Source organism: Vibrio neptunius (assembly GCF_000967495.1).
Taxonomy (GTDB): domain Bacteria; phylum Pseudomonadota; class Gammaproteobacteria; order Enterobacterales; family Vibrionaceae; genus Vibrio; species Vibrio neptunius.
Genome location: NZ_JXXU01000006.1, coordinates 1 through 57228, shown reverse-complemented (window position 1 = coordinate 57228; position 57228 = coordinate 1). Strand labels below are relative to the sequence as shown.

Here is a 57228-nt window from a genome sequence, read left to right as displayed (position 1 = left end):
CAACTCATCTGTTGTGAGTAAGCTTCCCTTGCTCCAGATATTGTCTGATAGCCAGCTAAAGATTGGCGTTAAATCGCCAGATTGAATGGCTGAATCAACATCCACAGTCTTCTTCATTGCTGCCATAAACTGCGCGGCATACATTGCCCCTAATGTATAAGACGGGAAGTAGCCAAATGCGCCGTCGGTCCAGTGGATGTCTTGCATACAACCGTTCTTAAAGTTGTCTTTGGTCGACAGTCCAAGGTAAGCCTGCATTTTTTCATTCCACAGTTCAGGAACGTCAGTGTGTTTGATCTTACCGTTGATCAGATCGCGCTCAATCTCGTAGCGTAAAATAACGTGAGCAGGGTAGGTAAGCTCGTCGGCATCAACACGAATGAAGTCTTTTTTCACGCGGGTGTAGAGTTTGTGGAAGTTTTCCTGCGAGAATAGCGCTGGGTTATGGCCATCGAAATGCTTGGCCGCGAAACCTGCTAGGTGAGCGATAAAGGCGTCGCTGCGCCCGACCTGCATTTCAAAAAATAGCGATTGTGACTCGTGAATACCCATAGAGCGAGCTTCACCAGAAGGTAATCCAGCAAGATGTTTTGGTAGTCCTTGCTCATAACGAGCGTGACCCGTTTCATGTACAATGCCCATCAGCGATTGAACGAACTCGTTTTCATCGTAACGGGTCGTAATGCGTACATCCGATGGTACACCGCCACAGAATGGGTGCACACTCTCATCCAGACGACCATGCTCAAAGTCGAATTGCAGTAGCTTCATTACTTCAAGACCAAGTGCTTTCTGCTTATCTGTCGTGAATTTACCTTCTGGTTGAATAAACTGTTCAGAAGACTGCTTTTCAATCACTTCATCGATAAGTTCTGGCAACCAGCTTTTCACATTGCTAAACAAGGTATCTAGGGAAGCTGAGCTGGTGCCAGGCTCGTAGATATCCAGCATGGCATCGTATGGAGTGAGCCCGTTGGCTTCTGCTCGGATTTGCGCTTCTTCCTGAGAAAGTTTCACTACCTCAGCCCAGTTCTTCTCGAACCCAACCCAGTCATTGTCACCACGTTGTGTACGCCATGCATGCTCACATTTGGAACCAGCGAGGGATTTTGCTTGAACCAGTTCTTCTGGGAGAAGGTTGGCTTGCTGCCACTGGCGTTTCAACTCGCGAAGTGTCGCCTTGTCATCGGTATTGAGTGATTCACCTTCGGCTTCTGCAAACCAATCTGCCAGTTGAGGCTGAGTATGAAGACCGTGGATATGAACTGAGAGCTCCGCCATAGCTTCAGAGCGAGCTTGGTTACCACCGCTAGGCATAACCGCCGCTTGGTCCCAACCACAAATAGAAGCTAGATGGCTGAAATGAGAGATTTTTTTAGAATGTGCTTTAAGTTTTTCGAATGCGCTCATCGGTCGCCTTCCATGACTATTTAACAGAAGGAAAGTGTATCAATCTCGCTTAGCCAGACCAAGTACTATCCGGTTGTGTTGATGGCAATAAACTTATCTTAAATCACACTAATTGAAGTATTTAGTGATTTAAATATTATTGACATGAAGAAGAATTCCGCCTCGTGGTTTATTCAAAGACGTTTTAATGATAGAAGAGGGTTACCAAATGAGTTCGAGAAGAGGAATAGAAAGGAGTAAATGTGATTAACAATATGGAAGCGTTTCTGATCGCCATTACCATTCTAACGCTAACACCGGGGCTGGACACAGCACTGGTGCTGCGTAATTCTTCCCGAGGTGGAGTGAAAGATGGCGTAGCGACGAGTCTCGGTATTTGTTTAGGCCTGTTTGTCCACGCGACGTTTTCAGCAGTTGGTATTTCGGCTATTTTGGCGCAGTCGGCAGAGTTGTTTAATGCCGTTAAGATGGCTGGTGCCGCTTATCTCATCTGGCTGGGAGCGACAACTTTAAGAGAGGTCTGGAAAGGGGATATAACTCTGTCGAATATGGAGTCTCATACGCATAATCTGGACATCAAACGCTCTCTTCGAGAAGGTTTTTTGTCAAATATTCTCAATCCAAAAACAGCGGTTTTCTATCTTGCATTCTTGCCTCAGTTTATTAATCCAGAGGGTTCGGCATTTTTGCAGTCCAGCTTGATGGCGGCTATCCATTTTGTGATTGCAATGATTTGGCAATGTGGCTTGGCGGGCACTTTGAACTCAGCGAAGAATTTGCTGAAAAGCCCTAAGTTTATGCGCCGGATGGAAGCAACTACGGGAGTGGTTCTGGTTGGCTTAGGTGTGAAACTTATGGTGGAAGAATAAAAAAACGGCGGCTTAAGCCGCCGTTTTTTTATTGGTTAGCTCTGCATCTGAGGCTGCTTTACGTTATCCACCGCGGCTGAGAAATACGCTTTCGTTTCTTCAATCACGACATGGCGGAGCAAGATCAAACCGATCAGGTTAGGCACCGCCATTAAGCCGTTAACGATATCGGCGATAATCCAAATCATATCTAGGTGTAGGAAAGCACCTGATGCCACCAAAGCAAGGAAGATAACCTTGTATGGCAGAACGGCTCTGGTGCCGAACAAGAATACGACACAGCGCTCACCATAGTAGTTCCAACCCAGAATGGTTGTGAAGGCGAAGAAGATCAAACCAACGGAAACCAGAATCGGGCCCAGTGTTTGAGCATTTAGTCCAACAGCAAAAGCGTGAGTTGTCATCGCTGCACCGGCAAAGTCACTTTGCCATGCACCAGTCAGGATCAGTGCAAGACCTGTCATGGTACAAATGATGATGGTATCGAAGAAGGTACCCGTCATTGAAATCAGACCTTGTCTCACACAAGAATCGGTTTTCGCAGCTGCTGCTGCCATGGGGGCACTGCCAAGACCAGACTCGTTAGAGAAGACACCACGAGCAATACCCGACTGGATGGCTAGCATGATGCTCGCACCAAGGAAACCACCTGTTGCCGCCGTTTGCGTGAATGCAGACACCAGGACCAGTTCGATAGCATTGAGTAGTTGATCGCTGTTGATGATAATCACGCTCAAACAAGCCAGCACGTAGAACAGTGCCATCGTTGGAACGACTTTTCCTGCCACTTTGGCAATCGACTGAATACCACCCAGCGTAACAAACGCCACTATTAGCGTCAGTATCACAGCGGATGCTTCTCGCGGCATGCCAAAAGAGATCTCGCTAGCGTCGAGAATCGCGTTAACCTGAGGAAAGGTACCAATACCGAAGCAGGCGACACCCAAAGCGAAGAAAGCAAAGAGCGAAGCGAGCATACGAGAGCCTACTCCGTACTGAAGGTAGTACATTGGACCGCCAATCATCTGGCCCTTGTCATCGACTTTACGGTATTTAACAGCCAATAAGCATTCCGCGTATTTAGTTGCCATTCCAAACAGAGCAGCAAGCCACATCCAGAACAGTGCACCCGGACCACCGAGTTTTATTGCGGTTGCGACACCAACAATGTTACCTGTACCAATGGTGGCAGAAAGCGCGGTACAAAGAGCGGCGAAGCTTGAAACATCACCTGGTTTTTTGGAATCATCTTTGCTGAAAACCATTTTCAGTGCAGTCGGCAGGTGTCGAAACTGAAGTAAGCCTAAGCGAAAAGTAAAGTAGACACCGGTTCCCACTAGCAGGATAAGTAGTGGTGGACCCCAGACAAAGCTGTCGATAGTTTTAAGTAAAGATTGAAGGTTATCCATGATTTCCCCTTAATTGATAAAGCATTACTAAGGAGAAGAGTGAAAGGGCAGAGACGACGAGTCTCAACAAACGCTATAGGCAGAAAAGCGATCATAGCTAGGTTGTTCTTTTCACTCCTCTGTCCTTTTGCCTGAGAGTTTCACCACACACCTGATGGTGTGAAGTTTGCTCCTTCGGCGACCGATTTAACGGTTCTCTCCAGAGGTTCCTCCAACTACAGTCCTCACTGTTTTCACAGCACCTGAAAGATTTACTTCTTCGGTAGGTTATTTCGCCCAAATGTTAAAATTTGGTAAATAACCACTCTCCTGTAGTCTTCATCGGAACGATTGCTCGTTTAATGAGCAAAAGTTAGTCGATAGCACTAAAGGCTATCGACATGTGAACTCTATCATTATTTTCGTGTAATTCAATTAGTTTTTTGCATGGATAACAAAATGAGAAGAATGATTGTTATTGGGAGAGAAAGAATGAGCCTTGGACTAATCCAAAGGCTCTTAGTTAAGGCTTATTGTTTGTTTTGAGTATTGACGCTAAAAACAACGCTTTCATCCACGAAATCATACTCAATCTTCGCTGGAGTCACGTCACACAATGCAGAAGTCGGCGTTAACGTGCCGCTACTACCATAAAGAAGGGCAAATTTAATAAAACGGCTACGGATATTGTCTTGATCTCCTCTAGGAATCTCTTCTATGTACATTTCAGTATCGCGGCAGTTACCCGAAAGGGCGATAAAAGTAGAAAACATTATCGGTTCTGAGATAGTCAAATCTTCGATTACAACATCTCGATATGTTTTGCTGAGTTCAACGGTTTGGCTGAGGTAAACCGTTCCCGCTGATTTCTCAGCGTAAAGGCTCCCGCTCCAACCACTTTGGACGGGGAGGGTATAAGCGCCATCGACGTCCGTTTTAACGCTGGAGAGGTAACCTCTGATTTCTGCGTCTTTTACAGGAATACCATCGTGAGAATAAACATAACCTTCGATGTTCACCTTCGGAGTTGGTCGGGTAAACAGATGTGAGTTGCTATTATCTCCAACCAACAATGTGCCCGACTCAAACCCAAAGCTAGATCCATAGCGACTGCTCCCTTCTCCGGTCTGAAAGACTTCAGCCAGTTGCCACGCTAGGTTTGTGCCTTTCTGGATATCGAAACGATAGACTTTGCCAAGTGCGTCATCACCAATCATAAAGGTCGTACGATCTAATTCCACATCGTGGCCGAAATACCCTGTTTCTGCATCGATATCTGCTTGTTTTATGGTTTGCTGAAGATTCCAAGGTTCGTGGGTAAAACGTCTCATGAAGACGTGGACGTAAGAGGTTGCGTAACTACTTACGACTAAAAAGTGTTTATTTACATCAAATGCGAAGCCAAACTGACTAGACTGTGTAGGGGTTTTGTCGGGTGACTCAATGACATCACTTAGTTGCCAGGTACTGAGGTCTTGACTTCGGAAAACAAAAATACGCTCAGCAGAAGACTCACTAACGTACAATTCGTTAGCATAACGACGAACAGTAAACCCTAATGAGTGAAAAGCGGGAGCAGGTAAACTATTGACGTCTAGTTTGTCGACCAGTTGCCATTCACCAGAGCTTCTGAGGTAAACATAAACACTTCTTTTCATTGGATCAGAAATGGTGAGTAGCTGATCATCAAGATAAACAGACTCGCCAAATTGAGACAACTGCGGATCAACATCGTCCGGCAACTCGATTGTAGTAGATAAGGTCCAGTTTGGTTTAAATGCGTTCTCGCGTTCGAACAAAAAGACTTTACGTTCTGAGTTGGAGCCGATAGCTATAAAACGGTCTGTATTGTAGACGTACTTATCAGTGTGTCCACTGCCGGTAACCGGAAGCTTTGGGCCAAACTTCCAAACACCCAAATCTTTGAAAATAATTTGATTCCCGATGACGCCGACGTTACGAGACAGTGAAGTTGTTCCTAACACTTTGTCGATTTTTTGATAATCGGATAAATCAGGAAAGCTAGGTGATGCACTTGTACCTAATGAGAGTAGGGTCGCGAGAATTGCTAAATATCGCATGGAGGTCTCTCCTCACTAATGAAGTAATAATTCATGGTGGAATAAGACTTACAACAAGTTGACTACAAACTAACTTAAGTTCTCAATGAGCATCAGAACAGATGGAAAAGTTGATGATCGCTGCTCTGAAGAAGTTATCTTACATATAAAACAATCATCATATCAATAGCATTTTGAGTATTTATACTAATTGACATATATGTAAACTTAACATTATGAAATTATTAATATTTAGAATAATTTTAACCTGTTAGGTTAAATGTGCGGAGGGTTTTAGTTGGACTTGAATAAATTAACACTTTTGTGTCATTATGACTCTGGTTTTTTTGTGTCTTTTAGACTCTTTTTTTGATGGTTTATTGATTTTTATAGCTTTATAAAGTTGGCAAGAAGAATGCAAAGTAGAGAGAAAACAAAATAATCTAGTGAGGTCTCTATGTTTGCTCAACCAACTCGCACTACATTCAAAACGCTTTTGACTGTTTCAAATATTGGACTGGTCGTCACTTTTCTCACACTGGTGGTCAGCGTATTGATTTCTTATCCATACGCTCACTCCTTCAGCCTGAATGCTCAAATTGCAGCGCATATCAGCACCATCGTAATAGCTGCATTGTTGAAAGTGAGTTATGTGACCAGATGCTTGGCGCAATATAACCTAGGTTTGGAAGTAAAATAGATTCAATATACTCATAGCGCCCTGAGTAGGGCGCTATTGCAAGGCTTAGAAGTAGTTCGCGTCAATCAGCTCGCTTACTTGTACTGATTTCACATCAGCACGCGCATCTAACCATTTCGCAACTTTTGCTTGTTGTTCTTCTGTTACACTTTGGTACCTTTCTGAATGACAGATAAAGCCTTCGAATAACTCAAGACCGCCGCCGCCAAAGCTGAGCCCGAGCGCATCAATGAAATCGATGAACTCGTCAACAAACGCGTCGTAATTATCAAAGTCAGTGATCGTTGTTTCACAGCTGACTTCGAATCCAAGCATCGCGAATTCGCCAACAAAGAGTTTCTTTTGGATGCGACGCTTCTTATTGTCTAACTTAAATGGTTTCATTATTTTGCCTCAGGTTTTCGAGTTAGCTCCTTATACCTCAAATCCGAAGCAAGCCCAAACATAATTCTGAAAAAGAGATAAAATACTAACCTTGTTTGGGAAAGGTCGCGTTTTGTAACGATTAAACCACATGGGAATGGATGCAGCAGGGATTGGGATGTATATAATTAAACCTAACAAGTGTAAAACAAACTTAACTCTGACCCAATGCTCTCAAAAGATGGTATAAATGAATAAGTTAACAAGCCATTGAGGTTCGCGAAGAGGCTAGCTAGGAGGTGGTATGACAAGATTGATTGCGATTGTTTTTTTAGTGGCGTTGGCATTTGTCCTGATCCGGTATCGAACTAACGAAAAACTGCAAAAATATGTCGTCACTACTTTGATATCAGTCTTTATTATTTACACCGTCACCTTGGTGGTGACCGAACTCATACGCTAAATCAGTAGGAGCAACAGAGTGAACAGCGAGTCTGAAATTGATAATGATGATGTGGTGGTTATCGAAGAAAGAGATAAACGCAGCTATTTATACATCGTTATTGCAGGTGCCTTAGGGTTAGCGTTAGGTGGGTTGGTAGGCTCCGTCGCTACAGCTGGCAAATGGCAAGCTGCTTATGATGGATTGGAAGCCAAGTATCAGTTGCTTGTCGAAGACAAAAAACAGCTGGTTGTCGAAGTCGAAGATAAAGTGGCGAAAGTTGATGATGAAATTGCCAGCAAGCTTCAACAAGCCATTGATGAACAGCAGCAAGAGCACGAAAATGCATTGGCAGCGTTACGCTCGGAGGTTTCTGAATTAGAAAAGGTGAACCTGTCTCTCGAAGAACAACTGAATCAGCAGAAGCAGCAAATTGCGCAAGCGACCCAAGAAAATAATCAGCTGAATCGACAGGCTGATATGCAAGCTACGATTTTTGAGCGATCACGAGAGCTGTTTCAACAAGAGCTTAAAGTGAAGCAAGAACTGGAGGCCTTGGAAAAAGAGCGTGAGGATCTCGAGCCCAAAGTAAAAAAACTGAAAAGTGATTGTGATTTGTATCTGGCAGGGACTTCATGGGACGCGAAGTCTGATTCTTGCGATAAGCAAGATGAGGCAAGTTCTCGCTTAAGTCAGGTCAATCAAATGATAAGAGTGCATCAGATGGATCTCAAACAAATGAAGGCACTAACGGACGAGTTAGGTTTGTAGCAAGACTGGATTGATATTAAACCTCCCATTCGGGAGGTTTTTTTATGTCAAAAGTAGTCAATTATTATATTTGTTACTAAGTTTTGATGGTTAGACAATTGAGCTTAGTAAACTTGCTCATGCTGTGAGGACGAGGCGTGCTGAAGAACAACGGTACAGAGTGGGTACAAATCGTAGCAAACCTTGCCTTTCTTTGCGCGTTAGGGGTGGTGTCTTATGAGCTAGTCAATCAGAGCACATCTGGTCTCGAGTTTTCGTTGTTTAGTCAGCTCTGGAGCCAGTAAAGCCTCGGCATGAGCTAGGTTGTGAGGTAGACTGTTCTCGTTGTTCGTTAGCTGAGCTCTACAATGTCATCAGAAAACCTTGTTATCTCCCTCCCTTCGCTTATTCACAGGATTGGTAGTGAGGCGAACAAACAGCTCCGTATTGTTGTAAAACAGCACGGTTGCGATCTAAAGCGCGTTCGCCGTTCGAGAAACTGGCAATTGATTGGCCAATTTGATGCGCTAAAGGGGTTGTTTAATCACTTATCTCAGCAATCTTCAGAATTCGATTTTGTACTTAATAAGTTGAATGCCCATATAAATCAGAGTGTGGTATCCCGAGAGTACACGAGCGAACGTCTTATAGAGATATTGCTTGCTGACCCGACAATAACACTGACTGATTTAATGGAGCGCACTGGCTGCTCACTTATAGAAGCTCGCTTCGCCAGATTTGAGTCGGAAACCCTATAATTTAGCTTGGATTATCCAAAGAGCTGCTCTTTCCTGGCTACGTGTTGACCAAAAATACAAACATAGCCTTGGGGCTAATGAGTTTGGGGGTGTTTCGGTTGGAGATTTTTATCCGTGAAACACCATTTAGGCTGCATTAGTTCGCTCATTTTATTGAGGGGCTTATCTCTTCTTTTAAAACCATAAAGTCACCCTCGCAGAATGCTTCGAATTTCACTAAATTACGAATAACCTTTGGAGGAAAAAGGAATCGTTTTGTATAATTCCTTCTATTTTTCAGCTACTCAGCACCTATTTTAAGCAAACTATCATGCCCTTTTTTATACTTGTTGCGCTACTTTCTGTTCTATTAATCCTCTTATCCTTTTACTTCTATTTTGAAGCCAAACGTAAAAAGGAAGCCCAAGACGCGAAAAAAGCATTAACTGTGCGTGTCGAAAAAATGAAGAGGCGATTCAAATCAGAAACCCAACAGTGGATGCTTTATGGTGCATTATCAAAACAGGATGAAAGTACCATAATTCGACTGCCTAACTATTTTTTTGTTTTTCAACCGATAACACCCGTAAACGTCGATCATTACGAACAATCATTGGAAAGCGTTTTGTTAACGGTTAATGAAAAGGTGTTGCTTGTTCCCAATAACAGTGATGATGCCAAAGCACCTAGCGAGCCTTTGTATCAGTTTATCCAGTCTTTACCATCTTCTGCTCAAGGCTACAATGCGAGCTTTTATCGTAATGATCTGCCTGTACTTATTCAAAAGCTAAGAGATGCCGAGATTGAGCAAGTTGATGAGCTGAATCGAGAGGACACAGAGGTTGCTTAATATCGGGTGACGGTTTGCCTAAACAAATCCGTCACATTTTAGGATGTAACAGCCTATAGCTATTTGTAAATCAATTGATTTTCTTTATTGAGTGTTTACATGCCTTGCTTGTATTAAATAGCATTCGTGAATCATATTGATCTTTTTGATAACAATTAACTATAGGTTCTTCAATGAAAACAACACTTCTGTTGGCTATACCCTTTGTCTCATTCGCTGCAGTGGCGAATACCAATCCCCATTTGCAAACGTACAATACCCAAGTAAGTCAGACGATATATAAAGGCGCGCGTTTGAATATTCCTGTCAACCTCTCATTGCCAGCGGACAGACGTCATTTGGCAACGTTAGGCTATGATAACAACCAGCCTTCTTCAATGGATTGTAAGATTAGTATTTATGATAGCGCGAGTACTTTGCTGCACTATCTAGACTGTAGAGCCGGTATTGGTGAGCATACATTTGCGACGCCCATCGCTTACTGGAAAGACGACTATCGAGCTGTGATTTCTTTGTACAATGCGGATTTTTCTCAATCAAGTCAGCGATTTGAGGGAAATTTTCGCTTTAACTTTGGTGAAAGTTCGCGCATCGACAACGATTACCTTCCCACGTGGTGGAAAAAAACGTATCAGTCAGTCGGGCTCGATGCCAATACAGATTATGACGGAGACAACTTCAGTTTAATTCAGGAGTATTTCGGTAACAGCAAACCGAACGATGCAAACAGTTTTCCAGACCATGACCCAGTGATTGATTTTGACGAAACACACTCGGCAGGAACATCCATGTATGTTCGTTTTGGTCAGCCTGTAACGGAATGGATCGAACTTACTCCGACTTATAATAAGAAAGTGAAGTCTTTAGAGCTGGTGGTTGAAACAAATGATAATGCCCGAAATCAATCTGTCGTTGCATTCATTCATGATGAGAATGGAAACCGCGTTTATTCGAGCTATCTGAAATTCCCCGGTCGACAATCTGTGGCTTTGGAACAGCCGGTTGATGTAGAAAAACTGAAGATACAACTGGTTGCAAGACACTACTCATCAAACATTTATGCTCACTATAAAGTGAAGTTGAATGCAACATTTACCGAGTAAGCTTTAAACTTCTCACAAGAGCGCCAATCGGCGCTCTTTTTGGTTGTTAGTCCTGAACTGATTGTTCGCAGTATGAGGTTTTTAGAGTTGTTAATATCGGGTAATGAACCATCGATAAAGCTAAGTTGCGCTTTTTTGCTCTGAATGAAAAATAAGGATAAAGTGCTGCTTAGGTAGTTAATAGGCCCACAGCGCTTACAGTAGATCAATAAAATTAATAAGGAAGTTTTGTGTCAAATACCGTGATCAGTATTAGGCCCGCTAGACCGGATGAGCTGGAAACCATTCATGCTCTTGTGGCATCTAACGATGAATGGACAAAGTTCAATGGACCTTATTTCCCATATTCGCATCCTTCACTTGAACAGTTTGAAAAGGGGGCTTTTCGACGAATGGTAGGAGGTGAAGATCTTCAATTGGTGACGGTAAATGAAACTCCTGTTGGCACCGTGAGTTGTTATTGGGAATGTGAAGAAACACGCTGGCTCGAAGCTGGAATTGTTATTTACGACTCTGCTTTTTGGGGAAAAGGAATAGCAGCGGCTGCTATTCCTCTTTGGATTACTTATTTATTTAGAAATAAACAAATAGAGCGAGTTGGGATGACAACGTGGTCAGGAAATCCTCGCATGATGTCACTTGCACTTAAGCTCGGTTTTCAGCAAGAAGCTCGATTGCGAAAAGTAAGATACTTCAATGGCGAGTATTATGACTCGGTCAAATACGGGGTATTGCGTTCAGAGTGGCAAAACCTCCACTCAATAAGTTAACCAACTACTATCTACATGTTTAATGGTGGCTTTTATGGCAACGCAAAGGATTAAATTAACCCCACCTTCTTTAGAATATTCACAATCCATGCTTACTGTGATTGAAGATGGTAAAGAAGAGCATGCTGCTTTAATTAACTATGTCTAGGCTATGTGTCGAAATTTAATGATAAGCTCGAGCTTGAAGGGTTTGGTTGGCTCAACAAAGAGGAACTCAACCAAATGATTTATAAAGAAAAGTGGTCACAGTAAGTGGCAGCCTTATTTTGATTTTGTACAATTAATCAATGCCTTAAATGGCTTAGCACTCCATATTTTTCCATCCCCCCGATTTTTCCTTGAACAAATTATGAGCGCTTTACTCGGTTGTCAAACCGATAACTAGCTCACTTATTAATAATCCTAATAGTTATGGCGATCACAATAATCGTGACGATTACTTTCCTTGATTGAATTATCAATTCAGTATGGGATCGATCCCATGGGATTGTTCCCATAAATCATAAAATAGACAAACTTGAGTGAATCAATTGAGCTTTAACGCTACAAGGAAAGGATTATGAAACGATTACCTATTGCCAGTGCACTTTCCGTTGCCATCCTGTCAACCAGCACATTAGCCGCTACTTCTCCCGTCGAATTTTACGGCTACATGCGTGGTGGTGTCGGGTTGAGTAATGAGGGCGGTTCTAACAGTAAGTGGGAAGTAAACAAGGTCGGTCGGCTTGGAAACGAAGATGATCTATATGGTGAGTTTGGCCTGAAAAAAGAAGTGTATGCAGAGGACGATGTATCATTCGTTGTTGACTCGATGCTTAAATATTGGGAAGGGCAAGACCAAAACTCTAAAGATCGCAGTGTTGAAGTAGCACAGCTGAACGTTCAGGCAACAGGTTTATTTGAAGACAAAGACATCACTATCTGGGCGGGCGAGCGTTACTACCAACGTCATGATGTTCATATCGTAGATAACTACTACTGGGACGTTAGCGGTATCGGTGGAGGTGTTGAACATATCAATATGGGTCCAGGCAAGCTGTCCGTTGCACTTCTGCAAGATACTGTGGCTGGCGATTTAGATGATGGTCAGGAAACGACGGCGGTTATTGCCGATGTCCGATACGCAGGTATCCCAATGTGGGAAAACGCAGATCTGGAAGTGGGCTTGGATTATCATGCGGGTAACGAACGTAGTGGTCAGTCACTAGATGCCGACAACAGCCTGATGTTCACGGCAAGCCTCCAACAATCATTGGATAATGGTTTCAATAAGACAATCTTGCAGTTAGCGAATTCTGGTTACGCGGAGCAAATGACGACATTTGGTCATGGTAATGGTCTGGTTCGTGATGCCGCAAACAATGATGCGAAAGGCTATCGTCTGATCAACTGGGGTGTGGTTTCTGTTGGAGACAAAATTGAATTTGGTCACTCGATCCGTTATGCTGCAGCCACTGATGTGGACGGTACCGCGACGGATGATTCCACACTCAGCGTTGTAGTTCGCCCGCTATACAAATGGACAGAGAGAATGCGTACCATTTTGGAAATTGGTGGTTTCTCTGAAAAGATCAATAACGTAGACAGTGCAGGTAGCAAGTTTACGGTTGCACAGGCTTGGGTTCCTAAAGCGGGTTTTTGGTCACGACCTGAGGTTCGTGTATTTGCTACTTATCTGAATGATGCAGAAAACGATAATGCTTTTGGTACAGGTAAAGACACAGAAATCAGTGTTGGTATGCAGGTAGAAGCTTGGTGGTAGACGCTTCGTAGTCCACTAACTTTTCTTGCTGGGCGGGATAGAGTTATCCCGCCTAAACACTTCAAAGTAGCCCTTCTCAAATTTCACTTCTTTCTTGGTATCACATCATTGCTGTAATATGTGCTAATTTTATTAAGTCGCTATAAATTCGGTTTTTTTTATTCAGCTAAGAGGAATTCAATGGAACGTTTTATTGTATTTACAGGTGGGCCCGGTTCAGGGAAAACATCAGTAATTGAACACCTGCAAAGTCTGGGGTACAAGACCGCCGATGAAGTTGGCCGACGAGTGATTCAACAACAGGTCGAGAGTGGTGGCAATGCCCTTCCATGGTTGGACAAAACCGCTTTCCGTAACGCCATGGTTTCAGCAGAAATAGACAAATATCGTCGAATTGGCATTGGGGAAGAGTACGTATTTTTTGATCGAAGCATTGTTGATAGTTACGGTTACAGCTTACTAGAAGGCTTGACCCTCACTGATAATCTCACACAGCATTGCTATCAACTCAGGCATAACCTACAGGTGTTTGTGTTCCCACCTTGGAAAGAAATATTTGCCAACGATGCGGAAAGAAAGCAAGGCTTTGCCGAAGCCGTGGCCACTTATGAAAAAATGCGCGAAGCGTATAAATTATTTGGCTACACCTTAACGGAAGTCCCGACTGGTAGTGTAGAGCTACGATCACAATTTATTCTCGATACGCTAAGCTCTCGTTAACCTTAATTTATAAATAACTGAAGAGATAAGCATGACTTACGATCAGTTTAATCAGTTTTGTTCAGAGCTTCCCGCGACTACCCATATTGTGCAATGGGGGGATTCTCATGTTTGGAAAGTAGGAGGCAAGGTATTTGCTATCGGCGGTTGGGGTAAATCAGATAACCCCGCTTTTACGTTTAAAACCTCCCCGCTAAATTTTGATTTTCTCAGCGATCATGATGGGTATATTCCTGCGCCTTACTTTGCGAATCGCGGTATGAAATGGATTCAGCAAGTGGAAACGTCGGGTGAACTCGATGAAGAACTAGAGTACTACTTGCGCGAGTCTTATCGGCTGGTGGCGTCAGGTTTGAGTAAACGTAAGCAAAGTGAACTTGGGTGGAATCTGGAAGCGAATCGTTAGCATCCTGTCATCAATCTATACTTTCTTTCTCGCGGTTGTTAGGATTCGCATTCGCGGCTGCACATCGATACAAATTACCAATGAGGTGGCTCAACATGAATGTAGAAAATGTGCTTCCTGAACATTTTGCAGAAATGCTGGATGTTTGGGAAAACTCAGTCCGAGCGACTCATGACTTCATAACAGAAGAAGATATTGAGTTTTTTAAACCTATTATCATTGAACAAGCTTTTCCGGCCGTCACACTGAAGTGTATAAAAAATGAAACCGGCAACATTCTTGGCTTTGTCGGTGTTCATGAAGCAAAAGTAGAAATGCTGTTTGTGTTAGACGCCGCGAGAGGCAAGGGAGTGGGGAAAGCATTATTGCAATATGCCATTAAGCATCTTGGTGTAAACAAAGTAGATGTGAATGAGCAAAACCCAATGGCGGTCGACTTTTATAAACACATGGGGTTCCATGTCGAGTCGCGCTCACCTGTTGATGATCTGGGGAAACCATTTCCACTTTTGCATATGACGCTCTAAGTTCCGGTTTGTCGTCACTCAACCTGTCAGAAGAAACGCTCAAAGCTAATAACTTTGAGCGTTTCCGTATATATATTAATTATTTACAGTGATTTATATCGCCTTCATGGTAGATTATCTACGCAATAAATTTTGACATAAGGAAACCAATGGCTGTTTTAAAGATTCTGACCGCACCTGATCCAAGGCTTAAGATCAAAGCTGAAAAGGTATCGGACATACAATCCGTTCAATCCCTAATCGATGACATGCTGGAAACCTTGTATGCCACAAGCAATGGAATTGGTTTGGCGGCCACTCAAGTCGGCCGCCGTGAGTCTATCGTTATCATCGACCTGTCGGAGAGCCGCGATCAGCCTCTGATACTAGTCAACCCAGAAGTGGTTGAGGGTAAGGATTTAGCTATGGGGCAAGAAGGGTGTTTATCCGTCCCGGACTACTACGCTGATGTTGAGCGCTACACATCCGTTGTCGTTGAAGCTTTAGATAGACACGGAGAACCTGTAAGGATTGAAAGTGATGATTTTCTTGCGATCGTCATGCAACATGAAATTGATCACTTGGCAGGTAATCTGTTTATTGACTACCTTTCCCCATTGAAGCAGCGTATGGCATTAAAAAAAGTGAAAAAACACATCAAGGCAATGGCAAACTAAACATGAAAAATGATAAAGACAGGGAGTAGACTTAATGCAGCCTTTTGAATGTGTGTCTTTTCTTTTGGTGGATAACAACCAAATATTGGTTGAAAAGAGGTCGATACATAAAGCGAGTGACCCCGGCTTAACCTGTATTCCCGGTGGACATATAGAGGATGGCGAAACTCAGCCACAAGCCCTGTGCCGTGAGCTAAAAGAAGAATTAGATATTACCGCAAATCAGTACCATTACTTGTGTTCTCTTTACCATCCCACTTCCGAGCTACAGCTACTGCATTATTACGTAGTTAGTGAGTGGCAAGGTGAGATTAAAGCATTGGAAGCGGAGAGCATAAGTTGGGAAAAGCTTGAATCAGATTCAGTTTCGATTGAGGCAGATAAGCGAGCGATAGAAGAATTTAAGCGAGTGAATCACCATCTTTGTTAACGAGTTGAGAGTGGGGATTATGAACCAAACTGAGACATTGTTGCCTCTCTTCTCGTGAGAATCTCATCAAGAGCTGCGTGAGCTTAAAAATATAGACGAAACGGTGCAGGCTAGTGACCGTTATAAAGTGAATAGCTGCTACACATTTGCTGTGGTAGGCCGCCAAGCCGCCAATATTCATTCCGCCATCGAATGCAAAAACGGTGAGCTACACTCATATCTCAAGCTCGCTCAGGTTAAGCCAAATTAGTGTTTTATAGGTAGAGGAATCTTCCCAATGTCAAAAGGCCTCATTCTACTGACTTCTGCCGTATTCTTTTTCTATGGTCTGGCGTTCGCTATTGCCCCGAACAGTATGCTTAGTCAAGCGACTGGTGGATATGCCACTTCTACATCCATGTTGGTTGATATGCGGGCAACCTATGGGGGCATGTCTGTCGGTGTCGCGCTTGTCCTATTCCTACTTTCGCAAAAAACGTCAACACACAGTACAGGCTTGCTGGCCGTCATTTTTGTCAATGGGAGTATGGCGACAGGGAGAATCATCGGTTTGGTCAGCGATGGTGAAACCAACAGTACAATGCATTTCTATCTGATGTTAGAAGTTGGGGTGTCGCTGCTTGCCCTATATCTGTTTAAATCGGAAAAAGCAGGGGGTTGATATGCCAATAGCACATTGCACAATCTCGCCGGGTTTGGTTTCCAAAGCAGAGACCGGTGAAGTGATTGAGCGCTGGGGCAATTTGTCTGAGCAACCTGCCACAGATATGACCATTAATTTTGTTCGGGCTGAGTGGCAAGAGGGGAAGGCGTACTCAATCATTGCGAATCTTTGTTTGCCGTCAGTCTGGTCAGAAAAGTCAGTGATCGCGCTACAGTTGGGGTTGGCTAAAGCATTATCAGAGAGTTTTTCAGTCGAGCCTAAAAACGTATTGGTTATGACAACGATTCTAAGTTCAGGCTTCGTGGTGGAAAATGGACGCGAAGTGACTTGGTAACGTCGCGCCCAGATTTGTTCCTTCGCCATCAATTTAGTTCTTCATATTAAGAATGAGTACCGCTGCTAACGCTAGAAAGGCGGTCATCATCAGGAAGACATCGTTGTAGGCCATGATCGCGGCGTCGCGTTGCATGGTACTGAGTAAACTGGCTTGCGCTTGCATCATGGCTGTTGCGGTGTCACTTCCAGATTGCATAAAGAAGGCTTGCTGCTGATGCAGAGTATCCCAACCTAATGTACTCACCGACGGCAGAGATTCTTTAATATGTGCGAGGTGTTCGCGGGTTTTGTTGTCGAGCAAGGTTGCAATAATGGCAATGCTAAAAGCCCCGCCAAGGTTTCGCATAACATTGGTCAGTGTCGAGGCATCTGGAGTGTCTAGCTTGCTGATGTTTTTCATCGCGACTAGAGATAAAGGTACCATAATGAATGGGCTGCCAATTGCACGTAGGATCATCGATAGAATGAGCTGATGACCACCAAAATCTATCGTCATGTGAGTATTGACGTAGCAACTTAAGCCAAACATAGCAAAGCCAAAGGTGACCAAGTACTTGGGTTTGATGATTTGAGTCAGCTTAGGAACCAGCGGAAAGATCAAGAGCTGAGGAAAGCCCATCCACATCAAGACTTCACCAATCTCCATCGCGTTGTATTGTTGGATCTGAGTTAAGTACAGAGGTAGCACATAGATTGAACCTAGCAAGGCCATGCCCAAAATCAGATAAGCGATGCACGACATGGCAAACTGCCCGTCACGTAGCAATCTTAGGTTTACTAACGGCTTCTTATGCTGTAACTCATTGATAACGAAGTACACTAAGCTCACGGCAGAGATAATGCTTAGCGTAATGATAAAGCTAGAGCTGAACCACTCTTCACGGTTTCCTTCTTCTAACACAACTTCGAGACAGCCCAAACCCAGCGCCATGGTCGCAATGCCGAACCAATCAGCTTTTTTGAGGGTATTTAGATTTAGCTTCTCGTCATCCAAGCCATAGCGAATCATTGTAATCACCAGAAGCGCTGGTGGAATATTGATATAAAAGATGTAGTGCCAGGAAAGATTTTCCGTCAGCCAGCCACCAAATGTTGGGCCGATGGACGGAGCAAACGTCGCGGTAACACCGAACAACGCCATACCAACGGCTCGCTTGTTAATCGGCAGTAGCTGAATAACCAGAGAGAAGGCGAGAGGAATTAATGCGCCACCACTAAAACCTTGCATTGCACGAAAGACGATCATCGAGGTCATGTTCCATGAGAAGGAACAAAGCAGTGATGAAAGTGTGAAAATTGCCGTTGTCCAAGTTAGGTAACGACGCTTGCCTAGTGCTTTAGATAACCAGCCACTGAGTGGAATAGCAATCATCTCCGCGACCAAATAAGACGTCGAAATCCATGAACTCTCATCCAGAGTCGCCGACAATGCACCTTGTATGTCTTTCAGTGACGAGTTGGTGATCTGAATGTCGAGAATGGCCATGAAGGCGCCAATCAAGCCACCAAATAAAGCGATCCAGTGGCGTGTCGATACTTGATTCTCTTGAACGGCAGGCGCGTTTAAGGTTACATCCGACATGGATTAACCTCTGGTATCTATAGTTGCCACAACCGATAACCCCGGTAGTAGTCGGCCTTTCAATGCTTGTTGATCAGGGATGGTGATCTTAACGGGCACGCGCTGAACAATCTTGGTGAAGTTACCTGTCGCATTCTCCGGAGGCAATAGCGCAAATTTGGCGCCAGTGGCAGGTGAAAAACTGTCTACGACACCTTCTAATGGTTGGCCCGGAAAGGCATCCAGCTCGATCTCAACTTTTTGTCCCTGATGAATACCGCTTAATTGAGTCTCTTTGAAGTTCGCTTCTATCCACACGTCACTGGTCGGTACTAAGCTCATTAATGGTGTGCCAGCCTGAACCAAAAGACCTTCACGCACACTGCGCTTGCCCACGATACCATCTACCGGCGCATAGATTTTAGTGTAGTCAAGGTTGAGCTGAGCTTGCTCTACAGCTGTTTGAGACTCAACGATGGACGCTTGAGCCTGTTTAATATCACTATCGATGACCGCAAGTTGATCGTGAGCGGCAACCAAGCTTGCTTTTGCTTCATCGAGCTCCGCCTGAGTAACTTTTTGTTGAGCCAGCATGCTGTCGACTTCATCTTGCGAAGCGTAATTGCGTTTAAGAAGGCTGCGTGAACGTTGTACTTGCTGAACAGCGCGATCATATTCTGCTTTTGCTGAATCGACGCGGCTTTCTGCTTGATGGATTTGGCTTTGCTGCAAGGTCTGCTGCGCCTTCAAATTCTCTACGCTGGATTGGGTGACGGTAAGGTGCGCTTGCGCTTGTTCGAGTGCAGTTCGGTAGTCACGGTCGTCAATTTGTACTAATAGGTCGCCTTTTTTGACTTTTTGGTTGTCACTGACAAAGGAGTGTTCAATGTAGCCAGCCACTTTAGGGCTGATGGTGGTGATCTCTCCCTGAAGGTAGGCATTGTCAGTCGATTCGAAGTACTGACCGTATCCAAACCAGTACCCACCTCCCAGCAAGCCCAGTGACAGCATAATGGCTGTTGCGATAAGAGGCGCTTTTCTGGATTTTACTGGCTTAGTCTCGGTGTGTGTATTCGTCATTATTTTTCTCGTATTCAGTTTTCGTCTTCAGCAGATGTTACAAAGTGTAAATGATCTGGATTGATTGATAAGATAGGAAAAAAAAGAAACACTGTTGCAAAAATTTAACTAATTAAGGCGTAAGGTGATGAGATGGATTTGAATGCGATTACTGTTTTCGCACAAGTTGTTGATTGTGGGAGTTTTACTCATGCAGCGGATACGCTGAATATGACCAAGTCAACTGTGAGCCGAAAGTTAGTTGAGCTAGAAAAGCATCTAGGCGTGCGCTTGATCACGCGTTCGACGAGAAGTTTAGTGTTAACACCGGAAGGTGAGCGGTTTTATCAATCCAGCCTGCAAATGCTAGAGATCATAAATCAGGCTGAGCTTGAAGTCTCTGCCAATCAGGATTTGATTCGTGGGCCTTTAAATGTGGTGTTGCCAGTAGAGCTCGGGCATCAAATCATGGGTTCATACATCAATGCTTTTCTCAAGGAATACCCTAGCGTCACCATAAACCTCGAACTGTCTAATCGAGAAGTCGACATCATCGCTGAAGGCATTGATTTGTACGCGCAAATTGGTGAATTAGAAGACTCTGCTTTGGTTTCTCGCCCACTGACGAGATCTCAACGCGTACTAGTTGCTAGCCCAGAATACCTGAAAGAGTATGGCGGTATAGAGTCTCATCGTGACTTAATTCCACCGCATCAAATGGTTGAGGTGTTTAACCGTGCGGTAAGGCTACCTAAATGGCATTTGATCCCGGAAGACGGGGATTCATTACAAATTGACCTGCCACACCGATTACGAGTTAACACCATTACTGCCTGCCTTAAGGCCTGTTTGGACGGGCTTGGCATCGCAGTACTACCCGAGTTCATTTGTCGAGAGCACTTTGCTAGCGGGCGGCTTATTCAACTGCTTCCTGAGTATCAAATGCCAGAAGTGCTAGTGAGCTTGGTCTACGCAGATCGGCAACTGATGCCGAAGCGTAAAAAGGTCTTTATCGACTTTTTATTAGAGGCGTTCAGCAAAGACCTTGCGGCACGCGGGTGAGCCAAATTCACAAGCCTCTGTTGAGGCATGAACTCCCATGGTTATTTGTCGTCCCGTGCAATGTGAGTTGACCTTTTGTTTTTCGACGAGCTGCGTTGTACATGGCACTTTTTAGTTGGGCAAATTAACCGTTGTAATACTACCCTAAATTACTAGGAGGGTGTGCATGAGAATTTTGTGGTTGCTATGTGTATTGAACATTTCGCCGGTCTACGCGAGCTTGATGTTGTCGATCACAACAGAAGAGTATGCACCGCTTAGCTACACGGAAAGCGGTATACTCAAAGGCATAGCGACTGAACAAGTCGAGGAAATCCTCCATCGCTCTGGGTTGAAATACGAGATGCAGGTTTACCCTTGGGCGAGAGCTCTTCATCTAGCTCAGACACAAGCGTTCACCTGTGTTTTTACGACCTCAAACACGCCTGAGCGGCGAGACTTGTTTAAGTGGGTAGAACCACTTTCTATCAACATGTCTGTACTCATTAAGCACCAAGACGCTGGTTTCAATATTGATGCGATGGATGAAGCAAAGTCCTATCGCATTGGTGTTCAAAATCAAGATGTCGCAGAAACCTTTTTAAGAGATCAGGGCTTCAAACAATTAGATCGTGCTGATGACGCAACCAAATCTGTCTTGAAGTTATTTGCTGGGCGAGTGGATATGGTCGCTTTGGCTGAATCTCGATATCTCGCCTTCAAACAGGACGGGCTGCCTGTTGAGAAAGTTCTCGATTTATTCCCGATCAAGATGGGGCTTGCTTGTCATCGTTCAGTACCAGATGACATTATTGCAACGATGCAAGCCCATCTAGATGGATTAATTGAAGACGGTACTCAACAGAGGTTGCAACAGAAGTATCAGCCAAGTTTAAGGTAATATCGCGCCTGCGCTGAGCGCTGACGCGATACAAAGCTTAGGCCTGTCGCACAGGTTTAGCTGATGTGTGCGTTAGGGCTTCAAGGCTACTGCCTTGCGCAGCGAGAAACTGCTCAAAATGGGGCAGTAAAGGCCCCAAGGTGTCAGCGACAGATGCCTTGATGGTATCGACAACCACTTGAGTCCCACGATCAATTTCAATGTTGACTCGGTCGCCAACCAATTTGGCACCCAGCGTTGTTTGTCGTCGGGTTTCTGGAATCAGCCAGACTTCAAGCCACTGAGCTTGATGGTCGACAGCCGACACGGTCAAGCTAGCACCGTTGATAGCGATATATCCTTTTGCAAACACATAAGAACTCACGCTTTCAGGGAGCCCAAAACGCAGCCGATAGTTGTTGTCTGTTGCTTCGATCGAGACAATTGGAGCCTGCGCATCGATATGCCCGGACAAAGGGTGACCACCAATCTCGGCACCGTCCTTGGCGGCCCGTTCAACGTTAACGAGCGAACCAACCTGCACGCTTCCGAGAGTTGTGATCTGAATGCTAGGTAATACAACATCAAAAGATGCTCGGGTGTCACTGATTTGGCGTGTGACCGTTAAGCAGACACCGTCAACAGCTACACTCGCTCCGATGGTTAAGCCCTCACAAAAGTCATCGACAAACTCAAGTTCAAAGGTTCGAATTCCTCCGCGATCATCAATTCGTTTTATTGTCGCAATGGAGGAGACAATTCCTGTAAACATAGATGTTACTCCTTACGATCAACTGGCTAAAGCGTTGGTGTGTTGTAGCCGATAGGCGACGATATCTTCGATCGTTAATACAGGCATCTCATGCTCTCTTGCAAACTCAACGATCTGTGGAGCGCGAGCCATGGTGCCATCGGGATTAGTGACCTCACACAGAACACCTGTTGGAGCCAAACCTGCTAGAGTCATCAGATCGACCGTTCCTTCTGTGTGGCCGCGGCGACTTAAAACGCCACCAGAGCGCGCACGCAAAGGAAATACATGCCCAGGACGTGCTAAATCTTGTGCCTTTGCATCTGGCGCAATAGCGGTCTGGATAGTGGTAACGCGGTCGTGGGCTGAGACGCCTGTGGTGACGCCTTTTTTGGCTTCAATTGACACGGTGAATGCCGTCTTATTCGCACTGTCGTTGCGGCTTACCATAGGTGGTAAATCAAGTTGATTGGCTTTGTCATCGGTTAAGCACAGGCACACGATGCCGCTGCATTCTCGAATCATTAGTGCCATTTGCTGAGGTGTCAGATGTTCAGCAGAGTAAATCAAGTCACCCTCATTTTCTCTGTTTTCATCATCAAGTAACAAAACGCCTTGTCCGCGCTTTAGAGCATCAAGCGCCGCGTTGACGCGATCAATAGGAGTGCCAAATTCGGCAAGTAACGATGTCTGATTCATGGTGTTTCCTCATTGTTTACCAGAATCAGGGCTATATGGGATAGAAGACAACGCAAAATGCACCAGCGTTTCATGATGAAACATCTGGTGTGCATTAATTCTCTCTCATCCGGACTATAACCGTCGGCTCTGGCATCTCACCAGATCTGCTGACCTCGACGAATCGAGCGCTCGCGGGCTCATCTTGCTAAAGATATACCGCCGGTGGGGAATTCCGCCCCGCCCTGAGAATAAATATGTGTATATGGTACCCATAATGATGGGCAGCCCTAGCATAGTGTATTTTTTTGATGCTGGGAATTGAAAACGGAGTAAAAAATGTTGAGAAACGAGGTTTGCAATGCTGTCGGCCAGCACAATCTGGAGCCAGGGCATCATTTCACATTGGTCAATGAAGTGTTAGCTAGAGCCACACAAAACCTAAGCCTATCAGCACACTCGTCAGTATCAGTAAGTTGCGCAGCCAAGGCTTTACAAGGTAAGGCTTTGGAACTGTATCCATTGATGCTTCTTGGTAAGTTCTGCTCATCAAAATGGGTTCGTAGTGATGGAAGTCTTTCATTAAATCCTCTGAAATTTATGATGGTTGTTATGGGTTCAAGAAAAAGTTTCATAAATTAAGCTTATTTTTATGTTGTTTGTTTGGAATGAAATAAGCGTAACCAATGTGTTTTAATCTAGTAATGTCAGGATTATTAAGTAACATAGGATTGACTTCGAACGACGAATAGTAACGGGACGTATAAGGTAGGCTTATGGACAAGAGGCTGCATTTTTTAAGCAATATACGCTACTTTGAAGCGGCTGCACGCTGGGAGAGTTACAGCAGAGCCGCTCAAGAGCTGTGTGTGACACAGGCAGCGGTTAGCCAAAAACTTCGTCAATTGGAAGAGGCATTAGGCTGTAAGTTATTCATTCGCCAAGGGCGAGATATGGTACTTACAGGAGAGGGACAAAGGTTGTATACCAAAGTCTCCAGTGCTTTTGAAACTTTGATTGAAGGGCTCAACGCTACTCAACCCGAACCAATTGAAGGTGTCTTATCCGTTGCGACCAGCCCCTCATTTGCTGCGCGTTGGTTGATGCCAAGATTGTGGAAATTTTCACTTGAGTATCCAGAAACGCTGATCCGCATTAGTTCTGCTATGGCGCCTAAAGTGGCACTGACAAGCGAGATTGATGTCGCCATTGGTGAAGTTAACTTTCATGAGGAGGGTATTGTACGGGAAATGCTGTTCAATGAAGCGGTGTTCCCAGTCTGTTCTCCGTCTTTAGCGCGTGACATGAAACTCACCCACCCAGAGCAGTTGTTGAAGTGCTGGCTTATAAAGGGAATCCGGTCTCATCATTTTTCATGGGAGTCGTGGTTTGCTAAAGCGAATGTAGATATTAGCCAGCGCGCATGTGAATGGATGGAAGTGGACACATTGGATATGGGAATCAACGCAGTGATCGCGGGCCACGGCGTATGTCCAGGGACAGACAGCTTGGCGGGAGACTTTATAGAGCGTGGGCTTTTGGTGAAACCATTTGATATTGAGCTTGATAATGGAATAGAGTATGTCGCTTCTTACCATTCAAATTCCATTCGTAAAGCGCGTATTTCAGTGTTCGTTCAGTGGCTAAAACGTGAAGCACTACAACACGCAAACCTGTTCGAAAACCGTTAATCGACTCCACTTGCCTTTGTATATTAATTACTCAGCAAAGGCATCTCATTTTCCCTCTCATGTTTCCGCTTTACGTATGATAGCAGTGATACAACCAATATTAGGCAACCTGTATCTTTGGAGCTGACTTCCAAACCTATTCATAAATCGTATTATGAAACTTGTTTTGCTTATATTTGTTATGATATAACATTGCGCCTGATAATTATTATTATTACGGTATGATTAAATGAAAAAACAACTCAGTCAATGGCTGGCAGTGGCCTTAGTATCGCTCTGTGGTGCTGTACCAGTTTGGGCTAACATCCAAATTGAAGACGTTCTTGGTCGGAAAATTACACTCGATAAGCCCGCAGAACGATTGTTCCTTGGATTTTATTTCGAAGATTATCTAGCGATAGCAGGGCCTGATGCCTACCAAAAAGTGGCGATCTTTCCGCGTCGTTCTTGGCAAGATTACCGTCAGTCGCAATGGCATACTTACCGCAAGATCATCCCACAATTAGAAACCATCATTGATTCTGGATCTATTTATACAGGGACCTTTGATATTGAAAAGCTCTTAGTCACGCGTCCAGATGTGGCGCTTCTGGCGGCGTGGCAATTCAACTCGCTTGGTGAAAAGGTCAGTTTGTTGGAAAAAAGTGGTATTAAGGTTGTGGTTGTCGATTTCAATGCGCAGACACTTGAAAAACATGTCGCCAGTGCTCGAATCATTGGCCAGGTTATGGGAACCCAAGCGCGTGCTGAAGCCATCGCCCAAGACTACGAACAGACGGTGAAAGATGTACAACGTCGAGTTGCTGACTATTTGAGCAATCATTCACCAAGACGTGTTTATGTTGAAATAGGTACAGGTGGCGCCAAAGAGTATGGCAAGTCTTACGCCAACGCAATGTGGGGCAACTTGCTTGATTTAGCAGGAGCCAACAACATTGCGACTGGAAAAATTCAAGGCTCGGCACACCTGACACCAGAGTACGTACTCAGCCAAGACCCTGAAGTTATTTTTATTTCCGGTGCACATTGGGCTAAGCATACAGATAGTGCATTACTTGGATTCGATACGGCCCTTGACGCTGCTCAGGCGCGCTATCAACCTTATCTGACGCGTGCAGGTTGGCCACAACTAACCGCAGTCAAAAATGGTCACGTCTATGGTATGTATCACTCAGGGACACGCACTATCTATGATCATGTGTTTCTTGAATTTCTTGCCAAATCTATCTATCCCGAAGCATTTGAAGATGTCGATCCCGTCGCGCATCACAAAGCCTTTTTTGAGCAGTATATGCCACAAGCTTTATCAGGGACTTTTATGATAAAGGTAGACGGTTAAGCCATGAATTATCACAACCAAACTGCGCCGAATCCGAGCGATTTTAATAAGGATGGCGCAGGTCTCTATAGCCGATTGCAGCGGAGTCGACGTCGTGCGATTGGTTTAGCGGCACTTGCTGTTATTGTCGCAATGACCTTTGATATTAGCACAGGGGCTTCTTGGATTAGTCTTGGCCGTGTTTTTGAGGCCTTATTAGGCGGGCCGGAAGGACAAACCTTATCGACGACCATTGTCTGGCACCTGAGGTTACCTGTCACATTAACGTGCCTTGTGGTTGGTGCTTCGCTCGGATTGGCTGGCGGGTTGATGCAAACTTTATTGGCTAACCCGCTTGCTAGCCCTTACACCTTAGGCATTTCGGCCGCGGCTGGATTTGGTGCAGCTATGGCCTTGCTATGTGGCTTTTCGATCTTTGGTATCGCATGGCTTGGTGTTCCTGTCGCGGCATTTGTCACTTCTGCTTTAGCAAGTTTAGCGATTTATTTGATTGGTCGAGCACGCAACATGGACGCGAAAGTATTGATATTAGCAGGGATAGTGGTGTTGTTTTTCTTTCAAGCACTGCAATCTTTGGTGCAATACCTTGCTTCACCAGAAGTGCTACAACAGATAGTGTTTTGGCTCTTTGGCAGTTTGCTTAAAGCAACATGGTTGTCGTTCGCAGTCTCGGGGAGCATTTTACTGATTGGGCTCGGGGTTGCGCTGCCTAAAGTTTGGGCGCTAACTGCACTATCATCGGGTGAAGAACGTGCCCAGGCGCTTGGCATTAATACCGGCCAGCTTAGGTTGCAGATGTTCTTGCTCTGCTCGCTGTTAACAGCGGGTGCGGTTTCTTTTGTCGGCACCATTGGTTTTATCGGTTTAGTCGCTCCGCATCTGTCACGATTGTTAGTTGGTGAAGACCAGCGCCTGTACTTGCCTCTATCTACATTGATGGGCGCATTGTTACTGTGTGTCTCTTCATTGGTCGCTAAGTTGATTGTTCCTGGGACGATACTTCCGATTGGAATCATCACTTCACTGGTCGGTGTGCCATTTCTACTCTATCTGTTGCTGCATCGTCGAGGTGGACTATGACAAGCCTTTCTCTACATCAGCTATCGGTTCATCTTGGACGCAAATCGATCCTCGACAACATTGATGCGGCATTTAAAGGCGGCGAGTTTGCGGCCATATTGGGCCCAAATGGGGCAGGAAAAACGACTTTACTGAAAGCTATGATGGGGTTAGTCCCAAGTAAAGGGCAAGTTCGTGGTCTAGATACTCACGGCAACGCTCTTCCTCGCACGGCCTATTCTTATTTATGTCAATTGAACAAATCGTCGAGTCAACTGACCGTCATTGAAGTTGTTTTACTCGGATTGGTGCACCAACTCAATTGGCGTATTACCGATGAACAGGAACATCTTGCGGAATCCATATTACGTGAATTGGGATTAGTTCAACTCGCAACACGTTCTTTCTGCCACCTCAGTGGGGGACAGCAGCAATTAGTTTCGTTAGCCCAAGCTTTGGTTGGGAGACCATCAGTTTTATTGCTCGATGAACCCACCAGCGCGCTTGATCTCAAACACCAAGTTCAAGTTTTGGATCTGGCGAGAGACTACACTCAACAGCAGCAATGCATCACCGTCGCGGTGCTGCACGACTTGTCGATGGCTGCTCGCTACTGTGATCATCTTGTGTTACTCGACAAGGGATGTGTTCAACGTCAAGGGACACCCGGTGAAGTCTTAAGCGAAAAAACGTTAAGCCGTGTTTATCAAGTCGAAGTAGACGTGGGGCATTGCAGCCAAGGTCATGCCTATGTAACGCCTGTTCGCTTGCTGCCAACAAATTGAATTCTATAAGGAAAAATTATGACGATGACGCATCGCCACTATCAATTGCTGGTGGCTATTTCGACGTTTGAATCACAAATCGATACATTAACGCAATACAGTGTTGAAAGTTGTGAGTGCTTTGCACTACTGCAGGACAAATTGGACGAGCTTTGCGCTTGGATTTTAACCGAGACCACTCAACATTTGAGTGACGAAATTGGCCATCATCCTGAACATGATCGTCAAGTTAAACGTCTGCGTGAAACGGCGATAAAAGCCTTGTGTCTACTGGAAAAACATCAGTCGCAATGTGCCCAGACACACCAACTTGATGTGAGTGAATACTTGAGTCAGTTATCCGAAAACATTCATATCGAACTTGATAGGGCAGGCATTGCACCAGACTCACGCGTGCTATTTGTCGGGTCTGGTTCATATCCATTGTCCGCACTCACTATCGCGCAACTAACAGGGGCGGCGGTGCATGGTATCGATATCGATGAGCAAGCCGTTACGATGGCTAATCAGTTAGACCGAGCCTCTTTACCAACCTCGTTTGGCTCCAAGGACATAGTGACCGAATTCCAGACCTTTAAGCCAACTCATATTGTGGTGGCTTCGTTAGTCGAGCACAAATGGGAGCTGCTCAATAAGATTAAGCCGCATCTGAATCCAGAGCATAGAGTATTAGTGCGGTTTGGAAATGGTCTCAAGTCAGCGTTCAATTATCCATTCAACCCTGAATTGATGGATGGTTGGGAAACCCAACATATCCGAAATTCAGCGGCTGTCTATGACACTGTTTTGATGGAGAGATCCTAATATGACAAAAGCAATAGGACGTTTGCTCATTGTCGGGGCTGGCCCCGCTGGAATTCAAACAGCGGCTTTACTTCAGGATCAGGCCACACACATTGGCATTGCCAGCCGCTCGTCTGCTCGCTGGCAACGCCATGGCCATTTGTTGAAAGACAAACAGGCAGCTTGCGTCAATGTCGCCAAATCCAATCTTGCCCCCCTTGCTAGAACCGTGACGTTTGATGAGGTTTTTGATGATTTACTCACACTTGAGGGTGAGTGGGATACCTTGGTGATTGCTACACCTTCATACGCGTTGGCGTCTGTATTACTGTCGTTGCCTGTTGGATGTTTGCAATCTGTGCGAGACGTCGTCTTGCTCTCCTCTTGGGTCGGTGGGCATAAAATGGCACAAGGGTATTTTGCTGAGCGGGGTTTAAATCCAAATATAGTGGTCTTTTCTAACTACTATGCTGCGACAAAGTTCGACACCGATTCGTCGACAGTGAACGTGCTGACCAAGGCAGTGAAGAAACGCATTTATGCTTATGTCAGTCAGGATAGTAAGGGTGCTTTTCTAGCGCTTAATGAGGCGTTAAACAAGGTGGGTACTGATGTGAAAAGGCTAGAAAGTGGCTACAGTGTTGAAGGGAGAAACATTACATTGTATGTCCACCCAGCCTTCTTTTTGACGCCTTTTTCACTTGACCATATTTTTGGGTCCAGTGATGAAACTAAGTACATGTATAAGCTCTTTCCTGAGGGGCCTATTACGCCAGCGACAATGAAAACCATGGTGGGGTTATGGCAGGATCTGTCATTACTGATGCGCCAGTTGGGTGGGGTACCATTTAACTTGTTACAGTTTCTCAATGACGACAACTACCCTGTGCACGAAGCAACGTTATCGCGACATGACATCGATACCTTTGCTGACTGTCAACCTATCGAGCAGGAGTATCGGCTTTACGTACGTTACAGTGCCATTTTGATCGACCCATTTTCTGTTCCGGATGAACAAGGGCGATATTTTGATTTTTCAGCCGTTCCGTTTGCTAGAGGCGATCTTGAGCACCAAAGTTGGCCACGTATCCCCAGTGAAGATATTCACGCATTGTATTGGGTTAGAGCGTTAGCTCACTATGTTGGTGTCGCTTTGCCAACGGTCAGTCGTCTCTTAGATGAACTTGAGAAGTGGCTGTGTCATCGTCAGATCCCGAACCATTTTTTAGAATCAAGCCATTGCCACGAGACTCAGAGTCTTCAGTGGTTGGCCCTGTTGTTAGGAGACAATCATGAATAAAGGTGTGGCTCTAGCCATATTTTCAGCGTTGATATTCAGTATAATGAATGCACTAATTAAGGCCGCTAGCATAACCATACCGAGTGCAGAAATCGTCTTTTTCCGCAGCGCGATAGGCACGATTCTGATATTGGGTTTAATGTGGCAAGCCAAGGTCGCGTTCTCGACGGTTGGCGTTCCGTTACTGGTTTTGCGGGGGCTTCTCGGAGCCTTCTATTTGCTGGCTTTTGTCTACACCATTACTCATATACCGCTCGCTGATGCAGCGATTCTGGCCTACTTGTCGCCGTTTTTTGTGATCGTGTTGTCCAGCCTAGTATTGGGGGAACGCCTTCCAGATAAAGCCCGATGGCTACTACCTTTGGTCATGTTTGGTGTTGCTTTGGTCATCAATCCTTTTGATTATACGTCGTTTAATGTATTTGCTCTGGCTGGCATTGCCAGTGCGCTGTTTGCTGCTGGTGCGTCTATCACCATTCGTCATTTGAGTAAGCGGCATCATACGTATGAAATTGTGTTTTACTTTCTGATGACGGCCATGCTGGTTTCTGCCTATCTAATGAAAGATGATTTTGTTGTTCCACAAGGGATTGAATGGGTTTACCTAGTGGCAATTGGGGTGGTGTCTTTGATTGGACAGATCTTTTTAACCAAAGCCTTTACGCATGAGAATGCTGCTGTCGTGGCAGGGACTCGATACATTGGCTTAGTTTTTAATGTGCTGTGGGGCGTTTTATTCTGGCAGGAAATACCGAGTTGGATGACTATTTTAGGCGGGGGGATCATTGTTGTCGCTTGTATCGCCTTGTCTTGGAAAACATCCTCTTCTCCTGCCGCTCAGCCACAATCAGCGAAATCTTAACCCCTTCTGAGCTCAGTGATCATAGTGACGATTGCTGAGCTGATTGCTCCCGTAAGGGAGACCAAAAACTCCTATATAGTGACTGTTGACCTCGACTTAAGTTGAGGTTTTATCCTGTGTTTTCTTCGCTTTGATGATACCCAGATATGGGCTATCGCTAAACTCAGGATCTTGACAAGGAGCTATTATGATCCCAAGGAACTCAATATTGCGCGTTGCTCGACCGACTAACGAACTTGATGTTCTCACCAATATGTATATCAACGGCTTAGGCTTTGAACTATTGGCTAGTTTTACTGACCACGAAGGCTTTAGCGGAAGTATCATTGGCCATCCAGCTCATCCCTATCACTTAGAATTCACACATCATTACGGCAGTCATGTTGAACCTGCACCTAGTCTAGATAACTTGCTGGTATTTTACATACCTGATGAAAGTCATTGGCAGCGCTGTTGCCAAAACATGGTGGAGGCGGGATTTAACCGAGTCGCTTCATTTAACCCATATTGGGAAAACGTTGGATGGACTTATGAAGATATCGATGGTTACCGCGTGGTATTGCAGCGTCAGGCTTGGGAGGCATAATGGCTAATTTAGAACATACCAAACGAGGTCAGGATAGGCGAATCGCGATTGTACTAGGTTCATCAAAGGCAGAAGGAAATACCCGTCAATTCGCTGAAGCGGTTGCGGCTATTTCAGGGGGCAGTGTGTTTGACTTGTCAGATTATGACATCGCATTTTATGACTACGAACACCGCAACGAGTCCGACGATTTTCTTGAGTTAATGCATACATTGGTCGACGCAGACCACATAGTTTGGGCGTCCCCCGTTTATTGGTATTCGATGTCAGCTCAGATGAAAGTGTTTTTTGACAGGTTGTCGGATTTGACGGAGAACGACAAGCCTTTGGGTCGACGCTGGGCGGGGAAAAGCATGTCGGTCATTTCTACAGGTTATCAATCTACGTGTCCATCGTGTTTTATTGAGCCGTTTGTTCTGACCGCTCGGTATTTCGACTTGGACTTCAAAGGCCACCAGTATCTCTCTATTCAAACCGACGCTGATCTGGCGCAATTAGAAGTGGTTGCTCATAAAGCGGTAGGCCATATCGACAGCCAGCAGATAATTGAACAAGGGGTTAGCGTAGAATAGTGATCCAAATACTCAATCTGGGCTTTGAACTTTTCGCCCAGATTGAGATTTTCTATTCGTAGTTACTAGTGATAAGTAATGGTTAATACAGGCCCCATTCCCAGTTCACGAGAACTGATATCAAGGCCGTTCAGGCTCTTAGGTACAATGATAAGCCCTGTGTTTTCTCCGTTTAACCATGATTGAAGTAAGCCTGAATGGGTTAGGTCGATACGGTAAACACCTTTCTCTTTAGGCGAGAAGGTTGTCAGATAGTCGCTAGAACCACCGTTATCGTAAACCGATTGCCAAGTCGCCGTCTGCTCATTCCAACTTTGGCTGACGCGATACAATTCGAAATCGCCAGTCGAAGCGTTGGTCACGTGTAAGGCTAATACCACTGAGTCAATCTCAGCCACTTCAGGTAAAACAGAGACATCAAACTTCATCAACGTATTGGTTTTGCCATATTTGCTATCAAGCAAGTCAGCAAGCAAACCGTCCGAATGGTTGTTGAAGTTTTCCGAAGATTTACTCGAGGCGATAAAAGTATCGTCACTGGTTGGTAGCGATAGCGAGTTAACGGGAGCCTCACAGTCTTTGCGTTCGTGATAGCTAACAACCAGAGCTGGTGGTGCACCTGTTTCACTTGAGTCAAAGTCGAGGCCGTCGGTTGTACCGGATGAAGCGACGACGATGCCAAAATTGCCATCATGAGCCCACAAATCGAGTAGGTGGCTGTCGGTTAAATCAACATCAAACTTGCCCGTTGATGAAGGAGTGAATTGGGTCAGTGTTCTTGCGGCGATTTGTTCACCACCGACTGAATTCCAAGTCGCCGATGAGTCTGTCCAAGCCTCTGCTGCAATATGAACGCCATACGCGCCATAAGATTTGTTAGTGACTTGCAATTCAAGCTTAACACCCGCTATATCGACACACGTGGGAATTGATGAAATGTCAAACGCCATCAGACTCATGGTACGGCCATAAGTAGAATCAGAGGCGTCGGCTAGCAAGCCATCTTGGTGTCCATCAAAGTTAGTATCTGGCTGTGATTGTGCGACAAAAACATCTTGCGTCACAGGTAAGCGAATAAATGAAGGAGATGGCCCGGGGTTTTGGTTCTTCAGTATTGAGAGACCATCTGCTGACTGAACCAGATCCATCGTTTCTCCAACTTCATTGAGTGACCACCAGTTGACGTTTTCGGGTAAACGAAGCCTATCCGCTTGTCTGTCTTCTCTTGTTAGCGTGGAGGCTGAAGCGTCAAACTGCGCTGTTCGGACCGTCATCGTGTCTGGCAACACTTGGATGACCTTCACTTGTTGAATACTGGCCGCGTCTAAGGTCCAGCTTTTAGGATCATTCGCCGATCGGGCTGCCGCACCCCAACTGCCTTCACCGATGTACACTGTGCCTCCGCTTGGCGAAGTAACAAAGCCGCTGCCGTCTGGTTTTAGTTCTCGGGTGGCCTTAGTCAAGTGGCTGTCAGATTCCACAACCAGATTCATACCGTGTTGGTAAAACAAGTTTGCCCACCAGTTAAACAGGTCTGGGCTGTCAGACTTGGATGACACGTGAGGAAACATCGGCCTGTGATACTGGGCAACGCGCCAGACGTTTTGAGTGCCATGGGTGGCTAAATCTTGTTCAAGCCACTGGTTCATTTGAGAAGCGTAGCTTGACCATCCACTTTTGCGAAATTGGCTGTTCAGTGTATAGACGCGAAGTAATGGTGAAATGTTAACAACGTTGTAGGTATCAAAAGGATTACACTCACCATTACCATCAGCATCGACTCCAAACACTTTACATAGTGTTGAGTAATCGTAGTCTTCATGATTGCCATGGGTAGGAATAAATGGGTAGGTACGCTTGTACGCTATGCCGTCAATCTGGTCACTGGAAAAGGTCAATGCCCAATCCTCTAAGTACTGAGCCATTTGTGACGCGCTGTTTTGGCTGGTGTAGTCGCCGCCGTGAAGTATGAATAAAGGACGAACTTTCGCGACGAGCTGATTACCCATTCTTCGGTTGGTCCACCCTGTACGTGTATCGCCTCCAGCGATCATAACAAACTCACTGTTATCAATCGGAGCGGTACGGAACCAAAAACGTTCTCCACAACCTTGCTGGTCACAGACACGATAGTAAACCGGTGAATCCGGTGTTAGATTCTCCAGTCTGACAAAATAGCTAAGTAAATCACCGCCGAACACGTGGTTGTAGCTAGGTTGTTTGGTCTGCCATGTCGTTTCATCTGTTGAGGTACCGTATTGCACATAGGGTTGTTCACTCTCACCGTTTGGAGAGAAACCAATCACCGCTTTTCGCGCAGGGTCGCTGTCCCAGACTACTCGATGATATTGTGTTGCGGCTCCCGCATTCAAACAGGTGAGCCCGGTTATGGCTAAAAGTGACAGTGTTGCAATCCTTCGAATCATAATTAAGTCCATAGGTTATGGGTTAGAGTCGGTCTAAACTGACCATGAAAATTCGACTAACGCTTAAGTGCGCACCTGCTACAGGGGAGCGCTCATGACGGGTTCACTCCCATTGAGTGACCAAAATTAAAAAGGCTGCATTGCGATAGGGAAGGGTTTTCACTTGCCCATCGCGAAAGTCAACAGCGTTGGCCCCATCACCCAAACGTGCATAGAAACCGCGCAAAGGAATGGAATGATCAGATGACCAGTAATCGCCTTTGCGTACCCTCGGGAAAAATCCGCTGCTGATTTTGGCTTGTCCATTGGGCACCGAGAGGTTAATCAGTGTAGTGAGCTCGTCTGTCGTTGGAACCCGCCAATCATTGCGGCCACATAATGATTCAGCATTGGTTCGAGTGATATGGTCGAAGCTGTCGCAGCGACCCTCGTTAAAAAAGCAATCGCCGCGATCTGGGACTCCTCGCTCCCCATCAAACCATGAGTAAGACCAATAAGAGTCATGGATATTTTCAGAGTCAGTTTTTACTTCCCAGAGTAATCCGGTTTGCTTATCCAACACGCAGTTCCAAGGCCCCTGCCAGATATCGAGCGGTTGTCCACTCATGGTTATTTTTTGCCACCTTGATGATTGGGGGTTATCGGGTTCAATGGGGTGAAGGTAAGCGATGACCACCAAACTTGTGATCAAAGCAACCAGAATCGACAAGCGTTTGATCATTGTGCTGCCTCAAATGCCAAGCGAATGCCTTGAGCGTGTCGCGTATGTGCTATTTGTGAATGATCAAACGCGGCTACCCAAAGACACACGCCATCACGTATTGCAATATCTTGAACTGAGCCTGTTTCTAATCTTCGAGCGATTTCGAGTGACCATACTCCATTGTTCCATCGTCCAAAGGCACGCACATCCCCCCGGTCCCCTTCAAACTGATTAGAGTTGTGTAATACCGAAGGAAGGATCGTCTTGAGGGGGGACTGGTCAACGTGTTGTGTGTAAGCCATGGTGTCATGCCAGCTCAGGTAGGGAGCGTAACGCGTAGACTGGTTAATAGACGAAAAAGAGCTGGTTAGATTTGAGTTAGGCAGACGTTTAGGCGTGACGCCATGGGGGGAATACCACTGCCAGTTCATTACGTAAGCGCCGGACTCTTTACCATCAGTGATATAGCCAGCGGTATAGCGCCTCTTAGCGGGGTCAACTTGCTGAGGAGTAGTGAACGAATTGTCATCCGCCTGATACATGGCATTGGTTCGTACAGCCTTCCAATGCCATAGATCACGAAGGTTGTTATCTGGCGAATAGTGATAACCTTTGCCGTGCCAATTGGCAGGTTTTCCCTCTAAGGGTTTAGGCCCAAGATGGGCTGTACCATCAGCGCCTAGGTTACAGGTATTGGAGAGCATGATTGCCAGTTTGTCTTCATAGAATCGCTTTTCGTCGAAGCGATAAAAGCCGTCTTCTTGGACTTGCCAACCTTTGTCTGTTTTAACCAGAGGGAGGTGATTTAGGCTCTCGGTGGGGTCATCCCAAGTGATGTGGAAGAAAATATCCTGCTGGTTATGGAGCGCTTTGATGCCGATGCGAGTATGACCATTTTCAAACCCTTCTCCACCATGGGTTTCTACGTAGGTCGATGGTGCATTTTTCCAAATGTGCTCGTCGGCAACACCATCAATACTGATAACCTGATCCGGTGGTAAAGTGGTGGCGGTGAGAGTAGAAGAGGAAGTCAAAAATAGGCCCATCCAAGGGACAAAGGTAAGGGTTAAAACCGCCAGTATTTGGCGTATTTCAGGCCCAGTGACTTGAGTGGAAAAGAGTGAGACGAATACCGAGACGCCATATTGAACAAAGTAGCCACCAGCATGAAGAAGCAGATAAAGCAGCGCTCCGTGTGCAAGATAGAAGTGCAGCTTGCTTGCATCACTGGCATAACCGCCAAGCAGCAACCACCCAGTCACAATTAATGCAGGGAAGAGAACGTAGCTGACTTTAATAAAGCGTTTATTAAATGCGTTGATGCCTCGATGCTGGCTCGATTTAACACTCGGCTTGAGCCTCCAACGGTAAAGACAATATGAGAGCGTTAAAGCACTTAACGCAATACCGGAATAGATATGGATGGAATGCAATTGCCCTTGAGGAAGCCACACTGAGAAGAAAAGCCAGTGCGGATAGCTCACTGTTGCGATGCGAAAGCCTGTGAAAAGGTTGATCAGAACAAACAGCATGGCAAATCCATGCAATACGACCCAAACTAGTGTCCGTTTCATTGACCCGATTGATAAAGTTGATAAAGGTGGGCCAACTTTAAAGCATGTGATTCAAAAGGATAGGACATGAATCACATATGAATAATGTTTAATATGAATTTATCGCAACTGTCATAAATCATCGATGTCGCTACGACAACTCCACCACAAGTATATAGCAGGTTCACTTGGTAGAGTCGCCTTATGTGGGTGACAAAATTTACTAATTAGCTGAGTTCAATGGCAGAAAAAAGCGCATTTGGAGCCTTAGTAATGGCTGCCCAATATTTGTCTCCGTATGACCAATGCCACCACTCGAAGGGGTAATTCACAAAGCCCGCTTTCTCCATGCACTCAAAGAGTATCTGACGGTTCTGATGACTAGCCTTGCTCAGATTCATCGCAAAGGAATAGCATCTTCCTTCTGATTCAGTGGCGTCTTGATCATATTTACAGCCGAGATCCACTTCGTCACCTTGTTCATTGACGAGCGAAACATCAACCGCTCCTCCAGTGGGGTGGCCTGCAACTTCAGGGGGAGCAATGAACTCAGAAGCTTTTTCACGCAACTGACAAATGGTTAAATCCCGATAGTCAGGATTGATGAGCAGATTAATCATCCTGCGATTGTATATAAAGCTCTGAAATGATTTTGGTCTATATGTCTCTTTGACGCTGAGGTAAAAGCCATTAGGTAGGAAGTTTGAAGCTAATTTAAGACGTTGAACGACGCTCTCACGAGCTACAAACTGATTGGTATAGCCAAGCTCCATATCATAATCTAAAACAAGCTTTGAATCGTTTAGGTCTAGGCTCTTGATGGCTTCTTTATTATCAATAACTTTGATCTGCTGGATACGTTTGTCTGTAAGGGGTAAGTGTTTCAAGGTAATAACTAGGGTAATTTTAGGGTAGATAAGTTTGACGATACTATGGGGTGTGGATGTTCGCCTAACCAAAATGTTCATTTTTGCGAGAAATTGACGGGGCAACGGCTGCGAGGTGTAGACGCCAGAACGTTTGTTGGATTCCTACATCAAATAATCTTGCTCAAACGAACTTATCAAAGTTTTAAGCCGAGGCTGCGCGTTATATTCCTTTTCAGAAAATGGCCTGCTTCCTATGTTTGATATAGAAAAAAGCGCTGATTGTAATGAACAGAAACGTAAAGTAATAGAAAAATGAAGAGAGTGAGGCGATGAAGTCGACGTGCTGTTCTATCTCCTGCTCGGTATAATTCTGAGACACCAGCTTATAGTAGTAGGCGTACAAAATGCCGATTGAGCCGTATCCTAAGTTGAACACTAAACCTTTGAAACTCAACACCGTTGCTCTGTTGTGAGACTCAGTCTTTTTATTGAGGTGATAACTGATGAAGATGTTCATCGTCATGATAATAAAGATGAGTAACAGGGCAGGGATTACCCCATAGATTGACCACCCTAGGCTGATCCAATAATACGTTGCCATGCTTGCTAAACCCATGATCGCAATGAACCTTTTGGCGGCGATTCGTTCCGCTAGTTTACGACTTTGCCCAGCCAATAAGATTTGCAAGACGCTTATCCCCGCGCCGATGAAGCCGAAATAGATAATCGGAATATCTATGGCGCGATAGTATTGGCTGTTCATGGTTAAGAACATCCGCGATGTATGCTCAAACAAGCTGTAGTAGAGCAATATGAATAGCACGTAAGGAGTGGAAAGCACCCACTTACCCGTATTCAACGTTAATTTGAGGCTGGCGATTGTGGTGGCAAATTTATTGTCGTGCACTGGCAATGCACTGTTGTCTTCTTCCATATTTATTGCGGCATAAAAGGCGATAAGCGCAACGAACAGGGTGGCATAGACAGGAATACGCATGATGTCTTGCGTCTTTTCTGGAGCGTCTAGTCCAAAGACGTTAAATACCGACGCCATAAAGTTCACGTCATACATGGCTGCGCCAATTAGGGTTACCAGAATCCCTACACTAGAGGAAATACGCAGCTGGATCTGCAGCACTTGCGGCCAGACGTCTTCTTTACCTTGTTCTTTTAGTGTGTCGTAAGCCAAAGCCTCGTCGGCGCCACTCGCCAATGCCATCGCTAAGCCACTCAACACTCGATTAATCAAAAACACAAAGAAAACAATCGTTGGGTTCCCTGTGGGCACAAAAGCGATCATAGCGATTTCAATAAACATGACCACTGAAGAGAGCACCACCAGCTTTTTCCGCCCCAATGTATCAGCGAAAGCGCCAGACGGGACTTCAGCTAAAACAATGGTCGCGGCCCAAACGACGTTAAGCATCGCAAACTGTGACAGGGTTAAGCCATAATCGAGATAAAGTAGGGTGAATACTGGGTAGTAAAAACGCGCAAAGTAACTGCTGCGAAAGATTAAGAAGCTGCGGACATTACGGATTTGAAGAATTTCTTTGAGCGTCATGAAGGCTTCAACACTGTGAACAAGATAAACTATGTATATACCCTTTGGGGCTCAATGGTAAAGGTTGTGTGTTTGAAATCATGGGATTGCTAAGTGGTTTTTTCATAACTGGCTATGATGGTTGTGTGGGATACAGACGCATCAAAGTATTGAGCTTTGACTTTCAAATACTCACTATCTGCAAAGAAATTTTGCGCGGCTTCTTGATTAGGAAATCGGATCGTAAAGACTCGATTAATAGGTTCATCAACTTCAGACAGCAGAACATCAGAAACCATAAAGTCAAAGCCAAAATTGCCACCGAATGACCTAAGAATAGGCTTCATAGCCGCTCGATACTCGGAGTAAACGTCATTGTTCGATACTTCAAGGCCAACTAAGAACTCGTACATTTTAATCGCTTCCTATTTTTCGGTGTTTGGTTACCTAATTTATTGTGCCTTAAAGAAATAAACCGAATCAAACCCAAAATTCCACCCTTTGACATTGTCCCAACTCGTTGAAACAGATGAAACGAATAGGACAGAACCCACTTAATCAGGCGCTGTCCTTAAAAGTGCTACTGGTCTGAGTATCTGTCGATGCTGAATCGACAACGCCAGCCTTTCAGAAGAGATTAAGGCCGAAGATATCTTTTACATCAAAAAGCACTTTTTGTGTTTTCTCTCTAGATACTTGGCTGCCTTTGCGCAGCACATCCACCAATTGAGCTCGATCATTCAGAAATTCCTGTCTTCTGTCTCTGATCGGTTTAAGCATTTCTTGTAGACACTCTTCTAGGATCTTTTTTGTCGTACCATCACCAAGTCCGCCGCTCTGATACTGTTGTTTGAGTCGTTTGACTTCATCTTGATCTGGATGGAAAGCATCAAGGTAGGTAAACACCACGTTGCCTTCGATTTGACCCGGATCTTCAACTCGCAGGTGATTGGGATCCGTATACATAGATTTGACCGCTGCAGAGATCTCTTTTTCACTGGCACCAAGATTAATGGTGTTGCCCATCGTCTTAGACATCTTATTTTTTCCGTCTGTGCTGGGCAAACGGGGAGCGTTACTGAGTAACGGGCGGCATTCATTTAAGATAGCTTTGCCAGCTAAAGAGTTCACTTTCCTTACTATCTCATTGGTTTGCTCAAGCATGGGTATCTGGTCATCACCCACGGGAATCAGAGAAGCATTGAAAGCTGTGATGTCAGCTGCTTGAGATATAGGGTAGGTAAGAAAACCGGCCGGAATAGAGCGTTCAAACCCTTTGTTGTGAATTTCACTTTTGACCGTTGGGTTGCGCTCCAATCGACTGATAGTAACCAGATTGCTGTAGTACATGGTGAGTTCGGCGAGCGCAGGCAGTTGGGATTGCAGACAGATGGTTGTTTTGGATGGATCGATGCCGACCGCTAAGTAATCTGCAACCACATTTAAGATGTTCGAAGATACCTTGTTCGGGTTATGCGCGTTGTCCGTAAGGCCTTGCATATCCGCAACAAGAATAGTCTGCTCATGAATGTCTTGAAGGTGAACACGCGGTTTTAAAGAACCCACGTAATGTCCCAGGTGCAATGGGCCAGTGGCTCGATCTCCGGTTAGAATAATGTCCGGTTTTTCAGTCTGTAGTTTGTTTAACATGTTTCTGTCTCCTAGTTAAATAGAGGGCTACTGGAGATAGAAATAGGGATGACATACTTAGCTACCTTCCAGCAGCTAAAGAATGTAAGAATTCAGTGCCGCTCTAATTAGAGCGCCACCAGAAGAAAGATGAAGTAAGCATTAAGATACATTTCATTTGGCACAAGCTAACAACAAAAACTATCAAATACAACCCTTTAATCCTGCTTTTAATATGAAATTGGCTTGTTATGCTAGTAGAAGAAAAAATAAATTACTGTTAATCATCAGACTGACTCAACGCTCGCCAATATAATGCGCTTTGTTGAAAAAGCGATACCGCACTGGCTCATTTTTTATCGGACGTCAGAAATCGAGCATCTAATATATGCTTTATTTTTTAATGGTTTATGTTAGCTTGATTGAAGCTTAGTTGGCAGAAAACTGAGACTGTCCATGATAAAAGATGGTGGCGAAATACAGAACTTAGACCGTCGAGAGAAGTGATGAAAAAAACGTTAATAATTTTGCTGGCTTTATTGGCACTTGCCGGGTGCAGTAAGCCGCTACCTGAAGAGAAACTTTCTTATGTTGGTGAGTGGCAAAGTGCAGAAATGTACTTGTTAATTCTTGCAGATGGTACGGTAGCTTATGAGCGCTTAAAGAGTGGAGGAACCACTTCGATAAATGCGTCAATCAAAGAGTTTGTTGGTGACGACTTTGTTGTGGGTTTTTCCTTTTTAACCACAACCTTTGTGGTGTCCCAACCTCCCCAATTAATAGAAGGTCAGTGGTTGATGGAAGTGGATGGCGTGACATTGGTCAAGACCCGTGAAACCAGTTCAGGTTAAAGAAGCCGATACAAACGACTTACGTCAGACGACTTACTCTTGGCGTTTTTTTGCTTGGAGTTTGAGGGTTAACTCGTTTGTTGTAATAAAAAGGTGTTAGCCACTATAAATGGAGTAGAAATGACAATAATAAATGAAGTAGAAATGACAATAATCGAAGCCGACAACTCGATGAAGGAAGCGATCGGTAAATTCTACAAAGAGCAGGGGTATCACAGCGCTTGGTCGGAGACAGAAAGAGCGTTTATTTGCCTGAATGACGGGGTGATTATCGGTGCCGTGAAAGTAGAACTTATTCATGATGTCACCATACTCAGAGGCATGTACATTGCCTCTGATTTTCAAGGTCAAGGATTAGGGCGCCAATTTCTTCAGCACATTGAACCTGTATTAAATTTGCGTACAGCCTACTGCATGCCTCTCGCACATGTGACCGACTTTTATAAACAAATCAATTTTAAAGAAATTGAAGAGAGCCAGTACCCGGAGTTTTTGCAACAGCGCTGCAGGAAGTACCGAGAAATGGGTTACACAATAACCACAATGCGTCGTGACAAGATAGAACAAAGATAGACTCACAGCGCTTCACTTCTAATACAGTTACGGTTTATGACACAGGAGAATCAGCAGTTGAAAATTCAAACAGACAGATTGGAAATGGCTCAAATTACGGCTGATGACTGGGGGTTGTTTCAGGCTCTTAATCAAGACCCTGCGGTGATCCAGTTATGTTTCGATGAGCCATCATTGGAAGAAATTAAGCAGAGTTTTGAGTCACGGCTTCCTCTATGGAACAACCGTTCAGAGCATTGGTTGTGTTTGACGATGACGCTGAAAGAAACGGATGAAAAAATAGGTGTGACTGGCTTTCGTATTACGGACGGTCGTGCAGAAGTTGGCTATTTGATTTTACCTCGCTATCACGGCCAAGGTTTGGGGTCGGAATCGTTAAAAGCCTTAATAACATGGGCATCTGAAGAGCAAGGTATTCACTCCTTCGACGCGATAGTGACACAAGGAAACATCGGCTCGGAGAAAGTACTGACTAAGAACGGATTTTCTCTTAAAAAGGTCGTACCGGAAGCGTATAAGATTGGTGGGAAGTGGTACGCAGACCATATCTACAGTTACGAACATACGGCATGATAACGAAAACGGATTCGCAACGCATGGCATTGTTACCATGCGTTGCGTTAAACCATGATAGTTGGGTCAAAGTGCCCAATCGCTAATGATATCTACTTAAACTCTACATACGCCGAACCAATACCCGGGAAGCGTGCTTCAACGGTAGCCCCCTTGGTCACTTCGGGCATGCCGACATGAGTTCCAGTCGTGACCATCTGGCCTTTCTTGAAACCGCCATCGCGTTTTGAACGATGGTTACAGATCCAAACAACCAAGTGAGTGGGATCCACCGTTGGTAAACCGCCTTTCTTCTGAGTATGAAGTTCACCGTTGATCATGATTTGGGCCACTTGTTGGGCATAGTTTATTGACCGAACATCGGTTGTGCCATCGCCAAGGATGATACCACCGGACATGCTGTTATCACTGAGTAACCATGAATCCTCGGTATTGCTCCAATCTTTAAATCGAGTATCAATGATCTCAACCGCCACTCGAACCTTTGCTATTGCAGCCATGACTTCGGACTCTGTGTAATCACGACCAATGTCAGGCATATCCTGTCCAAATTCAAACACAAGCTCAGACTCTACTCCTATCATATGAAACTTGGAGGAGTCTAATTGAGCGCCTGTTTTGTGGACGAATGGGGAAGGGATTGGAGCCGCAAATGGTATTTCTTCTAACGTATTAGCGCCTGTTTTCCAGACGTTCTGACTCTCTTTACTATCGGTTAGCAACTCACTCACCAAGTCTTGAATCTGGTAGGCTTCTGTCTTACCCATCGGTAGCAAGTGAGTAACAGTGGATGAATCGATTTGTTTTCCATCAGTGTAAGCTGCAGTGATCAACTCGGCAGCGGCTTGTAATTTATTCTGGGGCATTCCCTCACTCCTTAAGTGAAAACATCATTTCGGGCCAAATCAGAAGGTGCTTCTCAAGGTAGGCGCTTGCCTTGAATGTGTTATGTTTTAAGCTTTGTGCTATTGAGTAATGCTCTTCATTACTCTGGGTGTAATTTCTTTTCATGAATAAGCGACTTAAAGAGACGCGGTCAGATACGTTTTGATATGAGGTGGTTAAAAACGGGTTACGCGCAGACTCAACAATGGCATGATGAAAGGAGCGGTCGAGATCTTCATATTCCTTCCAATTCTCATCTTCAATCGCTCTGTCCATTCCTTCGCAGATTCCCATCAAACGCTCATGCAACTGAAGGACATCACAACACTCACGCAACGCGCTTAGCTCTAGCATCCTTCTAAAAGACAACAGATTCTCAACCTCTTCATAGCTTGGGGTCCAGATCTTGTTACCACTCTTTGGAGCGGTAACAATCAATCCTTCTAGCTGAAGGCGCTTTAAGGCGTGTGATATCGGTGAGCGGCCAAAGTTAGTATCAAGAACAATGTCATTTATTGAAATTTTTTTCTCAAAAGGAATCGAACCACTCAGGATTCGAGCTTTCAATAACTCATAGACTTCATCACTAAGATTCTTCACTAACCTCTCTCCACTTAGATCTTAAGGGTGATATTCTTCACTCGTAAGTAATTCTCAATGCTCGCTAAGCCTTTCTCTCGGCCAAAGCCTGACATTTTAGTTCCACCAAACGGAGTATAGAAACCACCTGCATAATATTGATTAATCGTTACCTGACCGGCATCAATTTGACCAGCCATTGCTAGCGCTTTTGATGTGTCTTTGGAATAAACACAAGCTGCCAAACCAAAGTCAGTACAGTTTGCTGCATCCACACCATCATCGTCTGAATCGATGATCTGAATCGCCAGAACAGGCCCGAATATTTCCTTCTGAACGATGTCATCATCCATGGGGACATCATCAATGACAGTTGGCTCAAAATAGTAACCTTTATCTGTCAGTGGATGTACACGTGAAGACCCGCCACAACGAATTGTTAGGCCGCGTTCCTTCGCCGCGTCTACCATACCTTGTATCTTATCCAAATGAGCCTTGGAGGTAATTGAAGCGAGTCTTTTATCTTCCAAAGCGTGACCGAAATCTATTTTTTCTATATTAGACAGGAACTTACCCATAAACTCTTCGTGTATGTCACGATGAATGATCAAACGAGAACCCGCCGAGCAAACTTGACCTGAGTTGAAAAAAATCGCCCACATCATGTCGTCAGCGACGAGTTCAACATCAGCATCAGACAATGCTATCGCAGGAGATTTACCGCCAAGCTCAAGCGTCACACTGCTGATATTATTCGCCGCTGATCGCATGACGTTTTGACCTGTAGCCACAGAGCCTGTGAAAGTGACATGGCGTACATCTTTATGGGATGTCAGAGCATTGCCAATCTCTGAACCATAGCCGTTAACGACGTTCACAACACCATCAGGTAAGCCAGCTTCGGAGAAGATTTTTGCCATAAGCAGAGAACTTAAAGGGGTGATCTCTGAGGGTTTTACGATTGCAGAGCAACCCGCCGCCAGAGAAGGGGCAACTCCGCGAATCGCGGTCAGTAGCGGAAAGTTCCATGGTGCAACATGAACAGTGACACCCACAGGCTCCTTTGCATTGAATGACACAAACGAATCACCCAGCGGCACGGTATCGCCCGCGAACTTATCAGCCAAACCACCGTAATAGCGAAGTTGATCGGCCGAATTAATCACATCCCCATGTGCTTCGTTCAATGGCTTGCCTGAATCCATCGCTTCAATTACGGCCAGTGTATCAATGTGAGATTCTAGAGCATCGGCAAGCTTAAACATCATCTTAGCTCGCTCAGCTGGTGGCGTGGCGCGCCAAACTTTGAATCCTTTTTTGCTGGATTCTACGGCTGCTTCAACATCTTGGACGTTACCACGAGCGCATTGGGCAAAAACCAACTCCGAGCCCGGATCCTCAACATCAATGTATTCACCACTTGACGGTGGCACTTCGCGACCGGCGATGAATTGACCTGTTGGCAAATCAGAGAACAGATCGACCCGATCTTGGTTATTCTTACTCAGAATGGCCAATGGCCCTGACGTCTTTAGTAATGCTTTTAGTTTTTTCATTTTACAGTTCACTCACCTTGTAATCAGTCGTCGCCATCCAGTCCTCACGAATAGTCACCCCCCATCCAGGGCCGCTCGGAATGGCAACTTTGCCGTCTCTAGCGATTGGTACACCATCATAGATACCATCTTGCCACGGGTAGTAGTCCTCACCTTCGATAGAGAACTCAACATAAGGGCCAGCATTGGGAATCGCACCTTGCAAATGAAGCGTAAAGATGGTGACGAGAGACATATTGGCTGCATGTGGGGTGACGATCATATCGGCTTTCTTGGCAAGTTCGACCACTTCAAGTGTTCGGGTGATGCCCCCCATATAGCACACATCAGGTTGAAGAACATTAACCACTTTATCGCTGATCATTCGCTCCCAAGCAGGGATGTAGTGGTCTTGCTCACCACCAGTCACTTCTAGTTTCAGCGCCGCTGTTACTTCTTTTGTCCAATCCATCTTCCAGTAAGGACATGGTTCTTCGAAGTGATTGATGCCGTTATCTTCAAGCATGTGGCCAACTTCAATGGCTCGTTCCACGTTGAAGCAGCTGTTCGCATCGGCAAGTAAACTGACATCATCGCCCATTTGTTTGCGCATCAAGGGTATGATCTCTTCGGTTCTACCTTCCCACTCATCTTTGTTACGACCTGTTTCAGCTCCGACGCGGAATTTAAACGCATCGTAGCCATGAATGTCTTGAAGTTTTTTGAAGCGGTCTGCCTCTTGTTGAGGGGTGATATCGCGCTTCATACTGGAAGCGTAAACGCGAAGATCTCTAGGAGTGCCGCCTAGTAATTCACACACAGACTTCTGTTGCGATTTACCAAGCCAATCCCACAGTGCTGTTTCTACCCCACATAGAGCGCGATAAAGGTATGAGCCCAAGAATTTATGTTGCTTTTCTAGGACGAAGTCGACCATATCTTTAATGTCAGCTTGGTCATTAAAATCGTAATGCCTGATTAAAGGCGCGACTTGACGATGCATGATTTCAACGCTGATGTCAGCGTTATAGGTCGAAACTTGACCGAAACCGGTTGAGCCGTCTTCCATGGTGACTTTGACAATACCCACATCACAGTTAGTAAATGATTCGATTTTTCTGATTTTCATTGCTTAAGACCACTCTTCTAGAATTAGTTTCGATGCCTTTTCAGCCATCATCATTGTTGGTGCATTGGTGTTACCGGATGTGATCGTTGGGAAAACCGACGCATCCACAATTCGAAGCCCATTCATTCCGTGAACTTTGAAACTTGAGTCAACGACAGAGTCATGGGCGTTCTTCCCCATTTTGCAAGAGCCGCATAAGTGGTAAATCGACCCTGCATTTTGGATTATGACTTGGAGGATTTCTTCATCTGACAGTGATGAGTATTTCTCTGGGTTCGCAACACTTTTGCCAAGCGGGCCAGATACGGCGATCTCATTCACACGTTTAAACGCCTCAATCATGTCTTGCTGATCATCCTTATCACCTAGGAAATTACAGAAAATCTCAGGTGTATCGCTTAATTTAGGAGAAACCGCTTTTATATGACCTCTGCTTGCGGGGCGGCAAAGGTTATAAAAGAAAGAGAACTCAGACTTTTCGCTTAGCTTCAACTTAGCGCCTGGGTCTGTCGGCAGGGAGTAGGAAATAGGATTGAAGTACACCTGAACGTTCGGCTCTGGTTGAGCCTCATCTGAGCGTATGAAACCACCGACGCTTTTGACACCGTAGGCCAAGGGTCCGGAACGCTGGAATAGGTATTTGGCACCTTGACGAATCGCCGTAATAGGCTTGAGCATCGTGATGTTTAACGTCGGTGTTGTAGACTGGTAGTAAAGGCAACCACAAAGGTGATCCTGCAAATTTTTGCCCACCAGAGGTAAGGCGACCTTCGGAGTAATACCAGCCTCAGCGAGTTCTTCGGGACAACCTACGCCAGAGACTTGCAATAGGTGGGGTGAACCGACAGCGCCGGCCGAAAGTATGAGCTCATCGTTGATGGTGATCTCTTCTTCTTTGCCTTTAATTTCAACCAGTAACGAAACCGGTTTCTCACCTTTTAGGTTTATCTTTTTAACGTGACAGTGCTTAATAAGCGTCAGGTTTGGGCGAGCTAGAGCAGGTTTCAACATTGCTTTAGCACTGGAAGACCTAATGCCATTAGAAACATTCATATCATAGAAGCCAATGCCTTCAACAGAGCCATCCCCTCGGTTGAAGGAACCCACTTGGCTGTACCCTATGTCCATGCATGATTGCATGAAGTCACGACATAGTGCTGATTCATTCCCTTGAGTGGAAGTCACGCTAATGTGGTGTTCTTCATTGGTGTGGCCTTCGAGTTTGGAAAAGAACGGCATCACATTTTCAAAGTTGTACTGCTCATCATCGGTAACGCGCGCCCATTCTTCGAAGTCACTTCGTTGGCCTCGAACATAAATCATCGCATTAATAGAACCACTGCCGCCGACTATTTTCCCTCGAGGTTGGTAAACGCTCTGATTGTTCAGGTGGGGCTCATGAGCGCTGTAATACATGTAGTTGGTTTTAGGGTTATTGAAATTATTCACAAATCCTATTGGTATAGAAGTGGAAAGATTTCTCTCATACCTACCGGCCTCTAGCACAGCAATCGACTTGTCAGAGTATTTTGATAAGCGTTCAGCCAATACCGAGCCAGCCGAGCCAGAGCCCACAATTATAACATCGTAACTTCTATTCATTTTCGTCGCCTTCAACAAGCTGGATGCCAGTCTACATCTCCAATGTCCCTTTGGTTACTAAAATGTAACACGGATGTATTCTTGGTCTATCTGTAATGTTAGTTTTCATGTGTTGAGTCTCATAAATGCCCAAAATGTGATCATATTGGTATATTTGGTTATTAATTGCTCGTTTTTATCAAAGGTTGATGGAGATCTAAAAGTTTACATTGCGATTTGGGGAAAATAACTAAAACGCTAGATTAACAATAATGCAACATCTAGTATCTCTACTCGGTCAAATTACATCACCAGCAACAACAAAAACCACATCGAGAAAATTAGGTTAAAAGCCTTGGTAGCAACTCGAAAATAGTGCTGGGTATGGATGAATTGACGATGAGCCATGGTTTTCAGTCGACTGGATTAATAACAAAGCGGCAGCATAAACAGATTAAAAAACAAGCAACAGTATAGGGGCGCTTGATGAATTACCTAGAGATCCACAAGATTCATGTTAACGGTAAACTTGCCGAACTCATTAACACTGTGTTGAGGAACCAAAATATTGATAAGGAGGCTTTTTGGCGTTCTTTGTCTGAGGGTATTAACGAGCTTGGCGTCAAAAACCACGCTTTGATAGCGAAGCGTAAAGAGCTTCAAGCGCAAATTTCTCAATGGCACGAAAAACATAATGGTGATGATTTTTGCTTTGCGAAGTACCGTAAATTTCTTACGGATATCGGCTATCTAGTTGAGGAAAAACAACCGTTTATCATTAATTCTAATGATATTGACCCTGAAGTTAAAACCATGGCGGGACCGCAGCTCGTTGTTCCCATAAACAACGAACGATTTGCGCTCAATGCGGCCAATGCGCGTTGGGGAAGTCTATATGATGCCATGTATGGTACCGATGCAACGGGTTCGAAACCTCCAAGCAAAGAATTCAACGTAGCGCACGCAGAAAAAGCCATCCAACAGTCAATGCGCTTTCTCGATACTGCCATTCCCCTAATGTCTGGCTCTTACCAACAAGTCACTGCACTTAAGTTCGATGAGGGCAGTAAACGTTTAACGATTGAGTTGGAAGGTGGTCAAATCACGTCTCTAGCCAACGAAAGTCAGCTGATTGGGCAGAGAAGCGATGGTCAGACTGAGAAACTTCTTTTCAAAAACAATCAACTTCATATCGAGATCGGTATCGACGCAAACAGCCCAACAGGACGCTTGTCTAAAGCGGGCATTTCAGATGTCCAGTTGGAGTCAGCTCTAAGTACGATTATGGACTGTGAAGACTCTGTTGCTGCGGTCGACGCAGACGACAAACTTAAAGTCTATGAAAACTGGCTGGGCTTGATGAACGGTTCTCTTTCTTGCGCTTTACATAAAAATGGTCAGTGGATCGAGCGATCGCTGAATCCGGACCGAGTCTATAACAGTACGAACTCTGACAGTATTGTCAGCGTTGCTGGACGCAGCCTTTTGCTGGTGCGTAACGTGGGGCACCTCATGACGACTGATCTTATTCTAGATGAGAATGGGGATGAGGCGTATGAGGGAATAGTAGATGGATTCGTTACCGCTCTCATCGCACTCGAAAACAGAAACAGCACTTTCAAGAATGGTCAGCACGACAGTATCTACATTGTTAAGCCAAAGATGCATGGGCCAGAAGAGGTGGAATTCACTAACACTTTGTTCAACAAGATTGAAGACAGCCTCAACCTAAAACGTCATACGATTAAAGTCGGAGTCATGGATGAGGAACGCAGAACCTCAGCCAATCTGATGGAGTCTGTGCGGGCGGTTAAAGACCGAATTTTTTTCATCAATACCGGCTTTTTAGATCGCACTGGCGACGACATACACACCATCAGTGCCGCTGGCGTGGTACCCACAAAATCAGAGATGAAATCACAACCATGGCTGGAGGCATATGAGTCTGGGAATGTGAATACCGGATTGAAGCTGGGTTTTCTTGGCGGTGCTCAAATAGGTAAGGGCATGTGGGCGATGCCAGATGAGATGGCTAAAATGCTTGAGCAGAAAATCACCCACCCCAAAGCAGGCGCAACGTGCGCTTGGGTACCATCTCCGACCGCCGCGACGCTCCACGCAACACACTACCACCAACACTCTGTGTTGGAGACACAAAAATCAATGCTTGAGGCACTGAATACAAACAATCGATATGACCTTGAAAAGTTGCTAACGCCTTATGTGTATGCAAACAGCAAAACCTTAGCGACAGAAGCCATCCAAACTGAACTCGATAACAACATCCAGAGCATTCTTGGTTATGTGGTCCGTTGGATTGATCAAGGTATAGGGTGCTCAAAGGTCTTGGATATCAATAACGTCGGCCTAATGGAGGATAGAGCAACCTTGCGTATTTCTTCGCAACTTATCTCGAACTGGTTTGCGCACAGTGTCTGCTCGGAGGAGCAGATAAATGAAACTCTCTGGCGTATGGCTGGTGTCGTTGATGAGCAAAATAGCTCGGATCCTCACTATGTACCCATGCTCAGTAACTTTGAGAATAATCTGGCGGTTTTGGCTACCAGAGAATTGATCTTTCATGGAGCAAGTCAGCCTAACGGTTATACCGAGCCCGTTCTCCATCGATACAGGAAACTCAGTAAGAAACAGAATAGCTAATTGAATAGCAGTTTATAAATGAGGTTCGCCTCTTATCCAAACACAACGTGAAACGTGGAAATAATATGAATAATCAAGTCTTAGAGAATAAGAAAGGTGCGATAGATAAAGCGGTCTTCTGGCCAGCTACAATCTTAACATTGTCAATGGCGATATTCTTCTTGGTCGACCCGGTCGCAAGTGGAATTGTCATGGGCAAGTTGCATGCATTTACAACAGGGGAGTTGGGTTGGTTTTTCTTAGTGGCCACATTTGTCGTCGTGATCTTCTGTATTTATCTCGCAACGTCTCGTTATGGTGCAGTGGTGATGGGTGATAAAGGGCAGGGGCCCGAATTTTCAACAATCACATGGCTCGGCATGATCTTCACTTCGGGTACGGGGGGGAGTGTACTCTATCTCGGTGCGGTTGAGTGGATTTGGATAATGCAGTCGCCCCCCTTTGGTGTTGAGGCGGGTAGTGCTGAAGCGGCTCATTGGGCTTCGGCATACGGCATGTTTCACTGGGGACCGTCTGCTTGGGCTTGGTATATTGCGTGCGCAATCCCTATTGCTTATTGCTTTTATGTACGCAAAAAGCCAACGTTAAAAATCAGTGAGTTTGCGCGTCCTGTACTGGGAAAAAAGGTCGATGGTGTCTCTGGTCACACGATTAACTTCCTATACATGTTTGGCATGGTTGGTGGTGTTATGACCTCTCTGGCATTGGGTACGCCACTTATTTCAAGTGCCATTGTGTATGTGATGGGGTGGCAGTCAAGCAATGCCCTTTTAGATACTTTTGTTATCTTCCTATGGACTTTCATTCCTCTTGTCACCCTTGTTGCTGGACTTAAGAAAGGTGTGTCTGTACTGAGTGATTGGAACGTAAAGGCAGACGTAGTGATGCTGGTTGCCTTGTTGATCTGTGGCCCTACGGCTTATATCCTCAACTTGTCAGTGGATGGCCTGGGATTAATGCTGCAAAACTTTGTTTACATGAGTTTGGCGACAGACATCATCCGAGAAGGGGGATTCCCTCAAGCGTGGACCATCTTCTATTTTTCTTGGTGGGTGGTATACGCACTGCCATTTGGCTTGTTTATCGCCAAAATATCGAGAGGAAGAACGATTCGAGAAATTGTGATGGGCGGTCTGATAGCTGGCTCTTTGGGTTGCATGGTGTTCTACATGGTGCTTCCAAGTATGGGCATCCATATGCAAATGACAGGACAGGTGGATTTGATGTCGATTATGAACGAGCAGGGACGCGGTCCAGTTGTATACGCCATGCTCGAACAAATGCCGCTTGGAACACTTTTTGTGCTTGCCTTTGGGCTAATTACGCTTGTCTCATACATTACCGGCCACTGCGCTGTAGGGTATTCGCTGGCTGCTGCCACGCAAGACAAAATTGCGGAAGATGAAGACCCCGCTCATTGGAACATCGCTTTTTGGCTTATTTTGGCTGGCGTTGTGTCTTTGGCGCTTTACTTTATAAACCCTCAGAGTTTGAAGCCTCTTCAAACCGTTTCAATCTTAATGGGTTTCCCTCTATGTTTTGTGATTGGAATCATCGCTAGAGGTTTTATTAAGCAAATTAATATCGACTTCCCTGAAGGCTTTCCAGCAGCAGACTCAAAGGGTCGAATCTATCTGGATACGCCTATCGATCGAAACGTTGAAGATAGCGAAAAAAACTCAGAGCTTGAGCCTGTCATTGCTCAAAGGTAATCTGTAGCGACTGGCATTGAGCAATGAACTTGAACAGGTTTAAGCAAGCAAACGCTAAACGAGTGTCAAAGCCGATAAAAACGAAAAGACGTCCTAGGACGTCTTTTTTAAATCGTTCGATACATAACTCAAGGACTGGTCATTGCAAAGTGTTTTGTGTCAGTTAAGGCTTATAAGGAAAATCATGCAATTAGAATTAGATGGTTATTATTTACGTTCGTTGGATGTAGGAGACGCGGACAGTTTTTATCAGTGGTCTTGTGATCGTGAAGTCACGGTGTACAGCCTATCTTCATATGCTTACCCACAATCCAAATCAGATATAGAAAAATGGCTTTTATCCATTAACTCGAGTACAAAGACCGTCTCTTTTGGCATCTGTTGTAAAGAAAGTGATCGCCTTATTGGATATGCTGGCCTATCAGGCATCAGCACGTTAAATCGCAGTGGTGAGTATTTTATTCTGATTGGTGAAAAAAGTGACTGGGGTAAGGGCATCGGTTCGGCAGTGACGAAACGAGTAACGGATTACGCTATCGACACGCTTGGTCTGCACAGAGTGCAACTTACCGCAAGCGCTCTTAATGTAGGTGCCATTAAAGCTTATGAAAATGCTGGCTATCAACATGAGGGTGTGATGCGACAATCAGGTTTTCGCAATGGTCGATTTGTCGATAAAGTATTAATGTCAGTGCTCTCGACAGAGTGGCAAGGATGATATGAAGTTCTTTTTTGGTGTTATCGCTTTTATCCTTTGCCTAATCGTTCTCTATGCATTGAGTAGCTACGTCACGGAGAAACTGCGCAAGCAGTTAATGAGCAAATATAATGACAAAGAATTGGTTGAAAAATTGTTGATGCGAATGATTTGGCAAGGTCAGACTGAAGAGCAACTATTGGATGCGATTGGACAGCCTGCTCATTGTTTACAAGATGACGGCCAAACGAAAGTATTGCAATATGAGCCAGCTCGAAGTGGCCGTATTTCGTCGGTGTCTTTGCATCCCCAGCGCTTTAAGGTGACGCTTGAAAATGGAAAGGTGGTTGACTGGGACAGGAAGCAATAACTCACTAAGGGCGAGTCGTCTTCTCTGTCTTGTATGAGAGGAATAAAGTGTCATACTCGTTAACTTGGCCATCCGATAAAACACGTTTCTGGACAGAAATGTGCCAAAGGTTTTACTAACTTGGCTGAAAACGCATTATCAGAAATAGGGCAAACCTCTAATTGAATGACCAGTTTTTGTAGTCCACTACAGGCAAATATTTAAAGCAGTGGTCAATCCTATTGACCACAAAAAACACTTACAAATTTCCTACGCCCCCGTCAATCAGCAATTCAGAGCCAAGCATGTAAGCTGATTCATCAGAGGCGAGAAAAACCGCTGCTTTTGCCAGTTCTAGTGGTGTTCCCAAGCGCTTCAGAGGGACTAACTCTTTTACTTGGTTAATCAAAGCGGCTTGCTCACTTTCAGGCAAGCCAAATTTATCAAAAGCTTCTGTCTGTGTTGGTCCAGGACTCAAGGTATTAACTCGAACACCTAGGTGTTTCAGTTCTCCAGATAAGGTTCTAGCAAGGGATATTAGTCCAGCTTTACTCGCAGAATAAACGCTACTTTGAGGTAGACCAATTTGAGCGGAAACGCTTCCACATAGGATGATCGAGGCTGAGTCAGACAATATAGGCAATAAAGAACGAATGAGAAAGAAGGGGCCTTTTAAATTTGTATTTATGACACGATCAAAATCTTCCTCATCCCATTCGCCTAGTGATTTGTGTGTGACATCTCCAGCGTTAATATAAAGAACATCAAGCCTAGGAAATACAGATTTCACTTCTTCAGCTAACTTGTATTGTTGTTGGATATCAGAAGAATCACTTTGAATAAGGATTGCACTGTCTCCCAACTCTGCTCTTGCTTTCACTAACCCTTCTTTCCCGCGCCCTGTTACTGCAACGCACGCCCCTTCCAAGCCAAACTGCTTTGCAGTTTCCAGACCGATGCCCGCAGTACCTCCGGTTATTAAGGCATATTTATTATGTAATCTTAAAGGCATTATATCTCCTGTTGTTTTTTATATCATCGGAGGGCATTATTTGATAAATAGTTTCAATTGTATAGTAGGTTCCAAATGGATACTAAAGAGAAAAATAAAAATAATTTTTTAGATAATGGCTCTTCATGCCCTATGGTCGACTTTGTAAGTATTGTTTCAGGAAAATGGGCTATTCCAATTTTATATCGGTTGATTGTCACGGATGATGTTATACGTTTTGGTGAATTACAGAGAGCGATAGGCCAAATCACACAAAAAGAATTAACAAAACAATTGCGTGCTTTTGAAACCCTTGGACTTGTCAGTAGAACTGTCTACCCTGAAATGCCTCCTAGAGTCGAGTATTGTGTGACAGATCTGGGAGTTACATTAAAACCAACTCTCGATTCACTCGCTAATTGGATGACCCAACATCGAGATCAATTAATGGGTAAAGAAATATTTGAGAGTGAACGGAACAGTAAATAGGCTCGGGTCCAGAGTTTTGCCACGCATTACTTTTGATATATCAAAATTAGCTGGCTATATGCTATGTATTTAAAAACGTAACAAGCTTTGGGGCATAGACGACTTAGAAAAGGCAGCGTACCGATGTGAGCGCTGCCTTTTTAGTATGATTCTTTATTACTTGATTTCAGACTTTATTACTCTCCCATAACCCAATTTACAACCCTCCAAGGGGCTTAAGCCGCTCTTCGATAGGCGAAATACATACGTTCAATAGCAAACACGAAAGCCGTCCTAGGACGGCTTTTCAGAATCTAACGACTGTATCGGCAAATTAGTAACAATCGTGCGGCCAAGCTATTTGTTCTTGACGCACGCCTGCGTGTGATAATGAAATCATTCTTCGATACGGTCTGAGACACATGCCGCTAGGAAAGCAGACTCTTTTGAATAAGATGCTATGGATTTGTTTTCCATATACACGCCCAAGTATTCTCCGTTTTTATTGCCTTTGGTGGATGTCCAGTAATAGTAGTTGTTTGGCAACTGGGTTAGGATTTGTCTGCTATGTAGAAAATCAATTTCATCACTTCGTATTAAACGCCAGTTAGTGCGTCCTCCTAAATAGATACCGCTATACCTAACACACATTGCATCCGCTTGTTCCCACGTGAATACATAAAAACGATCGTTATCATGGCCCCACTTACCAGTAGTATAAAGAATATCACCATCACGGCTTAGGCCAAGCCTATCTAGGTAATCAACCGATGGGGTGCTGGCAAAAATCCTTCCATCTTCGTTGGGGATCTTAAAAAGAAAAATGCATTCACGTGCTAAACCATCACCGCCAATACTGTCTGGTGAACATACGTTCACATCCAAGCTCCTAAGAAAGCCATCTAGATGAGCGTTTAATAAGCCTGTTCCTACATTTTTGGGGATGAGTAAGTTGTATGCGAGTGTAAATGCACCACTAACAAGGCCCGTGTCATCATCTACAGGTAGAGACAACTTGACATCATCCGTGACATTGGCAGTGGTGCCATCACTGTATGTAGCGATGGCTGTGACATCATGTATTTGAATATTCGTATCAATAAGCTCTATGTTAGGCATGCCGATGAAGGGAGGCATTAAAGTGAGATCCGTCATGACCGCGTTGGTGATATCAACGTCAATGGTGTTGCTGGTGATATTGTCTTTTACCGCAGTTACCGTGGTGCTGCCGACTTCCACACCAGTGACTTGCCCTTCAGGCGTCACGGTGGCGGCACTGGTATCGACAGGGAGCCAAGTAACAGAGTCAGTCACATCTGAGGAGGTGTGATCACTGTAAATAGCAGTGGCGGTTAAGGGTTGGTGCTGCCCTTTGGCAACCTGTAGTGTGGTTGGTGTGACGCTAATATCGGTGATGACCGCGTCGTTGACCTCGACATCAACGGTGTGGCTTTCTACTCCGTCTTTGACCGCCGTGAGAGTCGTTGTGCCGATCTTGATGCCGGATAACACCGCGTTTGAGGTGATGGTGGCGACACTGGTATCAATCGGGACCCAAGTAGCGGAATTACTAATATTGGTTGAGGTGTTATCGCTATAAGTGGCTGTAGCTGTCAGCGTTTTTTCTTGCCCTTTTGCGATGGTGGCCAAGGCTGGGGTAACGCTTATACTGGTGATCACCGCGTCACTGACCACCACGCCCACCGAATGACTAGTAACGCCATCTTTAACGGCGGCAAGAGTCGTGGTACCGACGTCCACCCCGGAGACTTGTCCTTCGGGGTTGACGGTGGCGATACTCGTATTGACAGGGCGCCAACTGACGGAGTCAGTGATCTCTGATGAGGTGTTATCACTGTAGATAGCATTGGCGGTTAAGGTTTGGTGTTGTCCTTTCGCAACATGTACAACAGAGGGTATCACGCTAATGTCTGTGATCACCGCATCTGAGACATCGACGCTGACGCTATTGCTGGTGATACCATTTTTAACCGCGGAGAGGCTGGTGGCCCCGACGTTCACTCCAGTTAC

At 45.0% G+C, this 57228-nt stretch carries 59 protein-coding genes and 2 riboswitches (1 of these 61 only partly in view); of the genes, 37 read left to right on the top strand and 22 right to left on the bottom strand.

Translation table 11 applies throughout. The features are described 5' to 3' along the window. Window positions 1-1410 carry the 5' portion of a carboxypeptidase M32 gene (locus TW84_RS03125; protein ID WP_045974222.1) on the bottom strand. The gene continues 75 nt to the left of window position 1, outside the view, so 1410 of the gene's 1485 nt are visible here — the first part of the coding sequence; its start codon is at window positions 1408-1410; its stop codon lies off the left edge, out of view. A 254-nt stretch (window positions 1411-1664) separates the two neighbouring features. Between TW84_RS03125 and TW84_RS03120 the strand changes: the two genes are divergently transcribed. Continuing rightward, window positions 1665-2279, top strand: coding sequence for a LysE family translocator (locus tag TW84_RS03120; RefSeq protein WP_205622457.1), 615 nt, complete (start codon window positions 1665-1667; stop codon window positions 2277-2279). A gap of 35 nt (window positions 2280-2314) precedes the next feature. On the opposite strand, the gene TW84_RS03115 is transcribed toward TW84_RS03120, so the two are convergent. After that, window positions 2315-3688, bottom strand: a complete 1374-nt coding sequence (locus tag TW84_RS03115; protein WP_045974220.1) for an alanine/glycine:cation symporter family protein — start codon at window positions 3686-3688, stop codon at window positions 2315-2317. Window positions 3689-3797: 109 nt separating this feature from the next. After that, a riboswitch (glycine riboswitch) is annotated at window positions 3798-3901 on the bottom strand. Between the two features lie 296 nt (window positions 3902-4197). After that, complete coding sequence (locus tag TW84_RS03110) at window positions 4198-5748, bottom strand: YncE family protein (RefSeq protein ID WP_045974219.1); 1551 nt, start codon at window positions 5746-5748, stop codon at window positions 4198-4200. 436 nt (window positions 5749-6184) lie between these two features. On the opposite strand from TW84_RS03110, the gene TW84_RS03105 reads away from it, so the two are divergent. Further along, window positions 6185-6427, top strand: coding sequence for a hypothetical protein (locus TW84_RS03105; RefSeq protein WP_045974218.1), 243 nt, complete (start codon window positions 6185-6187; stop codon window positions 6425-6427). A 45-nt stretch (window positions 6428-6472) separates the two neighbouring features. Here TW84_RS03105 and TW84_RS03100 read toward each other — a convergent pair whose 3' ends face one another. Continuing rightward, a complete protein-coding gene (locus TW84_RS03100; protein ID WP_045974217.1) occupies window positions 6473-6811 on the bottom strand; it encodes a YggL 50S ribosome-binding family protein in 339 nt (112 codons plus the stop codon). A gap of 283 nt (window positions 6812-7094) precedes the next feature. On the opposite strand from TW84_RS03100, the gene TW84_RS24820 reads away from it, so the two are divergent. From TW84_RS24820 to TW84_RS03030, 15 genes are all read left to right on the top strand, one after another. Then, window positions 7095-7253 (top strand): hypothetical protein, encoded by a 159-nt coding sequence (locus TW84_RS24820; protein ID WP_045974216.1) that lies wholly within the window; start codon window positions 7095-7097, stop codon window positions 7251-7253. An 18-nt stretch (window positions 7254-7271) separates the two neighbouring features. Next, window positions 7272-8003: a chromosome partitioning protein ParA gene (locus TW84_RS03090; RefSeq protein ID WP_045974215.1), complete on the top strand. Its 732-nt coding sequence runs from the start codon at window positions 7272-7274 to the stop codon at window positions 8001-8003. 137 nt (window positions 8004-8140) lie between these two features. After that, window positions 8141-8287: a hypothetical protein gene (locus TW84_RS24530; RefSeq protein WP_162197118.1), complete on the top strand. Its 147-nt coding sequence runs from the start codon at window positions 8141-8143 to the stop codon at window positions 8285-8287. 63 nt (window positions 8288-8350) lie between these two features. After that, a complete protein-coding gene (locus TW84_RS03085) occupies window positions 8351-8740 on the top strand; it encodes a ribosome recycling factor family protein (RefSeq protein ID WP_045974214.1) in 390 nt (129 codons plus the stop codon). Between the two features lie 310 nt (window positions 8741-9050). After that, window positions 9051-9569 (top strand): hypothetical protein, encoded by a 519-nt coding sequence (locus tag TW84_RS03080; RefSeq protein ID WP_045974213.1) that lies wholly within the window; start codon window positions 9051-9053, stop codon window positions 9567-9569. Window positions 9570-9742: 173 nt separating this feature from the next. Next, window positions 9743-10672 (top strand): hypothetical protein, encoded by a 930-nt coding sequence (locus TW84_RS03075; RefSeq protein WP_045974212.1) that lies wholly within the window; start codon window positions 9743-9745, stop codon window positions 10670-10672. Between the two features lie 230 nt (window positions 10673-10902). Continuing rightward, window positions 10903-11442, top strand: a complete 540-nt coding sequence (locus tag TW84_RS03070; protein WP_045974211.1) for a GNAT family N-acetyltransferase — start codon at window positions 10903-10905, stop codon at window positions 11440-11442. Between the two features lie 559 nt (window positions 11443-12001). After that, complete coding sequence (lamB, locus tag TW84_RS03065) at window positions 12002-13204, top strand: maltoporin LamB (RefSeq protein WP_045974210.1); 1203 nt, start codon at window positions 12002-12004, stop codon at window positions 13202-13204. A gap of 180 nt (window positions 13205-13384) precedes the next feature. Further along, window positions 13385-13924: an AAA family ATPase gene (locus tag TW84_RS03060; RefSeq protein ID WP_045974209.1), complete on the top strand. Its 540-nt coding sequence runs from the start codon at window positions 13385-13387 to the stop codon at window positions 13922-13924. Window positions 13925-13955: 31 nt separating this feature from the next. After that, the gene (locus TW84_RS03055; RefSeq protein ID WP_045974208.1) at window positions 13956-14330 is read left to right on the top strand and encodes an MmcQ/YjbR family DNA-binding protein; all 375 of its coding nucleotides are present in this window, start codon (window positions 13956-13958) and stop codon (window positions 14328-14330) included. Window positions 14331-14425: 95 nt separating this feature from the next. Then, window positions 14426-14857 carry a GNAT family N-acetyltransferase gene (locus TW84_RS03050; RefSeq protein WP_045974207.1) on the top strand — a complete coding sequence of 144 codons (432 nt, stop codon included), beginning with the start codon at window positions 14426-14428 and terminating at the stop codon, window positions 14855-14857. A gap of 149 nt (window positions 14858-15006) precedes the next feature. Further along, complete coding sequence (gene def, locus TW84_RS03045; protein WP_045974206.1) at window positions 15007-15513, top strand: peptide deformylase; 507 nt, start codon at window positions 15007-15009, stop codon at window positions 15511-15513. A 34-nt stretch (window positions 15514-15547) separates the two neighbouring features. Next, on the top strand, window positions 15548-15943 hold the full coding sequence (locus TW84_RS03040; RefSeq protein ID WP_045974205.1) for an NUDIX domain-containing protein: 396 nt from the start codon (window positions 15548-15550) through the stop codon (window positions 15941-15943). Between the two features lie 277 nt (window positions 15944-16220). Beyond that, window positions 16221-16604 carry a DUF4345 domain-containing protein gene (locus tag TW84_RS03035; RefSeq protein ID WP_045974204.1) on the top strand — a complete coding sequence of 128 codons (384 nt, stop codon included), beginning with the start codon at window positions 16221-16223 and terminating at the stop codon, window positions 16602-16604. A gap of 1 nt (window position 16605) precedes the next feature. Then, a complete protein-coding gene (locus TW84_RS03030; RefSeq protein ID WP_045974203.1) occupies window positions 16606-16941 on the top strand; it encodes a hypothetical protein in 336 nt (111 codons plus the stop codon). 33 nt (window positions 16942-16974) lie between these two features. On the opposite strand, the gene TW84_RS03025 is transcribed toward TW84_RS03030, so the two are convergent. After that, entirely contained in the window at window positions 16975-18525 is a 1551-nt protein-coding gene (locus TW84_RS03025; protein WP_045974202.1) for a DHA2 family efflux MFS transporter permease subunit, read from the bottom strand. 3 nt (window positions 18526-18528) lie between these two features. Beyond that, window positions 18529-19584 carry an HlyD family secretion protein gene (locus tag TW84_RS03020; RefSeq protein ID WP_045974201.1) on the bottom strand — a complete coding sequence of 352 codons (1056 nt, stop codon included), beginning with the start codon at window positions 19582-19584 and terminating at the stop codon, window positions 18529-18531. Window positions 19585-19716: 132 nt separating this feature from the next. Here TW84_RS03020 and TW84_RS03015 point away from each other — a divergent pair, with 132 nt between their 5' ends. Beyond that, window positions 19717-20625, top strand: a complete 909-nt coding sequence (locus TW84_RS03015; protein ID WP_045974200.1) for a LysR family transcriptional regulator — start codon at window positions 19717-19719, stop codon at window positions 20623-20625. Between the two features lie 166 nt (window positions 20626-20791). After that, window positions 20792-21505: a substrate-binding periplasmic protein gene (locus TW84_RS03010; RefSeq protein ID WP_045974199.1), complete on the top strand. Its 714-nt coding sequence runs from the start codon at window positions 20792-20794 to the stop codon at window positions 21503-21505. 37 nt (window positions 21506-21542) lie between these two features. Here the strand turns inward: TW84_RS03010 and TW84_RS03005 are convergent, their stop codons facing one another. Both TW84_RS03005 and ribB read right to left on the bottom strand, forming a co-directional pair. Next, window positions 21543-22256: a riboflavin synthase gene (locus TW84_RS03005; RefSeq protein ID WP_045974198.1), complete on the bottom strand. Its 714-nt coding sequence runs from the start codon at window positions 22254-22256 to the stop codon at window positions 21543-21545. 18 nt (window positions 22257-22274) lie between these two features. Next, on the bottom strand, window positions 22275-22934 hold the full coding sequence (ribB, locus tag TW84_RS03000; protein ID WP_045974197.1) for a 3,4-dihydroxy-2-butanone-4-phosphate synthase: 660 nt from the start codon (window positions 22932-22934) through the stop codon (window positions 22275-22277). Between the two features lie 93 nt (window positions 22935-23027). After that, window positions 23028-23170, bottom strand: a riboswitch (FMN riboswitch). An 82-nt stretch (window positions 23171-23252) separates the two neighbouring features. Between ribB and TW84_RS02995 the strand changes: the two genes are divergently transcribed. The 10 genes from TW84_RS02995 (at window position 23253) to TW84_RS02950 (ending at window position 31890) form a co-directional block, all read left to right on the top strand. Next, entirely contained in the window at window positions 23253-23555 is a 303-nt protein-coding gene (locus TW84_RS02995; protein ID WP_045974196.1) for a hypothetical protein, read from the top strand. Window positions 23556-23689: 134 nt separating this feature from the next. Further along, entirely contained in the window at window positions 23690-24604 is a 915-nt protein-coding gene (locus TW84_RS02990; protein WP_045974195.1) for a LysR substrate-binding domain-containing protein, read from the top strand. Between the two features lie 229 nt (window positions 24605-24833). Further along, entirely contained in the window at window positions 24834-25943 is a 1110-nt protein-coding gene (locus TW84_RS02985) for an ABC transporter substrate-binding protein (protein WP_045974194.1), read from the top strand. Window positions 25944-25946: 3 nt separating this feature from the next. Then, a complete protein-coding gene (locus tag TW84_RS02980; protein WP_045974193.1) occupies window positions 25947-27023 on the top strand; it encodes a FecCD family ABC transporter permease in 1077 nt (358 codons plus the stop codon). Next, window positions 27020-27787: an ABC transporter ATP-binding protein gene (locus TW84_RS02975; protein WP_045974192.1), complete on the top strand. Its 768-nt coding sequence runs from the start codon at window positions 27020-27022 to the stop codon at window positions 27785-27787. Before TW84_RS02980 ends, TW84_RS02975 begins: the two co-directional genes overlap by 4 nt. 18 nt (window positions 27788-27805) lie before the next feature. Beyond that, the gene (locus tag TW84_RS02970; protein ID WP_084720179.1) at window positions 27806-28591 is read left to right on the top strand and encodes a nicotianamine synthase family protein; all 786 of its coding nucleotides are present in this window, start codon (window positions 27806-27808) and stop codon (window positions 28589-28591) included. A 1-nt stretch (window position 28592) separates the two neighbouring features. Beyond that, window positions 28593-29870, top strand: a complete 1278-nt coding sequence (locus tag TW84_RS02965) for an opine metallophore biosynthesis dehydrogenase (RefSeq protein WP_045974191.1) — start codon at window positions 28593-28595, stop codon at window positions 29868-29870. Next, on the top strand, window positions 29863-30732 hold the full coding sequence (locus TW84_RS02960; protein WP_045974190.1) for a DMT family transporter: 870 nt from the start codon (window positions 29863-29865) through the stop codon (window positions 30730-30732). Before TW84_RS02965 ends, TW84_RS02960 begins: the two co-directional genes overlap by 8 nt. Before the next feature lie 187 nt (window positions 30733-30919). Beyond that, window positions 30920-31318 (top strand): VOC family protein, encoded by a 399-nt coding sequence (locus tag TW84_RS02955; RefSeq protein ID WP_045974189.1) that lies wholly within the window; start codon window positions 30920-30922, stop codon window positions 31316-31318. Continuing rightward, on the top strand, window positions 31318-31890 hold the full coding sequence (locus TW84_RS02950) for a flavodoxin family protein (RefSeq protein WP_045974188.1): 573 nt from the start codon (window positions 31318-31320) through the stop codon (window positions 31888-31890). Before TW84_RS02955 ends, TW84_RS02950 begins: the two co-directional genes overlap by 1 nt. Before the next feature lie 65 nt (window positions 31891-31955). On the opposite strand, the gene TW84_RS02945 is transcribed toward TW84_RS02950, so the two are convergent. The 7 genes from TW84_RS02945 to trpS form a co-directional block, all read right to left on the bottom strand. Further along, complete coding sequence (locus TW84_RS02945) at window positions 31956-34316, bottom strand: DNRLRE domain-containing protein (protein WP_045974187.1); 2361 nt, start codon at window positions 34314-34316, stop codon at window positions 31956-31958. Between the two features lie 103 nt (window positions 34317-34419). Continuing rightward, window positions 34420-35037: an Lcl C-terminal domain-containing protein gene (locus TW84_RS02940; RefSeq protein WP_045974186.1), complete on the bottom strand. Its 618-nt coding sequence runs from the start codon at window positions 35035-35037 to the stop codon at window positions 34420-34422. Continuing rightward, window positions 35034-36593 (bottom strand): ethylbenzene dehydrogenase-related protein, encoded by a 1560-nt coding sequence (locus tag TW84_RS02935; protein WP_045974185.1) that lies wholly within the window; start codon window positions 36591-36593, stop codon window positions 35034-35036. Before TW84_RS02935 ends, TW84_RS02940 begins: the two co-directional genes overlap by 4 nt. Window positions 36594-36799: 206 nt before the next feature. Then, on the bottom strand, window positions 36800-37459 hold the full coding sequence (locus TW84_RS02930; protein ID WP_045974272.1) for a M15 family metallopeptidase: 660 nt from the start codon (window positions 37457-37459) through the stop codon (window positions 36800-36802). A 214-nt stretch (window positions 37460-37673) separates the two neighbouring features. Continuing rightward, entirely contained in the window at window positions 37674-39005 is a 1332-nt protein-coding gene (locus TW84_RS02925; RefSeq protein WP_045974184.1) for an MFS transporter, read from the bottom strand. 89 nt (window positions 39006-39094) lie between these two features. Next, window positions 39095-39397, bottom strand: a complete 303-nt coding sequence (locus tag TW84_RS02920) for a DUF1330 domain-containing protein (RefSeq protein WP_045974183.1) — start codon at window positions 39395-39397, stop codon at window positions 39095-39097. A gap of 214 nt (window positions 39398-39611) precedes the next feature. Next, complete coding sequence (trpS, locus tag TW84_RS02915; protein ID WP_045974182.1) at window positions 39612-40634, bottom strand: tryptophan--tRNA ligase; 1023 nt, start codon at window positions 40632-40634, stop codon at window positions 39612-39614. A 485-nt stretch (window positions 40635-41119) separates the two neighbouring features. On the opposite strand from trpS, the gene TW84_RS02910 reads away from it, so the two are divergent. The 3 genes from TW84_RS02910 (at window position 41120) to TW84_RS02900 (ending at window position 42610) form a co-directional block, all read left to right on the top strand. After that, window positions 41120-41464: a lipoprotein gene (locus tag TW84_RS02910; RefSeq protein ID WP_045974181.1), complete on the top strand. Its 345-nt coding sequence runs from the start codon at window positions 41120-41122 to the stop codon at window positions 41462-41464. Between the two features lie 120 nt (window positions 41465-41584). Beyond that, window positions 41585-42037, top strand: a complete 453-nt coding sequence (locus TW84_RS02905) for a GNAT family N-acetyltransferase (protein WP_240478135.1) — start codon at window positions 41585-41587, stop codon at window positions 42035-42037. 84 nt (window positions 42038-42121) lie between these two features. Then, the gene (locus tag TW84_RS02900) at window positions 42122-42610 is read left to right on the top strand and encodes a GNAT family N-acetyltransferase (RefSeq protein WP_045974270.1); all 489 of its coding nucleotides are present in this window, start codon (window positions 42122-42124) and stop codon (window positions 42608-42610) included. 92 nt (window positions 42611-42702) lie between these two features. On the opposite strand, the gene TW84_RS02895 is transcribed toward TW84_RS02900, so the two are convergent. From TW84_RS02895 to TW84_RS02875, 5 genes are read right to left on the bottom strand one after another with little or no spacing between them, the layout of a single operon-like run. Next, complete coding sequence (locus TW84_RS02895) at window positions 42703-43476, bottom strand: 2-keto-4-pentenoate hydratase (RefSeq protein ID WP_045974180.1); 774 nt, start codon at window positions 43474-43476, stop codon at window positions 42703-42705. 4 nt (window positions 43477-43480) lie between these two features. After that, window positions 43481-44095, bottom strand: coding sequence for a GntR family transcriptional regulator (locus tag TW84_RS02890; RefSeq protein WP_045974179.1), 615 nt, complete (start codon window positions 44093-44095; stop codon window positions 43481-43483). A gap of 14 nt (window positions 44096-44109) precedes the next feature. Continuing rightward, on the bottom strand, window positions 44110-45630 hold the full coding sequence (locus tag TW84_RS02885; RefSeq protein WP_084720178.1) for an aldehyde dehydrogenase family protein: 1521 nt from the start codon (window positions 45628-45630) through the stop codon (window positions 44110-44112). Window position 45631: 1 nt separating this feature from the next. Then, window positions 45632-46738, bottom strand: a complete 1107-nt coding sequence (locus tag TW84_RS02880) for a mandelate racemase/muconate lactonizing enzyme family protein (RefSeq protein WP_045974178.1) — start codon at window positions 46736-46738, stop codon at window positions 45632-45634. Window positions 46739-46741: 3 nt separating this feature from the next. After that, window positions 46742-48340, bottom strand: coding sequence for a GMC family oxidoreductase (locus tag TW84_RS02875; RefSeq protein ID WP_045974177.1), 1599 nt, complete (start codon window positions 48338-48340; stop codon window positions 46742-46744). Between the two features lie 465 nt (window positions 48341-48805). On the opposite strand from TW84_RS02875, the gene TW84_RS02870 reads away from it, so the two are divergent. The 4 genes from TW84_RS02870 to TW84_RS02855 all read left to right on the top strand — a co-directional run bounded on the left by TW84_RS02870 (window position 48806) and on the right by TW84_RS02855 (window position 53759). After that, entirely contained in the window at window positions 48806-50980 is a 2175-nt protein-coding gene (locus tag TW84_RS02870; RefSeq protein ID WP_157634000.1) for a malate synthase G, read from the top strand. Window positions 50981-51045: 65 nt separating this feature from the next. Further along, entirely contained in the window at window positions 51046-52692 is a 1647-nt protein-coding gene (locus TW84_RS02865; RefSeq protein ID WP_071209554.1) for a BCCT family transporter, read from the top strand. 184 nt (window positions 52693-52876) lie between these two features. Next, window positions 52877-53410, top strand: coding sequence for a GNAT family N-acetyltransferase (locus tag TW84_RS02860; protein WP_045974175.1), 534 nt, complete (start codon window positions 52877-52879; stop codon window positions 53408-53410). A gap of 1 nt (window position 53411) precedes the next feature. Next, window positions 53412-53759, top strand: coding sequence for a hypothetical protein (locus TW84_RS02855; RefSeq protein ID WP_045974174.1), 348 nt, complete (start codon window positions 53412-53414; stop codon window positions 53757-53759). A 238-nt stretch (window positions 53760-53997) separates the two neighbouring features. Here the strand turns inward: TW84_RS02855 and TW84_RS02850 are convergent, their stop codons facing one another. After that, window positions 53998-54750: an SDR family oxidoreductase gene (locus TW84_RS02850; protein WP_045974173.1), complete on the bottom strand. Its 753-nt coding sequence runs from the start codon at window positions 54748-54750 to the stop codon at window positions 53998-54000. A gap of 75 nt (window positions 54751-54825) precedes the next feature. Here TW84_RS02850 and TW84_RS02845 point away from each other — a divergent pair, with 75 nt between their 5' ends. Next, the gene (locus TW84_RS02845; RefSeq protein ID WP_045974172.1) at window positions 54826-55218 is read left to right on the top strand and encodes a winged helix-turn-helix transcriptional regulator; all 393 of its coding nucleotides are present in this window, start codon (window positions 54826-54828) and stop codon (window positions 55216-55218) included. 375 nt (window positions 55219-55593) lie between these two features. Here the strand turns inward: TW84_RS02845 and TW84_RS02840 are convergent. After that, on the bottom strand, window positions 55594-57228 hold a 1635-nt coding region (locus tag TW84_RS02840; protein WP_045974171.1), incomplete at its 5' end, for an Ig-like domain-containing protein.

Excerpts from the sequence above, each read along its gene's own strand:
- TW84_RS03120 (WP_205622457.1), top strand. The coding sequence starts at position 1,665 with ATGGAAGCGTTTCTGATCGCCATTACCATTCTAACGCTAACACCGGGG.
- TW84_RS03115 (WP_045974220.1), bottom strand. The coding sequence starts at position 3,688 with ATGGATAACCTTCAATCTTTACTTAAAACTATCGACAGCTTTGTCTGG.
- TW84_RS03110 (WP_045974219.1), bottom strand. The coding sequence starts at position 5,748 with ATGCGATATTTAGCAATTCTCGCGACCCTACTCTCATTAGGTACAAGT.
- TW84_RS03105 (WP_045974218.1), top strand. The coding sequence starts at position 6,185 with ATGTTTGCTCAACCAACTCGCACTACATTCAAAACGCTTTTGACTGTT.
- TW84_RS03100 (WP_045974217.1), bottom strand. The coding sequence starts at position 6,811 with ATGAAACCATTTAAGTTAGACAATAAGAAGCGTCGCATCCAAAAGAAA.
- TW84_RS24820 (WP_045974216.1), top strand. The coding sequence starts at position 7,095 with ATGACAAGATTGATTGCGATTGTTTTTTTAGTGGCGTTGGCATTTGTC.
- TW84_RS03085 (WP_045974214.1), top strand. The coding sequence starts at position 8,351 with ATGTCATCAGAAAACCTTGTTATCTCCCTCCCTTCGCTTATTCACAGG.
- TW84_RS03080 (WP_045974213.1), top strand. The coding sequence starts at position 9,051 with ATGCCCTTTTTTATACTTGTTGCGCTACTTTCTGTTCTATTAATCCTC.
- TW84_RS03075 (WP_045974212.1), top strand. The coding sequence starts at position 9,743 with ATGAAAACAACACTTCTGTTGGCTATACCCTTTGTCTCATTCGCTGCA.
- lamB (WP_045974210.1), top strand. The coding sequence starts at position 12,002 with ATGAAACGATTACCTATTGCCAGTGCACTTTCCGTTGCCATCCTGTCA.
- TW84_RS03060 (WP_045974209.1), top strand. The coding sequence starts at position 13,385 with ATGGAACGTTTTATTGTATTTACAGGTGGGCCCGGTTCAGGGAAAACA.
- TW84_RS03055 (WP_045974208.1), top strand. The coding sequence starts at position 13,956 with ATGACTTACGATCAGTTTAATCAGTTTTGTTCAGAGCTTCCCGCGACT.
- TW84_RS03050 (WP_045974207.1), top strand. The coding sequence starts at position 14,426 with ATGAATGTAGAAAATGTGCTTCCTGAACATTTTGCAGAAATGCTGGAT.
- def (WP_045974206.1), top strand. The coding sequence starts at position 15,007 with ATGGCTGTTTTAAAGATTCTGACCGCACCTGATCCAAGGCTTAAGATC.
- TW84_RS03040 (WP_045974205.1), top strand. The coding sequence starts at position 15,548 with ATGCAGCCTTTTGAATGTGTGTCTTTTCTTTTGGTGGATAACAACCAA.
- TW84_RS03035 (WP_045974204.1), top strand. The coding sequence starts at position 16,221 with ATGTCAAAAGGCCTCATTCTACTGACTTCTGCCGTATTCTTTTTCTAT.
- TW84_RS03030 (WP_045974203.1), top strand. The coding sequence starts at position 16,606 with ATGCCAATAGCACATTGCACAATCTCGCCGGGTTTGGTTTCCAAAGCA.
- TW84_RS03025 (WP_045974202.1), bottom strand. The coding sequence starts at position 18,525 with ATGTCGGATGTAACCTTAAACGCGCCTGCCGTTCAAGAGAATCAAGTA.
- TW84_RS03020 (WP_045974201.1), bottom strand. The coding sequence starts at position 19,584 with ATGACGAATACACACACCGAGACTAAGCCAGTAAAATCCAGAAAAGCG.
- TW84_RS03015 (WP_045974200.1), top strand. The coding sequence starts at position 19,717 with ATGGATTTGAATGCGATTACTGTTTTCGCACAAGTTGTTGATTGTGGG.
- TW84_RS03010 (WP_045974199.1), top strand. The coding sequence starts at position 20,792 with ATGAGAATTTTGTGGTTGCTATGTGTATTGAACATTTCGCCGGTCTAC.
- TW84_RS03005 (WP_045974198.1), bottom strand. The coding sequence starts at position 22,256 with ATGTTTACAGGAATTGTCTCCTCCATTGCGACAATAAAACGAATTGAT.
- ribB (WP_045974197.1), bottom strand. The coding sequence starts at position 22,934 with ATGAATCAGACATCGTTACTTGCCGAATTTGGCACTCCTATTGATCGC.
- TW84_RS02995 (WP_045974196.1), top strand. The coding sequence starts at position 23,253 with ATGTTGAGAAACGAGGTTTGCAATGCTGTCGGCCAGCACAATCTGGAG.
- TW84_RS02990 (WP_045974195.1), top strand. The coding sequence starts at position 23,690 with ATGGACAAGAGGCTGCATTTTTTAAGCAATATACGCTACTTTGAAGCG.
- TW84_RS02985 (WP_045974194.1), top strand. The coding sequence starts at position 24,834 with ATGAAAAAACAACTCAGTCAATGGCTGGCAGTGGCCTTAGTATCGCTC.
- TW84_RS02980 (WP_045974193.1), top strand. The coding sequence starts at position 25,947 with ATGAATTATCACAACCAAACTGCGCCGAATCCGAGCGATTTTAATAAG.
- TW84_RS02975 (WP_045974192.1), top strand. The coding sequence starts at position 27,020 with ATGACAAGCCTTTCTCTACATCAGCTATCGGTTCATCTTGGACGCAAA.
- TW84_RS02970 (WP_084720179.1), top strand. The coding sequence starts at position 27,806 with ATGACGATGACGCATCGCCACTATCAATTGCTGGTGGCTATTTCGACG.
- TW84_RS02965 (WP_045974191.1), top strand. The coding sequence starts at position 28,593 with ATGACAAAAGCAATAGGACGTTTGCTCATTGTCGGGGCTGGCCCCGCT.
- TW84_RS02960 (WP_045974190.1), top strand. The coding sequence starts at position 29,863 with ATGAATAAAGGTGTGGCTCTAGCCATATTTTCAGCGTTGATATTCAGT.
- TW84_RS02955 (WP_045974189.1), top strand. The coding sequence starts at position 30,920 with ATGATCCCAAGGAACTCAATATTGCGCGTTGCTCGACCGACTAACGAA.
- TW84_RS02950 (WP_045974188.1), top strand. The coding sequence starts at position 31,318 with ATGGCTAATTTAGAACATACCAAACGAGGTCAGGATAGGCGAATCGCG.
- TW84_RS02945 (WP_045974187.1), bottom strand. The coding sequence starts at position 34,316 with ATGATTCGAAGGATTGCAACACTGTCACTTTTAGCCATAACCGGGCTC.
- TW84_RS02940 (WP_045974186.1), bottom strand. The coding sequence starts at position 35,037 with ATGATCAAACGCTTGTCGATTCTGGTTGCTTTGATCACAAGTTTGGTG.
- TW84_RS02935 (WP_045974185.1), bottom strand. The coding sequence starts at position 36,593 with ATGAAACGGACACTAGTTTGGGTCGTATTGCATGGATTTGCCATGCTG.
- TW84_RS02925 (WP_045974184.1), bottom strand. The coding sequence starts at position 39,005 with ATGACGCTCAAAGAAATTCTTCAAATCCGTAATGTCCGCAGCTTCTTA.
- TW84_RS02920 (WP_045974183.1), bottom strand. The coding sequence starts at position 39,397 with ATGTACGAGTTCTTAGTTGGCCTTGAAGTATCGAACAATGACGTTTAC.
- trpS (WP_045974182.1), bottom strand. The coding sequence starts at position 40,634 with ATGTTAAACAAACTACAGACTGAAAAACCGGACATTATTCTAACCGGA.
- TW84_RS02910 (WP_045974181.1), top strand. The coding sequence starts at position 41,120 with ATGAAAAAAACGTTAATAATTTTGCTGGCTTTATTGGCACTTGCCGGG.
- TW84_RS02905 (WP_240478135.1), top strand. The coding sequence starts at position 41,585 with ATGACAATAATAAATGAAGTAGAAATGACAATAATCGAAGCCGACAAC.
- TW84_RS02900 (WP_045974270.1), top strand. The coding sequence starts at position 42,122 with ATGGCTCAAATTACGGCTGATGACTGGGGGTTGTTTCAGGCTCTTAAT.
- TW84_RS02895 (WP_045974180.1), bottom strand. The coding sequence starts at position 43,476 with ATGCCCCAGAATAAATTACAAGCCGCTGCCGAGTTGATCACTGCAGCT.
- TW84_RS02885 (WP_084720178.1), bottom strand. The coding sequence starts at position 45,630 with ATGAAAAAACTAAAAGCATTACTAAAGACGTCAGGGCCATTGGCCATT.
- TW84_RS02880 (WP_045974178.1), bottom strand. The coding sequence starts at position 46,738 with ATGAAAATCAGAAAAATCGAATCATTTACTAACTGTGATGTGGGTATT.
- TW84_RS02875 (WP_045974177.1), bottom strand. The coding sequence starts at position 48,340 with ATGAATAGAAGTTACGATGTTATAATTGTGGGCTCTGGCTCGGCTGGC.
- TW84_RS02870 (WP_157634000.1), top strand. The coding sequence starts at position 48,806 with ATGAATTACCTAGAGATCCACAAGATTCATGTTAACGGTAAACTTGCC.
- TW84_RS02865 (WP_071209554.1), top strand. The coding sequence starts at position 51,046 with ATGAATAATCAAGTCTTAGAGAATAAGAAAGGTGCGATAGATAAAGCG.
- TW84_RS02860 (WP_045974175.1), top strand. The coding sequence starts at position 52,877 with ATGCAATTAGAATTAGATGGTTATTATTTACGTTCGTTGGATGTAGGA.
- TW84_RS02855 (WP_045974174.1), top strand. The coding sequence starts at position 53,412 with ATGAAGTTCTTTTTTGGTGTTATCGCTTTTATCCTTTGCCTAATCGTT.
- TW84_RS02850 (WP_045974173.1), bottom strand. The coding sequence starts at position 54,750 with ATGCCTTTAAGATTACATAATAAATATGCCTTAATAACCGGAGGTACT.
- TW84_RS02845 (WP_045974172.1), top strand. The coding sequence starts at position 54,826 with ATGGATACTAAAGAGAAAAATAAAAATAATTTTTTAGATAATGGCTCT.